This is a genomic window from Streptomyces sp. PsTaAH-137, from assembly GCF_003259365.1.
Lineage (GTDB): Bacteria > Actinomycetota > Actinomycetes > Streptomycetales > Streptomycetaceae > Streptomyces.
This window is the reverse complement of record NZ_QLLY01000007.1, coordinates 227,517-283,875: the sequence shown is the minus strand read 5'-3', so window position 1 is coordinate 283,875 and position 56,359 is coordinate 227,517. Positions and strand designations below refer to the sequence as shown.

The 56,359-nt window shown below is 72.3% G+C and carries 56 protein-coding genes (1 of these 56 running past the window's edge); 29 read left to right on the top strand and 27 right to left on the bottom strand.

The genetic code is table 11. The features are described 5' to 3' along the window. Positions 1 to 461, bottom strand: partial view of a family 1 encapsulin nanocompartment shell protein gene (locus K377_RS18295; protein ID WP_111664455.1) — the 5' portion only. It extends 355 nt beyond the left edge of the window; the window shows 461 of its 816 coding nt (coding positions 1-461); it begins with the start codon at positions 459 to 461; its stop codon lies off the left edge, out of view. 5 nt (positions 462 to 466) lie between these two features. After that, a complete protein-coding gene (locus K377_RS18290) occupies positions 467 to 1,453 on the bottom strand; it encodes a Dyp-type peroxidase (RefSeq protein WP_111664454.1) in 987 nt (328 codons plus the stop codon). Between the two features lie 303 nt (positions 1,454 to 1,756). Here K377_RS18290 and K377_RS18285 point away from each other — a divergent pair, with 303 nt between their 5' ends. The 3 genes from K377_RS18285 (at position 1,757) to trpS (ending at position 5,457) form a co-directional block, all read left to right on the top strand. Next, positions 1,757 to 2,803 (top strand): NAD(P)-dependent alcohol dehydrogenase, encoded by a 1,047-nt coding sequence (locus tag K377_RS18285; protein ID WP_111664453.1) that lies wholly within the window; start codon positions 1,757 to 1,759, stop codon positions 2,801 to 2,803. A 140-nt stretch (positions 2,804 to 2,943) separates the two neighbouring features. Further along, on the top strand, positions 2,944 to 4,167 hold the full coding sequence (locus tag K377_RS18280; RefSeq protein ID WP_111664452.1) for a cytochrome P450: 1,224 nt from the start codon (positions 2,944 to 2,946) through the stop codon (positions 4,165 to 4,167). Between the two features lie 204 nt (positions 4,168 to 4,371). After that, on the top strand, positions 4,372 to 5,457 hold the full coding sequence (gene trpS / locus K377_RS18275; RefSeq protein ID WP_111664451.1) for a tryptophan--tRNA ligase: 1,086 nt from the start codon (positions 4,372 to 4,374) through the stop codon (positions 5,455 to 5,457). Positions 5,458 to 5,483: 26 nt separating this feature from the next. Here trpS and K377_RS18270 read toward each other — a convergent pair whose 3' ends face one another. From K377_RS18270 to K377_RS18240, 6 genes are all read right to left on the bottom strand, one after another. Further along, entirely contained in the window at positions 5,484 to 6,734 is a 1,251-nt protein-coding gene (locus tag K377_RS18270) for a cytochrome P450 (protein WP_111664450.1), read from the bottom strand. Next, the gene (locus tag K377_RS18265) at positions 6,731 to 7,348 is read right to left on the bottom strand and encodes an ATP/GTP-binding protein (RefSeq protein ID WP_111664449.1); all 618 of its coding nucleotides are present in this window, start codon (positions 7,346 to 7,348) and stop codon (positions 6,731 to 6,733) included. The genes K377_RS18270 and K377_RS18265 overlap by 4 nt, the downstream gene beginning before the upstream one ends. Next, positions 7,329 to 7,688: a DUF742 domain-containing protein gene (locus K377_RS18260; RefSeq protein WP_111664448.1), complete on the bottom strand. Its 360-nt coding sequence runs from the start codon at positions 7,686 to 7,688 to the stop codon at positions 7,329 to 7,331. Before K377_RS18260 ends, K377_RS18265 begins: the two co-directional genes overlap by 20 nt. Beyond that, positions 7,685 to 8,104, bottom strand: coding sequence for a roadblock/LC7 domain-containing protein (locus K377_RS18255; protein WP_111664447.1), 420 nt, complete (start codon positions 8,102 to 8,104; stop codon positions 7,685 to 7,687). Before K377_RS18255 ends, K377_RS18260 begins: the two co-directional genes overlap by 4 nt. Positions 8,105 to 8,233: 129 nt before the next feature. Continuing rightward, a complete protein-coding gene (locus K377_RS18250; protein ID WP_111664446.1) occupies positions 8,234 to 10,015 on the bottom strand; it encodes an ATP-binding protein in 1,782 nt (593 codons plus the stop codon). A 623-nt stretch (positions 10,016 to 10,638) separates the two neighbouring features. Then, positions 10,639 to 10,923, bottom strand: coding sequence for a zinc-ribbon domain-containing protein (locus K377_RS18240; protein ID WP_111664445.1), 285 nt, complete (start codon positions 10,921 to 10,923; stop codon positions 10,639 to 10,641). A 223-nt stretch (positions 10,924 to 11,146) separates the two neighbouring features. Between K377_RS18240 and K377_RS18235 the strand changes: the two genes are divergently transcribed. Then, a complete protein-coding gene (locus tag K377_RS18235; protein ID WP_111664444.1) occupies positions 11,147 to 11,638 on the top strand; it encodes a peptidylprolyl isomerase in 492 nt (163 codons plus the stop codon). Positions 11,639 to 11,709: 71 nt separating this feature from the next. Here K377_RS18235 and K377_RS18230 read toward each other — a convergent pair whose 3' ends face one another. The 6 genes from K377_RS18230 to K377_RS41690 all read right to left on the bottom strand — a co-directional run bounded on the left by K377_RS18230 (position 11,710) and on the right by K377_RS41690 (position 18,542). Next, positions 11,710 to 12,453, bottom strand: a complete 744-nt coding sequence (locus K377_RS18230; RefSeq protein ID WP_111664443.1) for a ferredoxin reductase — start codon at positions 12,451 to 12,453, stop codon at positions 11,710 to 11,712. Beyond that, on the bottom strand, positions 12,446 to 13,057 hold the full coding sequence (locus K377_RS18225; RefSeq protein WP_111664442.1) for a sulfite oxidase-like oxidoreductase: 612 nt from the start codon (positions 13,055 to 13,057) through the stop codon (positions 12,446 to 12,448). The genes K377_RS18230 and K377_RS18225 overlap by 8 nt, the downstream gene beginning before the upstream one ends. 103 nt (positions 13,058 to 13,160) lie before the next feature. Further along, a complete protein-coding gene (locus K377_RS18220) occupies positions 13,161 to 15,329 on the bottom strand; it encodes an FUSC family protein (protein WP_237551800.1) in 2,169 nt (722 codons plus the stop codon). A gap of 307 nt (positions 15,330 to 15,636) precedes the next feature. Then, the gene (locus tag K377_RS18215) at positions 15,637 to 17,226 is read right to left on the bottom strand and encodes a penicillin-binding transpeptidase domain-containing protein (protein WP_111664441.1); all 1,590 of its coding nucleotides are present in this window, start codon (positions 17,224 to 17,226) and stop codon (positions 15,637 to 15,639) included. A gap of 100 nt (positions 17,227 to 17,326) precedes the next feature. Further along, on the bottom strand, positions 17,327 to 18,205 hold the full coding sequence (locus K377_RS18210; protein WP_111664440.1) for an SGNH/GDSL hydrolase family protein: 879 nt from the start codon (positions 18,203 to 18,205) through the stop codon (positions 17,327 to 17,329). A 175-nt stretch (positions 18,206 to 18,380) separates the two neighbouring features. Then, positions 18,381 to 18,542, bottom strand: a complete 162-nt coding sequence (locus K377_RS41690; RefSeq protein ID WP_181512599.1) for a hypothetical protein — start codon at positions 18,540 to 18,542, stop codon at positions 18,381 to 18,383. 235 nt (positions 18,543 to 18,777) lie between these two features. On the opposite strand from K377_RS41690, the gene K377_RS18205 reads away from it, so the two are divergent. Both K377_RS18205 and K377_RS18200 read left to right on the top strand, forming a co-directional pair. Next, positions 18,778 to 18,987, top strand: a complete 210-nt coding sequence (locus tag K377_RS18205; RefSeq protein ID WP_111664439.1) for a hypothetical protein — start codon at positions 18,778 to 18,780, stop codon at positions 18,985 to 18,987. 35 nt (positions 18,988 to 19,022) lie between these two features. After that, complete coding sequence (locus K377_RS18200; RefSeq protein ID WP_111664438.1) at positions 19,023 to 19,508, top strand: GNAT family N-acetyltransferase; 486 nt, start codon at positions 19,023 to 19,025, stop codon at positions 19,506 to 19,508. Between the two features lie 291 nt (positions 19,509 to 19,799). Here the strand turns inward: K377_RS18200 and K377_RS18195 are convergent, their stop codons facing one another. Further along, complete coding sequence (locus K377_RS18195) at positions 19,800 to 20,609, bottom strand: alpha/beta fold hydrolase (RefSeq protein ID WP_111664437.1); 810 nt, start codon at positions 20,607 to 20,609, stop codon at positions 19,800 to 19,802. Between the two features lie 144 nt (positions 20,610 to 20,753). Here K377_RS18195 and K377_RS18190 point away from each other — a divergent pair, with 144 nt between their 5' ends. The 3 genes from K377_RS18190 to K377_RS18180 are packed head-to-tail and all read left to right on the top strand — an operon-like array spanning position 20,754 to position 23,622. Beyond that, entirely contained in the window at positions 20,754 to 21,902 is a 1,149-nt protein-coding gene (locus tag K377_RS18190) for an ROK family transcriptional regulator (protein ID WP_111664436.1), read from the top strand. Positions 21,903 to 21,927: 25 nt separating this feature from the next. After that, positions 21,928 to 22,800, top strand: coding sequence for a Cof-type HAD-IIB family hydrolase (locus K377_RS18185; protein WP_111664435.1), 873 nt, complete (start codon positions 21,928 to 21,930; stop codon positions 22,798 to 22,800). Between the two features lie 39 nt (positions 22,801 to 22,839). Next, on the top strand, positions 22,840 to 23,622 hold the full coding sequence (locus tag K377_RS18180; RefSeq protein ID WP_111664434.1) for a phosphotransferase enzyme family protein: 783 nt from the start codon (positions 22,840 to 22,842) through the stop codon (positions 23,620 to 23,622). A gap of 35 nt (positions 23,623 to 23,657) precedes the next feature. On the opposite strand, the gene K377_RS18175 is transcribed toward K377_RS18180, so the two are convergent. Beyond that, the gene (locus K377_RS18175; RefSeq protein ID WP_111664433.1) at positions 23,658 to 24,386 is read right to left on the bottom strand and encodes a hypothetical protein; all 729 of its coding nucleotides are present in this window, start codon (positions 24,384 to 24,386) and stop codon (positions 23,658 to 23,660) included. Between the two features lie 85 nt (positions 24,387 to 24,471). Between K377_RS18175 and K377_RS18170 the strand changes: the two genes are divergently transcribed. The 8 genes from K377_RS18170 (at position 24,472) to K377_RS18135 (ending at position 31,302) form a co-directional block, all read left to right on the top strand. Continuing rightward, positions 24,472 to 24,942 (top strand): HIT family protein, encoded by a 471-nt coding sequence (locus tag K377_RS18170; protein ID WP_111664432.1) that lies wholly within the window; start codon positions 24,472 to 24,474, stop codon positions 24,940 to 24,942. A gap of 163 nt (positions 24,943 to 25,105) precedes the next feature. Continuing rightward, positions 25,106 to 26,257, top strand: a complete 1,152-nt coding sequence (locus K377_RS18165; protein WP_111664431.1) for a S1 family peptidase — start codon at positions 25,106 to 25,108, stop codon at positions 26,255 to 26,257. 76 nt (positions 26,258 to 26,333) lie between these two features. Continuing rightward, positions 26,334 to 27,059: a hypothetical protein gene (locus K377_RS18160; protein ID WP_111664430.1), complete on the top strand. Its 726-nt coding sequence runs from the start codon at positions 26,334 to 26,336 to the stop codon at positions 27,057 to 27,059. A gap of 113 nt (positions 27,060 to 27,172) precedes the next feature. Continuing rightward, positions 27,173 to 28,111 (top strand): dioxygenase, encoded by a 939-nt coding sequence (locus K377_RS18155; protein ID WP_111664575.1) that lies wholly within the window; start codon positions 27,173 to 27,175, stop codon positions 28,109 to 28,111. A gap of 90 nt (positions 28,112 to 28,201) precedes the next feature. Beyond that, positions 28,202 to 29,266 carry a maleylacetate reductase gene (locus tag K377_RS18150; protein ID WP_111664429.1) on the top strand — a complete coding sequence of 355 codons (1,065 nt, stop codon included), beginning with the start codon at positions 28,202 to 28,204 and terminating at the stop codon, positions 29,264 to 29,266. Positions 29,267 to 29,433: 167 nt separating this feature from the next. Continuing rightward, positions 29,434 to 29,865 (top strand): hypothetical protein, encoded by a 432-nt coding sequence (locus K377_RS18145; protein ID WP_111664428.1) that lies wholly within the window; start codon positions 29,434 to 29,436, stop codon positions 29,863 to 29,865. Positions 29,866 to 29,979: 114 nt separating this feature from the next. Further along, on the top strand, positions 29,980 to 30,750 hold the full coding sequence (locus K377_RS18140; RefSeq protein WP_111664427.1) for an NPP1 family protein: 771 nt from the start codon (positions 29,980 to 29,982) through the stop codon (positions 30,748 to 30,750). A gap of 141 nt (positions 30,751 to 30,891) precedes the next feature. Continuing rightward, positions 30,892 to 31,302 carry a RidA family protein gene (locus K377_RS18135; RefSeq protein ID WP_111664426.1) on the top strand — a complete coding sequence of 137 codons (411 nt, stop codon included), beginning with the start codon at positions 30,892 to 30,894 and terminating at the stop codon, positions 31,300 to 31,302. A gap of 81 nt (positions 31,303 to 31,383) precedes the next feature. On the opposite strand, the gene K377_RS18130 is transcribed toward K377_RS18135, so the two are convergent. Together K377_RS18130 and K377_RS18125 are read right to left on the bottom strand one after the other, a co-directional pair. Further along, a complete protein-coding gene (locus K377_RS18130; RefSeq protein WP_111664574.1) occupies positions 31,384 to 32,847 on the bottom strand; it encodes a SulP family inorganic anion transporter in 1,464 nt (487 codons plus the stop codon). 8 nt (positions 32,848 to 32,855) lie between these two features. Continuing rightward, positions 32,856 to 33,437 carry a carbonic anhydrase gene (locus tag K377_RS18125; protein ID WP_111664425.1) on the bottom strand — a complete coding sequence of 194 codons (582 nt, stop codon included), beginning with the start codon at positions 33,435 to 33,437 and terminating at the stop codon, positions 32,856 to 32,858. An 817-nt stretch (positions 33,438 to 34,254) separates the two neighbouring features. On the opposite strand from K377_RS18125, the gene K377_RS18120 reads away from it, so the two are divergent. Beyond that, positions 34,255 to 34,734 carry an HAD family hydrolase gene (locus K377_RS18120; protein ID WP_111664424.1) on the top strand — a complete coding sequence of 160 codons (480 nt, stop codon included), beginning with the start codon at positions 34,255 to 34,257 and terminating at the stop codon, positions 34,732 to 34,734. A gap of 62 nt (positions 34,735 to 34,796) precedes the next feature. On the opposite strand, the gene K377_RS18115 is transcribed toward K377_RS18120, so the two are convergent. The 3 genes from K377_RS18115 to K377_RS18105 form a co-directional block, all read right to left on the bottom strand. Next, on the bottom strand, positions 34,797 to 36,161 hold the full coding sequence (locus tag K377_RS18115; RefSeq protein ID WP_111664423.1) for an FAD-dependent oxidoreductase: 1,365 nt from the start codon (positions 36,159 to 36,161) through the stop codon (positions 34,797 to 34,799). Positions 36,162 to 36,323: 162 nt separating this feature from the next. After that, a complete protein-coding gene (locus K377_RS18110; RefSeq protein ID WP_111664422.1) occupies positions 36,324 to 37,238 on the bottom strand; it encodes a serine hydrolase in 915 nt (304 codons plus the stop codon). After that, positions 37,235 to 38,170 (bottom strand): LysR family transcriptional regulator, encoded by a 936-nt coding sequence (locus K377_RS18105; protein ID WP_111664421.1) that lies wholly within the window; start codon positions 38,168 to 38,170, stop codon positions 37,235 to 37,237. Before K377_RS18105 ends, K377_RS18110 begins: the two co-directional genes overlap by 4 nt. A gap of 199 nt (positions 38,171 to 38,369) precedes the next feature. On the opposite strand from K377_RS18105, the gene bla reads away from it, so the two are divergent. Next, entirely contained in the window at positions 38,370 to 39,335 is a 966-nt protein-coding gene (bla, locus tag K377_RS18100; RefSeq protein WP_111664420.1) for a class A beta-lactamase, read from the top strand. A gap of 361 nt (positions 39,336 to 39,696) precedes the next feature. Continuing rightward, entirely contained in the window at positions 39,697 to 39,906 is a 210-nt protein-coding gene (locus K377_RS18095) for a hypothetical protein (protein WP_111664419.1), read from the top strand. A gap of 91 nt (positions 39,907 to 39,997) precedes the next feature. Here K377_RS18095 and K377_RS18090 read toward each other — a convergent pair whose 3' ends face one another. The 3 genes from K377_RS18090 to K377_RS18080 all read right to left on the bottom strand — a co-directional run bounded on the left by K377_RS18090 (position 39,998) and on the right by K377_RS18080 (position 43,168). Next, the gene (locus K377_RS18090; RefSeq protein WP_111664418.1) at positions 39,998 to 41,194 is read right to left on the bottom strand and encodes a CU044_5270 family protein; all 1,197 of its coding nucleotides are present in this window, start codon (positions 41,192 to 41,194) and stop codon (positions 39,998 to 40,000) included. Next, positions 41,191 to 41,754, bottom strand: coding sequence for an RNA polymerase sigma factor (locus K377_RS18085; RefSeq protein WP_258395076.1), 564 nt, complete (start codon positions 41,752 to 41,754; stop codon positions 41,191 to 41,193). Before K377_RS18085 ends, K377_RS18090 begins: the two co-directional genes overlap by 4 nt. A gap of 136 nt (positions 41,755 to 41,890) precedes the next feature. Continuing rightward, the gene (locus K377_RS18080; RefSeq protein WP_111664416.1) at positions 41,891 to 43,168 is read right to left on the bottom strand and encodes a bifunctional class I SAM-dependent methyltransferase/NUDIX hydrolase; all 1,278 of its coding nucleotides are present in this window, start codon (positions 43,166 to 43,168) and stop codon (positions 41,891 to 41,893) included. A 147-nt stretch (positions 43,169 to 43,315) separates the two neighbouring features. Here K377_RS18080 and K377_RS18075 point away from each other — a divergent pair, with 147 nt between their 5' ends. The 7 genes from K377_RS18075 to K377_RS18045 all read left to right on the top strand — a co-directional run bounded on the left by K377_RS18075 (position 43,316) and on the right by K377_RS18045 (position 51,229). After that, a complete protein-coding gene (locus K377_RS18075) occupies positions 43,316 to 44,158 on the top strand; it encodes an IclR family transcriptional regulator (RefSeq protein WP_111664415.1) in 843 nt (280 codons plus the stop codon). Positions 44,159 to 44,293: 135 nt separating this feature from the next. Then, positions 44,294 to 45,967 (top strand): OPT/YSL family transporter, encoded by a 1,674-nt coding sequence (locus tag K377_RS18070; protein ID WP_111664414.1) that lies wholly within the window; start codon positions 44,294 to 44,296, stop codon positions 45,965 to 45,967. A 63-nt stretch (positions 45,968 to 46,030) separates the two neighbouring features. Beyond that, positions 46,031 to 47,098 carry a hypothetical protein gene (locus K377_RS18065; RefSeq protein WP_111664413.1) on the top strand — a complete coding sequence of 356 codons (1,068 nt, stop codon included), beginning with the start codon at positions 46,031 to 46,033 and terminating at the stop codon, positions 47,096 to 47,098. Positions 47,099 to 47,161: 63 nt separating this feature from the next. Next, entirely contained in the window at positions 47,162 to 48,445 is a 1,284-nt protein-coding gene (locus K377_RS18060; protein ID WP_111664412.1) for an alpha/beta fold hydrolase, read from the top strand. 122 nt (positions 48,446 to 48,567) lie between these two features. Continuing rightward, a complete protein-coding gene (locus K377_RS18055) occupies positions 48,568 to 49,197 on the top strand; it encodes a VanZ family protein (protein ID WP_375605929.1) in 630 nt (209 codons plus the stop codon). 153 nt (positions 49,198 to 49,350) lie between these two features. After that, complete coding sequence (locus K377_RS18050) at positions 49,351 to 50,085, top strand: D-Ala-D-Ala carboxypeptidase family metallohydrolase (RefSeq protein WP_111664573.1); 735 nt, start codon at positions 49,351 to 49,353, stop codon at positions 50,083 to 50,085. A gap of 154 nt (positions 50,086 to 50,239) precedes the next feature. Beyond that, positions 50,240 to 51,229, top strand: a complete 990-nt coding sequence (locus K377_RS18045) for a phosphotransferase (protein ID WP_258395075.1) — start codon at positions 50,240 to 50,242, stop codon at positions 51,227 to 51,229. Between the two features lie 8 nt (positions 51,230 to 51,237). Here the strand turns inward: K377_RS18045 and K377_RS18040 are convergent, their stop codons facing one another. Then, positions 51,238 to 51,660: a (2Fe-2S) ferredoxin domain-containing protein gene (locus tag K377_RS18040; RefSeq protein ID WP_111664409.1), complete on the bottom strand. Its 423-nt coding sequence runs from the start codon at positions 51,658 to 51,660 to the stop codon at positions 51,238 to 51,240. Further along, the gene (locus tag K377_RS18035) at positions 51,657 to 53,639 is read right to left on the bottom strand and encodes a heavy metal translocating P-type ATPase (RefSeq protein ID WP_111664408.1); all 1,983 of its coding nucleotides are present in this window, start codon (positions 53,637 to 53,639) and stop codon (positions 51,657 to 51,659) included. Before K377_RS18035 ends, K377_RS18040 begins: the two co-directional genes overlap by 4 nt. Positions 53,640 to 53,733: 94 nt before the next feature. Between K377_RS18035 and K377_RS18030 the strand changes: the two genes are divergently transcribed. Further along, positions 53,734 to 54,099, top strand: coding sequence for a metalloregulator ArsR/SmtB family transcription factor (locus K377_RS18030; RefSeq protein WP_111664407.1), 366 nt, complete (start codon positions 53,734 to 53,736; stop codon positions 54,097 to 54,099). A gap of 10 nt (positions 54,100 to 54,109) precedes the next feature. On the opposite strand, the gene K377_RS18025 is transcribed toward K377_RS18030, so the two are convergent. Then, positions 54,110 to 55,834, bottom strand: a complete 1,725-nt coding sequence (locus K377_RS18025; protein ID WP_111664406.1) for a DapH/DapD/GlmU-related protein — start codon at positions 55,832 to 55,834, stop codon at positions 54,110 to 54,112. A gap of 96 nt (positions 55,835 to 55,930) precedes the next feature. Between K377_RS18025 and K377_RS18020 the strand changes: the two genes are divergently transcribed. After that, on the top strand, positions 55,931 to 56,323 hold the full coding sequence (locus tag K377_RS18020) for a hypothetical protein (RefSeq protein WP_111664405.1): 393 nt from the start codon (positions 55,931 to 55,933) through the stop codon (positions 56,321 to 56,323). Positions 56,324 to 56,359: the final 36 nt, after the last annotated feature.

Here is a 56,359-nt window from a genome sequence, read left to right as displayed (position 1 = left end):
TCGCGCGGCTCGGCCGGCAGGCTCAGCACCGGGTTCGAGCTCCGCTCCCGCAGTCCGGCGATGCCCGCGGCCCCGTACCCGTCGAAGATCGCCCGGTCCTCGGCGAACGCCATGGACCGCGCCGCGTCCTTGACCGGCTGCCAGTCGGAGTCGAGGGACCCGCGCTCCACGTCGTCGACCGCGTCCCGGCTCACGACGAACGGGACCCGCAGCTCGACCAGCGGCCGGGACCCGCGCAGCCGCGCGGTGACACCCGGCGCGGGCGGCGCGATCTCCGTGAGGTGGCCGGTGCCGACGGCCGCGAGCTCCGGCCCGTCGGGGCCGGTGACGTCCACGACGCGGCGGCCCGCCACATGGCGCCGGAACGTGCGGCGCGCCTCCTCCTCGATCTCCGCCCACGCGGCGGGCGTGATCGGCGCGAGCTCACGGTGCAGATTGGTGCTGGGAGTGGGGGTGCTCATGATGCTCAGGCTCCTTTGAGGCTGCCGATGCCCAGCGAGCCGCCGACGAGGTCGGCCGCCGTGGGCGGTGGGTCGGGCAGGTCGTCGAGGAAGTCGGCGCTCGGCACGTGGAAGAGACACCCCGTCACGGCCGTCGAGAAGTCGAGGATGCGGTCGTGGTTGCCGGGCGGATCGCCGAGGAACATGTTGCGCAGCATCCGCTCGGTGACGTCCGGGGTGCGCGCGTAGCCGATGAAGTACGTGCCGAACTCGCCCCGGCCGAGGCTGCCGAACGGCATGTTCTCGCGCAGGATCTGCCGCTCGGTGCCGTCCTCGTCGACGATCGTGTTCAGCGCGACGTGCGAGTTCGCGGGCTTGACGTCGTCGGCCAGCTCGACGTTCGCGGTCTTGGTGCGGCCGATGACCCGCTCCTGCTCGTCGGAGGGCAGCGCCTCCCAGGCCGCCATGTCGTGCACGTACTTCTGCACGACGACATAGCTGGAACCGCGGAAGTCCGGGTCCTCGTCGCCCACGTACACCGCGTCGGCGGCCGCCCCGCCGACGGGGTTCTCGCTGCCGTCGACGAAGCCCAGCAGGTCGCGCTCGTCGAAGTACTTGAAGCCGTGCACCTCGTCGACGACGGTCACGGCGGAGCCGAGCCGGTCGACGAGCAGACGGGCCAGCTCGAAGCAGAGGTCCATCCGGCGGGCGCGGAGGTGGAACAGCAGATCGCCGGGGGTGGCCGGGGCCAGATGGCGCGGTCCGGCCAGGGCCTGGAAGGGGTGCAGCTCGCGCGGCCGTGGACCGGTGAAGAGCCGGTCCCACGCGGTCGAGCCGATCCCGGCGACGCAGGTGAGGCCGTCGTCGGGGGAGCGGAAGGCGACCGAGCGCAGCAGCCCGGACAGATCCTCCAGGGCGTCGCGCACCACGCTCTCGCCGCCGGGCGCGACAGTGGCCACGAGGAACAGTGCGGCCTTCGCCGGCGGGGTGAGGACGGACTGCGACTCGACCACTGAGACTCCCGTGACGGCTGCCGTGATTTCTAGTTTTGTCACTTTATGGGTAGATTCAGTGCGCGGCATGTGCGGCAGTTGAGTGGGTGTGTCCCATCTCACCCGCCGGAAACCGCCGAGGTGGGTGGAGCACGGTTGGTTCGCTGTTAAACTTTGAACCAAGGCCCCGACCGTTCTCCCCCGTACGGTCGGGGTCCTTTTTTTGTCGTGTCGCATGTCTCATTGGGACACATGTCCCATTGGGACGCGAGGGGGTTACTGTGGAAGGGCGGGGGCGAGCGAGAGCGACGAAGGAGTCGAGTCATGAAGGCACTTCAGTACCGGACCGTCGGAGCGGCACCCGAGGTCGTCACCGTCCCGGACCCCGAGCCGGGTCCCGGTCAGGTCCTCCTGAAGGTGACCGCGGCCGGCGTCTGCCACTCCGACATCGCGGTGATGAGCTGGCCCGCCGAGGGATTCCCCTACGAGCTTCCGCTGACCCTCGGCCATGAGGGCGTCGGCACCGTCGCCGCGCTCGGCGCGGGCGCGGACGCGACCGGCCTGAAGGAGGGCGACTCCGTCGCCGTCTACGGCCCGTGGGGCTGCGGCACCTGTGCCAACTGCGCCCAGGGCAAGGAGAACTACTGCCTGCGCGCCGACGAGCTGGGGATCCGCCCGCCCGGACTCGGCGCCCCCGGCTCGATGGCCGAGTACATGATCGTCGACGACCCGCGCCACCTCGTGCCGATCGACGGCCTCGACCCCGTCGCCACCGTGCCGCTCACCGACGCCGGTCTCACCCCATACCACGCGATCAAGCGCTCGCTGCCCAAGCTGGTCCCCGGCTCCACCGCCGTCGTCATCGGCACCGGCGGGCTCGGCCACGTGGCCATCCAGCTGCTGCGCGCCATGACCGCCGCCCGCGTGATCGCCCTCGACGTCACCGAGGACAAGCTCGCCCTCGCCCGGACCGTCGGCGCCCACGAGGCGATTCTTTCGGACAAGGACGCCGCCGCGAAGGTGCGCGAGCTGACCGGCGGGCGCGGCGCCGAGGCGGTCTTCGACTTCGTCGGCGTCCAGCCCACCGTCGAGACCGCCGGCGCGGTCGCCGCCATCGAGGGCGACGTGACCCTCGTCGGCATCGGCGGCGGCCTGCTCCCCGTCGGCTTCGGCGCGACCAACTTCGAGGTCAGCGTCACCGCGCCCTACTGGGGCAGCCGCGGTGAGCTCATCGAGGTGCTCGACCTGGCCCGGGCCGGAGCCGTCTCCGTGCACACCGAGACGTACTCTCTCGACGACGCGCCCCTGGCGTACGAGCGACTGCACGACGGCAAGATCAACGGCCGTGCGGTGATCCTCCCGAACGGCTGACGCGAGCCGCATACCGTGGTCGGTTTCCGGCCACGGTATGCGTTCATCATTCAACTGTCGGCGTGGAGAGGGCTGTTCCGGGTCAAGGGTGATCAATAGCCTGAGGTGAACCGTCCGTACATCCCACCTCAGGGAGCGCCATGTCCACCGCGCAGATCCCCGACATACTGTCGCCGGAGTTCGCCGCCGACCCCTACCCCGCCTACCGCGTGCTGCGCGAGTCGGCGCCGCTCCTCTGGCACGAGGCGACGCAGAGCTGGATCGTCTCGCGCTACACCGACGTGGAGCGCGTCTTCAAGGACAAGGCGGGCCAGTTCACCACCGACAACTACGACTGGCAGCTGGAGCCCGTCCACGGCAAGACCATCCTCCAGCTCAGCGGCCGGGAGCACGCCGTGCGCCGCGCCCTGGTCGCCCCGGCCTTCCGCGGCAGCGACCTCCAGGAGAAGTTCCTGCCGGTCATCGAGCGCAACTCCCGTGCCCTGATCGACCGGTTCCGCGCCACCGGCTCCGCCGACATCGTCGGCGACTACGCCACCCGCTTCCCGGTCAACGTCATCGCCGACATGCTCGGCCTCGACCAGGCCGACCACGCCCGCTTCCACGGCTGGTACACCGCCGTCATCGCCTTCCTCGGCAACCTCGCCGGGGACGCGGACGTCACGGCGGCGGGGGAGCGCACCCGGGTCGAGTTCGCCGAGTACATGATCCCGATCATCCAGGCCCGCCGCGAGAACCTGGGCGACGACCTGCTCTCCGCCCTGTGCGCCGCCGAGGTCGACGGCGTACGGATGAGCGACGAGGACATCAAGGCGTTCTGCAGCCTGCTCCTCGCGGCCGGTGGCGAGACCACGGACAAGGCGATCGCCAGCATCTTCGCCAACCTCCTTGTGAACCCCGAGCAGTTGGCCGCGGTACGGGAGGACCGCTCGCTGATCGACCGGGCCTTCGCGGAGACGCTGCGGCACACGCCCCCGGTCCACATGATCATGCGGCAGTCCGCCACCGATGTGGAGCTGTCGGGCGGCACCGTCCCCAAGGGCGCCACCGTCACCTGCCTCATCGGCGCGGCCAACCGCGACGGCGACCGGTACGCCGACCCCGACCGCTTCGACATCTTCCGCGACGACCTCACCACCACCACGGCGTTCTCCGCCGCCGCCGACCACCTCGCCTTCGCGCTCGGCCGGCACTTCTGCGTCGGCGCCCTGCTGGCCAAGGCCGAGGTCGAGATCGGTGTGAACCAACTGCTCGACGCGATGCCCGACGTGCGCCTCGCCGACGGATTCGACCCCGTGGAGCAGGGCGTGTTCACCCGCGGCCCGCAGTCGCTGCCGGTGACGTTCACCCCGGTCGCCCCCTGAGGCCCCGCCCGGGTGTTAGCCTCGTACACATGCTTCGTTCCACGTGTCTGAACTGGTGGCGCCTCACTTAGAGGCGGCCACAGCCATGCACGAACAAGGGCCGTCCCCGGACGGCCCCTCTTGCTTTCCTCCCGCGGATCTCCGCCGACGGAGGCCGGGCCGCCCCGAGGGCGACCACGACCCGTCGAACCACAGGGAGAGACCATGACCACCACCGTCGAACGCCCCGTTACCGACGTCCTCGGCACCGCCGCGGCCCGGGCCCGCAGCGCCGAACTGGAGCGGCTCGTCCGCAGCGACCCGGGACGCTTCCGGGTACTCACCGGCGACCGGCCGACCGGCCGGCTGCACCTCGGCCACTACTTCGGCACGCTCCACAACCGCGTCAGACTCCAGGATCTCGGCGTCGAGACCTTCGTCCTCGTCCCCGACTACCAGGTCCTCACCGACCGCGACGTGGCCGAGAACCTCAAGGAGTACGTCGCCGATCTCGTCCTCGACTACCTGGCCATCGGCATCGACCCGGCCCGGTCCACGATCTTCACGCACAGCACCGTGCCCGCCCTCAACCAGCTGCTGCTGCCGTTCCTCAGCCTCGTCTCCGTCGCCGAGCTGAACCGCAACCCCACCGTGAAGGACGAGATCGCCCACTCCCGGCAGTCGGCCGTCAGCGGCCTCATGCTCACCTACCCCGTCCACCAGGCCGCCGACATCCTCTCCGTCAAGGCCAACCTGGTGCCCGTCGGCCAGGACCAGCTGCCCCACCTGGAGATCACCCGTACCGTCGCCCGCCGCTTCAACGACCGCTACGGCCACGGCACGGAACTCTTCCCGCGCCCCGAGGCGCTGCTGTCCGACGCGCCGCTGCTGCTCGGCACCGACGGCACCAAGATGAGCAAGAGCCGGGGCAACGCCATCGCGCTGTCCGCCGACGCCGACGAGACCGCGCGGCTGCTGCGCGGCGCGAAGACCGATGCCGACCGCCGCATCACCTACGAGCCCGGGACCCGCCCCGAGGTCTCCTCCCTGGTGCTGCTCACCGCGCTCTGCGAGGGCACCGACCCGCACCGGGTCGCCGAGGAGCTGGGGGACGGGGGAGGGGCGGCGCTCAAGCGCCGCGCCACCGAGGCGGTGAACACCCGCCTGGCGCCGATCCGGGCCCGCCGCGCCGACTGTGCCCGGGACCCGCAGCTGGTCAGGGACGTGCTGCGGGCCGGGAACGAGACCGCCAACGCCGTGGCCGAACAGACCCTGGACGACGTACGGGCCGCCATGCGCACCGAGTACTGACGGCCGAGGGGCGGCCCACTGGAGGACTACTGGACGACCGGTGTGAAACTCACCGGCAGCGCGGTCAGCCCCCGCATCCAGATCGACGGCCGCCAGGACAGATCGGCGGGCTCCACCGCCAGGACCAGGTCCGGCAGCTTGTCCAGGAGAGTCTCCACTGCGGTGCGCGCGATGACGTCGGCGAGCAGCGGCGCGGGGTAGGGGCAGCGGTGCTCGCCGTTGCTGAACGACAGGTGCGCCGCGTTCTCCGCGCCGACGTGGCCCTCCGGCCAGATCTGCGGGTCCGAGTTCGCGGCGGCGAGCCCAAGCACCACACAGTCGCCCGCGCGGATCTGGCGGCCGCCGAGCTGGGTGTCGCGCACCGCCCAGCGGCCGATGAAGTTCTGCGTCGGGGTGTCCAGCCACAGCACCTCGTTCAGCGCCTCGCCGACGCTCAGCCTGCCGCCGGAGACGTTGATCGCGAAGCGCTCGTCGGTGAGGAGCAGCCGCAGCGTGTTGCAGATCCAGTTCGCCGTCGGCTGCTGGGCCGCCGCGATCACCGAGATCAGGTCCTGGACGATCTCCTCGTCGGTCAGCCCCGCCGGGTCCAGGATCATCCGGGACGTCACATCGGCGCCCGGCCGCTCCCGCTTCTCCCGCACCAGGCGCGCGATGCGCTCACCGACACGGACGTACGCCGCCACCGGGTCGTCGCCCTCGTTGGCGTCCAGGGAGATCCGCAGATCGTCGACCAGGTCCTGGGTCTCGTCGGCGAGCTCCGGCATCCCGCACATCTGCACCGCGGCGCGCATCGGCAGCGCGTGCGCGTACGCGGACATCAGCTCGGCCTGCCCGCTGCCCGCGAACGCGGTGATCAGCCGGTCGGCGATCTGGGCGCAGTCCCGGGCCAGTTCGAACTGGTCGACCTGCTCCAGGGCGTGCGTGATCACCCCGGCGCGCCGCCGGTGCTCGTCGCCCTCGGTGAACAGCACCGACGGCTGGTACCCGACGAAGGGCATGAGCGGCCAGTCGGCCGGGATGTGCTCCCACTGGTTCCAGCGGCGCGAGTCCCGCGCGAACAGCTCGTCGTGCGACGTGACATAGCCGAGTTCGGCATAGCCGAGCACGAGCCACGCGGGCACGTCCCCGTCGAGCAGCACGGGCGCCACCGGGCCGTGCTCCGAGCGCAGCGCGCGGTACAGCTGCGACGGTGTCTGCTGGTACTGCAGGCCGCTGAGCGGGACGGCGCCCGCGTGCGCGGGGCAGGCCGATACGGCGGGGGGCGTCGTTTCCGTCACGGTGTCGTCTCCTGGGCCATGGCGATGGCGTAGAGGTGGTCGACGAGGGTGATCAGCACGTCCTTGCCGGACGACCTGACCCGTGCGTCGCAGTCGACCATCGGGATGTGCGCGGGCAGCGCGAGAGCCTGGCGGATCTCGTCCAGGGAGTGCCGCACCGGCTCGTCGTCGAACCGGTTGACCGCCACCACGAACGGGGTGCCGTGGTGCTCCAGGCGGTCGATCGCGTACCACGAGTCGTCCATGCGCCGGGTGTCGACGAGCACGACCGCGCCCAGCGTCCCGGAGAACAGCCGGTCCCACAGGAACCAGAACCGCTCCTGGCCGGGGGCGCCGAACAGGTAGAGCACCATGTGGTCGTTGAGGCTGATCCGGCCGAAGTCGAAGGCGACGGTGGTCGTCGTCTTGGAGGCCACCGCCGAGGTCTCGTCGACGCCGACGCCCGCCTGCGTCATCACCTCTTCGGTGTTCAGCGGGCGGATCTCGCTGACCGAGCGGACCAGCGTGGTCTTGCCGACCCCGAACCCGCCGACCACGACGATCTTGAGGCCGGTGTCCGCGCCGGCGCCGAGCGGTGTGCGCTGTGCGGGCAGCTCAGAGGTTGCGGAGCCCATGGAGCACCTCCTTGAGAAGAGCGGAATCGGGGAGTTCGGCGACGGACGCGGCGGCCCCCGGATGACGGGCGGTGATCTTGCCGCCCGCCTGGAGGTCGCCGAGCAGGATCCGGACGACGGTGATCGGCAGCTTCAGCTCGGCGGCGACCTCCACGACGGCCGTGGGCCTCCGGCACAGTTCGAGGATGCGGACGTGCTCGGACTGCATTCCGGAGGCCGGTTCGCACTCGCTCACCACCAGGGTGACCAGGTCGAAGGAGGCGTCGTCGGCGCGGCTGCGGCCCCCGGTGACCGTGTACAGACGGTCCGGGGCACCGGTGTCCACCGGCCGCCGCGTCACTGGACTCCGCCTCCCGCGCCGGCCTGGCGCGGAGCGGCCCGCAGATGCTCCCCGATCTGCTCGACCAGCTCCGACATCTGGTGGCCCACGACGCCCGGGTCGGCCTCCTCGTCGGCGACGACCGCGAGGTGCGCGCCCTCGCCCGCGTCCACGATGAAGAGCAGCCCGCCGTGGAACTCGGTCATCGAGTGCCGTACGCCGCCGCTGCCGTTGCCGAACTCCACGGACGCGCCCTGGGCGAGCGCCTGGATCCCGGAGCAGATCGCCGCGAGCTGGTCGGCCTGGTCGAGCGTCAGATGCTCGCTCCAGCACAGCTTCAGACCGTCGCGGGACAGGACGAGGGCGTACCGGGTGCCGGGCGTGCGCTCGAGCAGGTTCTCCAGGAGCCAGGTCAGGCTGGTGTCAGTGGTCTGCATGGCGGGGTCGGGACGGCCCTTCCGGCGGTCCGGAGGGCTGCCCGTGCCTCCAATCTCACGGTGTAGAGCGGTGTAGAGCGGTGAAGAGCGGTGCGAAGTGGGGTGGAGCGGCCGGGCGGTGCCGGGGGGTCAGTCCGTGGCGCCCGGCCGGTCGGTGCCGCGGGCGTCGGTGTCCTCGGCGTTCTGGGGTTCGGTCGTGCGGGCTTCCTTCGCCCTGCGGGCGGCGTGGAAGGCGCCGAAGCGGGCACCGGCGTCCCTGGACGGTGTGCGGTCCGCGGCGGGGGCGGGGCGCGAGCGCTCCTGTTCGACCGCGGCCATCGTGCGGCCCGGCGGGCGGACCGGCAGCCCGTTCGGCGTCGACCCGACGGCACCGGCGGGGCGCGGCTCGGCCGGTGCCGTGGTGTTCGCGCTGCCGGCGGCGTTCATGAGGTGCACGGTGTCCGGGCTGTCCGTTGGGGCGGCGGCGGGGGCGGCCGGGGTGACCGGCGTGGCGTCCGCGGCAGGGGCGTCGGCGCGCTCGTGCCGCTCGGCGGGGGCCGGACGCGGGATGTTGACGGGCGGTGCCTGCTCGCGCTGCTGGGCCAGGACCTGCGGCGGCAGCAGGACGACGACGCCGGTGCCGCCGCGCGAGGACGGCCGGTAGTTCACCGCGATGCCGTACTTGGCGGCGAGCCGGCCCACCACGGCGAGCCCGAGCCGGGTGCCCTGGAGCGAGGCCAGGTCGGTGACCTGACCGGACACCGCGTCCTCGGCGCGCCGCATCGCCGCGTCGGCCATCTTCAGGCCGCTGTCCTCGATGGTCACGACGAGCCCGGCGGAGCGCTCCTCCACGTACACGTGCACCTCGTCGATGGGCGGCGAGAAGTTCGCCGCGTTGTCCATGAGTTCGGCGAGCAGGTGCATCACGCCCTCGGCAGCGAAGCCGGCGATCGCCGCGTCCGTCGCGCAGTGCAGCCGCACCCGCTGGTAGGCCGCGATGCGGCCGACGGCACCGCGCAGCACGCTCTCCATCACGATCGGCCGGTTCCAGGCGCGGCTGGAGCGGCCGCCCATGAGCAGCGCCAGCCGGTCCGTCATCAGCCCGAGCTGCGAAGTGGCGTGGTCGAGCCGCAGCAGGTCCCCGAAGACCTCCTCACCGTGCCGTTCCTGCATGGTGCGCAGGTCGGCGAGCATGCTCACGGCCTTCGCCTGCACCCGGCCGAGCGCCTTCGCCGACGCGGCCTGTGCGGCGGCGCCGCGCCGCTCGCTCACGGCCAGTTCCCGCAGGAACGCTTCGGCGGGAACCCTCAACAGGGGGTTCTCGGGCCAGGTCGGCTCGGCGAGCACGGTGTCGGCGGACGCGCCCTCGCGCAGCCGCTCCACCGCGGCCGGGAACGTCTTCGCGGTCAGGAGTTCCAACTCGCTTGCCGCCTGGCGCAGTTCGTTGCGGGCGGCGTCACGCTCCGCGGCGGTCCGCGCGGCCTGCTGCACGGCCTCGCTCAGCGAAGTCGTGAACTCCTGGAGGATGCGGGCCAGTTGGGGATCGTAGGGCGGAGTCGGGGCGGGGAGCCGGCCGTCCTGGAGGTGCCGCACCACGCCGGGCAAAGTGACGTTCACCAGCTGGGCCGCCTCGGCGGACTGCTGGGTCAACCGGCCGTTCGCCAGGGCCAGTTCGGCGCGAGCCGCCTCCGCGTCACGTCGGGCGCGGCCGACGGTCACCGTGTGCACGGCCAGGACGACGGCCAGGCACGCCCAGGCGGTCAGGGCCGTCCACACCGCCCAGGTGCGCGCGGCAGCAGGAGCGAGCGCGGCCGCGCCGCCTGCCGCGGCGGCCGCCACCACCAGCACGGTGAGCACCGCGACCAGCGACGGTCGACCCGCCCCGGCTTTCGGCTGAGAGCGGGTAGAGGAGGGTGGAGCAGGCACTGACATTCCGCGGTCCCTCGGTCGTTGCGTGCGGGGAGCGGCCACTCGACCGGTCGGGTCGGCGGCGGATCCGGGCTGTCCGCGCCGAAGAGGACGCCGATCTTCCGGACCGTACGAACGCTCATGCTAGTCACGCCGCGCGACGGGAAGACCGGACAAGCCGGGCAGTTCTCCCGGCGGGCGACTTCGTCGTGAACTCGCCCCTGCCTCGACTGATCGTGGTAGCTGCCGATCCGACCTTATACGGGCCGTGAAGTCGAGGTGGGGGTGGGTGTGTTGGCGCGGGGAGAATCACCGGAAGGTGTTGGTCCGTGCGATTTCGATGTGCCGTTGAGCGAGAGTTTTCGGTCAACGTCGCGTGTTCCGGCGTCCGATCTCCCGGTACGGGGAGTCGTGGACCGCCGCGCCGTCACCCGGCGTCAGGGCGCGGTGGTGGAGCCTGCCGCCCCGGTGCCCGGCGGCGGCCCGAAGTTTTCCGCAAACGGGTGTGCATGCTCGCACCGATCCCGGGCACCAGACAACGGACAGGCTCTGGCAGCCCCACCCCCCGGGCGCTCGAGCATGAGCCCCGCCGCCTCTGCTTATCCCCCCTGCGAGGCGGCGGGGCTGTCGTCTGCCCGGCGCGCCGCTCAGCCCTGGTGGTGCTGCGACTGCTGCTGCGACGGGTGGCCCTGCGGGGCGACGGCCGTGGCGAGCATGCCCTCCGCCTGTTCCTTGGGCAGCTGGTGCTCCATGCCGCAGAACGTGCACTGCGTGCGGTACTTCGTCGAGATCGGGAACAGCGGGATGAAGAACAGGGTGAACTTCGTGAGGTATTTGCGCAGCGAGTGCGCCGACGGGTTGCCGCAGCCGCCGCAGACGAGCGTGAGCATCGCGAGCTGATACACGTAACCGCGCGTGCCAAAGATGATCATGGGGGTCCCCTCCCGGTCGATGGCCACCGCCGAGCGTGGGGCCTCGCGTCATCGTAGGCAGCCCTGGTACTCGTCTCACAAGCTGTGGTGGCGGGTGGAATCCTCCCGCGCCGCGGTCCGACTCGGCCACATTGCGCGGCCGGAACGCTACGGACCGTACGGATGCGGCCACACCGCCCGCCCGAATCGGCATTTCGGGGCTCGTGATGAAAGGATTGCGCCCATGGCAATCAAGACCTACTTCGACATCACGATCAACGACGAGCCCGCCGGGCGGATCACGTTCAACCTCTTCGAGGACGTCGTCCCGAAGACCGCGGAGAACTTCCGTGCCCTGTGCACGGGCGAGAAGGGCTTCGGCTACGCCGGCTCGTCCTTCCACCGCGTCATCCCGCAGTTCATGCTGCAGGGCGGCGACTTCACCGCCGGTAACGGCACGGGTGGCAAGAGCATCTACGGCGAGAAGTTCGCCGACGAGAACTTCCAGCTCAAGCACACCAAGCCGGGCCTGCTCTCCATGGCCAACGCCGGCCCGAACACCAACGGCTCGCAGTTCTTCATCACCACCATCGTCACCGACTGGCTGGACGGCAAGCACGTCGTCTTCGGCGAGGTCGAGGACGGCATGGAGCTCGTGAAGAAGATCGAGTCGCTCGGCTCGCGCAGCGGTGCCACCGCCGCCAAGATCACGATCGCCGAGTCCGGCCAGCTCTGATCCTCAGCGTGTACGCGGCGGAGGCCGGGACCCCACCACACGGCGGGGTCCCGGCCTCCGCCGTTGCGGGACTAGCCGAAGCGCTCGATCCGGATCCGTTCCACGGGCTGACCGAGGTCGACCAGCAACCGCGAGGCGTGCTCGGCGAACGCGTTGGAGCCGCACACGTACGCCTCCCACGCGGGCGCGCCCCGCGTGAAGCACGGCGCCAGATGGTCGGCCGCCAGGCGCCGTCGCTCGCCCTCGCGGGTGAGCACCGGCGTCGTCTCGTCCCCGTACTCATCGGCGTAGATCAGCTCCTCGCCCGTGCGCGCGGACACGAACAGGCGCAGGGGGACGGCCGGCCGCCGCAGCCGGTGGTGGCGCAGCATCGACATCAGCGGAACCACGCCCGACCCCGCGCCGATCAGCAGCGCCGGCCGGTCGCCGGGCCACGCGAAGAAGCCGCTGAGCGGGCCGCGGACCTCCACCGTGTCGCCGACCCGGGCGACGGCGTGGAGATGCCCGGAGACCTCGCCGCCGTCCACGTGGTCGAGGGTCAGCTCGATGTGCCCGGTGTCGTCCGGGGGAGAGGCGAGCGAGTAGTGGCGCTGCGCGGTGTAGCCGTCCTCGGCGGTCAGCCGCAGGATCAGGTGTTGGCCGGGCAGATGGCCCTGCCAGCCCGGGACCGCGAACCGGAACGTCGAGGCGCGGGGCGTCTCGCGCCGGATCTCGGTGATCACCGCGCGCTGCCAGGCGGCCGCGGTCTGCCGGCCGACCTCGATCCGGCCGGGCACGGCGAACCGGGTGGGTGGCGTGAAGGTCGTCTCAGTCACCGGAGTACCGCTGTTCCTCCCAGGGGTTGCCCCGTGCGTGGTACCCGTTCTGCTCCCAGAAACCCGGCTCGTCGTGGTCGAGGAGGCGCAGGCCCGCGAGCCACTTCACGCTCTTCCAGAAGTACAGGTGCGGCACCAGCAGCCGGGCGGGCCCGCCGTGCTCGGCGGGCAGCGGCGCGTCGTCGTGGGAGAAGGCCACCCAGGCCCTGCCGTCGCTGACGTCGGCGAGCGGAAGGTTCGCCGAATAGCCGGTGTGGGAGTACGCGACCACGTGGGTGGCCGAGGCGTCGGGGCGCACGGCGTCGAGGAAGGTGTCCAGCGACACGCCCCCGAAGCGCACCCCGAACTTCGACCAGCCCGTCACGCAGTGGATGTCGCCCTCGTACGCGGACGTGGACAGGGCACGCGCCTCGTCCCAGGTCCAGGTGCGCGGCTCGGAGACCAGGCCGTCGACACGGAAGGTCCAGTCCCGCTCGGCGATCCGCGGGGTCACCTCCGCGGAGAGGACGGGCCAGTCGTCCCGCGCGTCGTACTGGCCGGGCGGCAGCCCCGGATCATGCCTGCGGGGGCGCCCCACGAAGCCGCGGGTGACGGGGACGGTCATGCGAAGAACTCCAGGTCGAGAAGGTGCGGCACGCACACGTGCCCGGGACAAGCCTGCCATCCCGCGGCCCCGCGACGCACATCCGTTCGGGCGAGACGGCGTCCTACGCGCGCGGGCCCACCGGCACGCCCAGCGGCCGGGCCAGACCGGTGATGCCCTCGTCGAGACGCTGCAGATGCCGCAGCACGCGGAACGTGACGGTGTTCGCGGCCGGCATGCCCAGACCGTCGGTCTCCAGCATCGCCGTGATGCTCGCGCCCGACTCGACGCGGCCCGTGTCCTCCGTCTCGTTCACATGGGCGACCAGCACGTCGATGTTGTGGTCGATGCGCCGTGCCGCGCGCGCCAGGCGCGGATCCGCGCCGATCCGCTTGCTGTACGGGACGAGCTCGGCCGTCGCCGCGAGCGAGCGTGCGTGATAGGCCGAGGTCTCCAGGAGCGCCACCAGATAGCGGGCGGTCTGCCGGCGCTCGCGCAGCGGCGTGATGGGGTGCGTCAGCGGCTGGGTGGCCGCCCGCAGGTCGTCCAGCGCCGTGTCGAGGTCGCGGGCCTTGTCGAGCAGGTCGACGGCCGGACCGCCGCTGAGCTGCTCCACGGCGCCCTCGACGACGTCACCGAGCCGCTCCAGGACGGCGGCGAGCTGCTCGTCGGTGCGCCGGTCGGTGCGGACCGGGAGCACCAGCATCGCCGCGACGATGCCGCAGGCCGCGCCCAGCGCCGTCTCCTCGATGCGAAGGACGAGCACGTCGAGGCTGTAGGTGTTCAGGAGGGTGTAGAGCAGGCCCAGCATCGCCGTCACGAAGAACGACATGAGCGCGTACGACAGCGGAGCGGTGAAGAACATCGCGAACACACAGACCAGGACCAGCACGAACGCCAGCCAGGTGTGGTGCCCGACGGCGCCCGCGAGCGCCACACCGGCGACGACCCCGAGCACGGTGCCGAGCAGCCGCCGGTAGCCCTTGACGACGATCTCGCCCGTCGACGCGGTGTTCAGGAAGACGACCCAGCAGGTCAGGACCGCCCAGTACCAGCGCTGCGAGGACAGGAACTCGCCGCCGACGATGGCGAGCGCCGAACCGACGGCGACCTGGAACGCGGCCCGCGTGGTGGGCCGCTGGAAACCCGCGGGCTCCGCCGGCTCGTCCTGCTCCGTGCTCGTTATGGAGACGTCCTCGGCGTCGAACTCCTCGCGCGAGCGGGTCGTCGCGGGGGAGTCGTCCGACTCGTCCTGCGGCCCGTCGAGCGCGAGCCGCAGACCCAGGACGGAACGGGCCGCCTCACCGATGCCGCGGAACACGTCCTGCACGGCGAGCGTCGTGCCCGGCGGGATGCACTCCTCGTCGCGGTAACCGAGCAGCCGGTTGCGGACGTGGGCGACGGCCGTGCCGCGGTTCGCCTCGGCCGGGCGGGCCACCATCAGGCGCAGGGCGCCCAGGTCGCGGCGGAGCAGCGCGGTGGACTCGTCCTCGGCGCGCAGCAGCTTGCCGGTGGCGGGCACCGGGGCGCCCGGCAGATGCAGGGTCAGGGTGTCGGCGCGCTCGGAGCTGCGGGCGGTGAGCAGCAGCATGCCGAGCCGCTCGGCGGCCACCTCGGCGTCGGCGACACGGCGCTGGATCAGCGCGGCGGCGGCGTCGTCGCGGGTGCCGTCCTCCAGGCGGCCCTGGATCATCAGCGCGGTCTCGTGCAGCCGGGCGGTGCGCCGCCGCAGATCGTCGAGGACGTCGTCCAGGTCTTCCGGTGCCGCGTCGAGCAGCAGGGTCTGGGCGTCCACGAGCTGCGCGAGCCGCGCCCGGAACGCGTCGCGCAGCCGCCCGAGCACCCGCTGCGGAGTCTCCGGCACGAGCGCGAACCTGGCCACCGCGCTGCAGGCGAACGCGATCGCCAAGGTACCGAACAGGAGGGGGAGTTGATCCACCGACGCGTTCACGAACAGGGACACGAAATACACCTGAAAACCGATCAGGCCGAGCGCCGTTCCCCGGTCGCCGAATCTGCGGCTGTAGACCGCGCCGAAGATGAGGGCGACGAAGAACGCGTCCCCGATGACGACCAGGCTGTGCAGCAGCGCGCCGAGCGTCATCGCCACGAGCGCGGTCGGCAGCCCGAGGGCGAGGGTCAACGCCTGTCCTCGTACGGTCTTCTCGCGGATCGCGAAGGTGCCGACCATCGCCGCCATCGCGCCCGAGACCATGTGCGTCACGTCCGTGCCGAGCAGGGCGAGCACGCCGAGCGTGAGCCCGATCGCGGCCACGGTGCGCACGCCGGCCATCAGCCGCAGCAGCCCGGGGTCGGAGGCCACGAAGCGGTCCCACGTCGCGGTCAGGGTCGGCCGTCGCGCCACCTGCGTCACTCCAAGATCGATCCGGCGTTCGTCCCCCGAGCATACGAGCACGAACGTGCGGCCCTGACGCGTCCGCGGCCCGGATCCGGAGTGACGGAACCGCCAGGTCGTCAGGGGTGCGGCGGTCATGGACCTGAACGGGGCGGGTCCGCCGACGAGTTGAGTGTCCGGCGGAGCGGCATGGCCGGAGGGCGCCGCTGTGCGCCGTCCCCGCTTCTGTTGCGCTCCTGTTTCTCTACTGTGCGGATTTCAGGACGGCCGCCACCAGCGGCCCCGACGACTCGCCGCCGCGGCCGCCGCGCCGCATCACGGCCGCCGCCGCCATGTCGCCGTGCCAGGCGGCGAACCAGCCGTTGGGCTTCTTCTGCCCGATGACCTCGGCCGACCCGGTCTTCGCCCCGATGTCGCCGGTCAGCCCCGCCATGGAGCCGGACGCGGAACCCGAGGTCGCCGTCGTGTGCAGAAGGTCACGCAGTTGCGCGTGCGCGGTCGCGTCGAGCGGCCGGTGCGCCGTGACCGGCGTGCGGTGGCCGACGTCCGGGGCGACGAGGTAGGGCTGCCGGAACTGCCCCGTCCGCGCGGTGGAGATCACCGACGCCATCGTCAGCGGGTTCATCCGCACCTCGCCCTGCCCGATCATCGAGGCCGCCTTCGACGCGGCGTGCTCGACCGGGACCGCGCCGGCGAACACGTCGACGCCGGCCGACCAGCGCTCCCCGATCCCGAACACGTCCCGGGCCTGCCGGGACAGCGCGTCGTCGGAGATCTTGCCCGCCTGCGTGATGAAGGCGGTGTTGCAGGACGCGGCGAAACTGCTGCGGAACGTACCGCCGACGATGTCGAAGTCGTCGACGTTGTGGAACGTCCAGCCGCCGTACGAGGCGTTCTTCGGGCACGGATGCGGCCGGTCGGGGGCGGCGAGCTTCTTCTCCAGGAGCAGCGACGCCGTGATCATCTTCATGGTGGAGCCCGGCGCGAGCCGCCCCCGCAGCGCCGTGTCCGCACCCTTCGCACCGGAACCCGCGACGGCCAGGATCTCGCCCGTCGACGGCTTGACGACCACCAGCGAGGCGTCCGACCGCAGCGCGACCTCCCGCTCGGCCGCCTTCTGGACGCGCGCGTCGATCGTGGTCCGCACCCGCCCGGGCGCCCCCTCGGGCACGGACGCCAGCACCTGCCCGCCGGGAGCCGTCCGCAGCTCGACGCCCGGCCGTCCGCCCGCCGATCCGCCGTGGCCGCGCAGCCCGTCCACCACGTGCGCGAGCGACGGGAAGGTCCGGGTGTCCAGCCGCCGACCGGCCCGGTCGAGAGCGTCCACGCGCGCGGGAGTCGTCTCCCGCGCCTCGAACCGGGCGCCGTCGACCAGCCGGGGATGCAGCACGGCCGGCCGCCAGGCCACGACGGGCTCCCCGTCCCCGGCCCGCCGCACCACGGTGAGCCCCGAGTCGTACGACACCGGTGCGCGCCCGCCCTCGTACGAGAACCGGGCGCGCACGGCGAAGGGGACGCGGGCGCCCTTCGGGGTGCCCGCCGTGAGGTGTACGGGGGTGAGGTGACCGCGTTCCCGGTAGTCGCGCAGCGCCTTGGCCGCGGCAGGTACGTCGTCCGTGCGGTCCGCGGCCCGCTCCGCGTCGCCGTCGGCCCAGGCGTCGAGGAACCCGTCGGCGGCGCCGCGGATCTCCGCGGCCGTCAGCGGACCGGTCCTGGGGGCGGGATCGCCGGACGCCGTCAGCGCCCAGCCGCCCGCCCCGAGGGCAACGACCGCCACCGCGCCGCCGATCCACAGACCGCGTCGCCCGCCGGTGCCCTGCCGCTCGCCGCCCACGGGTTCTCCGCCCTGCCGAAGCCTCGAGATCCTGACGCCTCACCGTAGGCAGGTACCTCGCGCGCTTCCCTGGCGGAATGAGCCGTTCAGGGGTGCGGGATCACCCCAGGCCCAGCGCGCCCGTCGTCAGGTCGGCCATGGCCGACTCCCCGAGCGCGTTCGGATGCACGGGCACGAAGTTGGTGCCGAACAGCGCGGGCTCGACCCAGCGGGTGCCGCTCGCCTGACAGGCGTCGTGGCCCTCGGACGCCTGGGCCAGATCCACGTACGTGGCGCCCGTCTCGGCCGCGGCCCGCCGCACCGCCGTGTTGAGGTGGGTCTGGATGTCACGGACGTACGGCACGTCACCGGTGGCGATCGGCATCTTCGCGAAGCAGCCCGACTGCGCCTTCGCCGGCATGATCCACGGATAGCCGAGGATCGCGACGCGCGCGTCCGGGGCCTTGTTCCGCACCGCCTGCAGCGCGGCCTTCACCGCCGGATACGTCTTGGTGTCGATGTCGTCGCTGAACTTGCTGCCGTTCTGGTCCTTGCAGGGGCTGCCCTGACCGGCGGAGAGCACCCCGGCACTCGCGCACGCGAGGATCGTGTTGATGAAGGTGTTGTTGTCGTTGCCGCCGATGGTCATCGTCACCAGGCGGGTGTCCGCGCCGAGCGCGTCCAGCTGCGGCGCGACGCCCGGGTACTGGGCCGCGGCGAAGTCCTTCGTCTGTGCGCCGCCGCAGGTCACGTCCTTGAGCGTGGCGCCGGTGCGCGCCGCGATGACATGCGGGTAGTTCTTCGTGGAGCGGGCGCACAGCAGCGACGCGGACGGATCGAGCGGCAGCACGCCGGAGGCCGCGCTGTAGCTGTCGCCGAGCGCCACGTAGGGGAGGGTCTCACCGGTGGCGTGGGCGGGTGCGGCCAGCCCCACGAGGGCCGCGCCGGACGCCACCGCGACTGCTGTCGTACGTCCGCCCCGGAACGCGCGAATCACCATCTGCAGCTCCTTCGAAACCGGCTCGGCTCATGGCCAAGTTCCGTATGAGACAGGGGATTTCAGCGCGCTGACATTCGAAGCTACCGACGGGTTGGAAAACGCGTCAATAGGTGTGCACGGGGTCGTGACCAGGGACGGCAGGGGCCGGTGGTCGTGGTGTGTCCGGCCGGCGGCCTCAGGCGGTCTGCTCGGCCTCCGGGGCGTGGCCGAAGTCGAGCACGTTCTCGGCGGTGCGCTCGGTCTCCTGCGCCGCTTCGCGGGCGACGGCCAGGACGTCGCCCTGTTCGTCGACCAGCTGGTCATAGATCGGGGCCGGGGCGGTGGACGGTGCGGGCACGGCGAAAACTCCAGGTGGGTGCGGTGCAGGGGGACCTGCGCTACGGACAAAAGGGGACCCTACGACGGCCCGGTCGCGCCCGGTCAACCGGGGTCGGATTGGACGCCCGACCCGGTTTCGGGCATGCGGGCCGCTTCGGGCCAACCCGGAACGGGGCGGGGACAGCGAACAGGGCGGCCGCTACACAGGAGGGAGGGGGTCGGCGCCCGTCAGTCGACAGGGGGAGGGCCGTCACATGATCACCATCGACGTCGCCGTCTTACTGGGCATCATCGCCTTCTTTCTGCTGCGACGCCCCGTCGCCCCGAGAAAGCGGGTCGACACGTTCTTCGTGATGCTGGTCTCCCTCGTCCTCGGAGTCCTCATCGCCCCCACACCCTTCGGCGAGGGCATCGCCAACGTGATGAACCAGCTGTCCACCAGCATCTCCAACTGGGGCAACTGACCAGGTCACGACGGTGCTGTGCCAGACTCGGCCGCATGAGGATCAGAGACTTCCGTGCCGACGACTGGGAGCGCGTCTGGCCGTTCTGGCGGCAGATCGTGGCCGCGGGGGAGACCTACACCTGGGACCCCGGCACAAGCGAGGCGGAGGCCCGCGACCTGTGGACGCAGGGCGCCGGCAAGCGGGTCCTCGTCGTCGAGGACGCGGCGGGCGAGATCGTCGCCACCGCGTACGTGAAGCCCAACTACGGCGGTCCGGCCGGTGATGTCGCCAATGCCGGATTCATGGTGGACCCGGCCCACGGCGGCCACGGCTACGGCCGGGCGCTGGCCGAGCACGTCCTGACTGCCGCGAAGGCCGACGGGTACCGCGCGATGGTCTTCAACGCCGTCGTCGAGACCAACCCGGCCGTACGGCTGTGGACCTCCCTGGGCTTCACCGTCCTGGGCACCGTGCCGGACGCGTTCGACCATCCGCGCCACGGCCGCGTCGGCCTGCACGTCATGCACCGCGTGCTCTGACCCGTCCACGCCGCCCTCCTGCGGCGTGCTGAGGACCGATCGGCCCGGCGGCGCAGTCGGCGTACGCCCCGGCCGGGTGCCGAGACCGGAGCCTCGCCGACACCGACCGCCACGGAGCAGGTCCACCGGCGCCCGGTCGCGGCGGAAGTGGTGGTACGGGCCACGGACACGTCTGTGTCCTCCCGGAACCGACTCGTCGTGTACGTAGGCGGATTCACCCCGACCGGCCAATTCCCGCGGCACCGCGGTCCAGCAGGACGACGCGCCCGCCCGCGCGCGCCGAGAAGCGGGTCACCGGGGCACGTGGGAGGACAGGAAGTCCAGGAGCACGGTGTTGAACCGCTCCGGCTGCTCGGCCCCCGGCAGATGCCCGGCCCCCTCGATCACCGCCAGCGTCGCGTCGGGGACCAGCCGGGCGATCGCCTCGGCCTCGGCGACCGGCGTGTACACGTCGTCGGCGCCGACGACGACCAGGGCGGGCACCCGGGCGGCCGCCAGCGACTCCCGGTAGTCGGGCCGCTCGGCACGCCCCCGCAGGGCCGCGGCGGCGCCCCGCGGATCGGTGGCCCGCATCATCGCGAGGACATCGGCGGCGACCTGCGGCAGCGTGGTGACGTTGTAGGCGGCGAGCATCTTGTCGATGACCTCGTCGGCGTACCCGGACATGCCCTCGGCGAGCAGCCGGTCCGCGAGCCGGGCCCGGAACTCCCTGCCCTCCGGGGTCTCCGCGGGCGCCGAGGTGTCGGACAGCACCAGCGCCGACGTCCGGTGCGGGTGGCGCCGATGGAACTCCATGGCGATCTGCCCGCCCATGGAGACACCGCCGACCACCGCCCGATCCACGCCCGCGTGATCGAGCAGGGCCAGCACGTCGTCGGCGAACCGGGACAGCGGCACCTTGCCCTCGGTGACCTCGCTCTCCCCGTAACCGCGCAGATCCGGCACGAGCACCCGGTACCCGGCGGCGGTCAGGGCACCGGTCTGGTGGCGCCACAGGCTCCGGTTGAAGGGATGGCCGTGCACGAGCACGACGGGCACACCGTCTCCGGGGCCGAGATCGTCGTGGCGCAGCACCGCGCCGTTCACCGTGAGCCGGTCCATCGCACGCTCCTGATCAGATCGGATGCCCGGACCGTACGGCGCGTAGATCCGCACGATCAAGGGGACAGCAAGGGGGATCAGGGGGTCAGGGGGGGGCAGGCAGATTTGGGAAGGACTCCTTACTTGAGTGGCTAGACTGAGGACATGCCCTCGTCGCACCCCATGCCGCGCCCCTCCCTGGAGATGCTGCGCGCGCTCACCGACGAGAACGTGCTGCGCTCGCTGATGTCCGAGAGCCGCCTCACCCGGGCCGAGATCGCCGCCCGCACCGGCATCTCCCGGCCCACCATCTCCGACAGCGTGCGACGGCTCGCCGCCGTGGGCCTGGTCGTCGACACGGGGGAGCGCACCACGGGCCGCGGCCGCGTCGGCTCGTACTACGGCCTGGCACCCGGACTCGGCGCCGCGCTCGTCGTCGGGATCACTCCGCACGGGATCACCGCGGAGGCCGTCGACGCCCTCGGCCGCGTACGGGCGCGCGAAGAGACGCCGCTCGGGCGGGACGCGGGCCGGCAGGCCGTCGGCGACGCCCTGGACACGGCCGTGCGACGCCTCGCCGGGCGCACCGGGGACCGGCTGCGCACCGCCGTCGTCAGCGCCGCGGACCCCGTCGACCGTGGCACCGGCCGCCTCGCGCACCTGCCGGACGCGCCGTTCCTCGTGGGTGACCTCGACCCGCCGGGCGTCCTCGCGCCGTACATCGGCGCCGACGGATCCGTCCACGTCGACAACGACGTCAACTGGGCGGCCCGCGCCGAACGCGCCGAGGGCTGCGCCCGGGGCGTCGACGACTTCGTCTACCTCCACCTCGGTGAAGGACTCGGCGGCGCCGTCGTCTGCGACGGCGACGTACGGCGCGGCGCCCACGGCTTCGCCGGCGAGATCGCCCACCTGTACGTGCCCGGCCCGGACGGCGCCGCCCTGCCACTGACCGAGGTGTTCGCCGCGCTCGGCCTGCGCCGGGCGGGTTCCACGGCCGTCGACGTCGCCGCCCTGCGCGCACGGCTCGCCGCGCCCGAGGACCGGGTCGCGCGCGAAGTCCTCACCAGCGCGATCGGCGCCGTCGTCGCGGCGGCCGTCGCCTTCGCCGATCCCCGCACGGTCGTCGTCGGCGGGAGCTGGGGCCCCGACCTGGTCCCCGCGCTCGACGCCCGTTTCCGCCGCGGCCCGCGCCCCGTCCCGGTCGCCGCGGCCCGCCTGCCCGCTCCCGAACTGACCGGCGCCCGCGCCCACGCGACGGACCGCCTGCGCACCCTCGTCGTCGACTCGGCCCACCCGGCCCTCGCCACCTGACCGCCCCTCAGAACCAGGAACCACCGTGACCACGCAGCAAGACCGGACCGCCCTCCCCACCACCCCGCCCGACATCCGCCTCGTCGTCACCGACATGGACGGCACCCTCCTCGACGCCGACGGACGCATACCGGACGAGGTCTGGCCGCTCCTCGCGGAACTGGACCGGCGCGGCATCGTCTTCTGCCCCGCCAGCGGCCGCCAGTACGCCACGCTCGCCGCCCAGTTCGCCGCCGCGGACGACGGCGGCATGGTGTACGTCGCGGAGAACGGGACCTATGTCGTACGCGGCGGCACCGAACTCAGCTCGAACGTGCTCGACGCGGCGGTCGTCTCCTGGATCGTCAAGTCGATTCGTCAACTCGTCGATGAGAGCGCCGGCGCGGGCGGCGGGGGAGGGGACCTGGGCGTCGTCGTGTGCGGCAAGCAGTCCGCGTACGTGGAGCGCTCCGACGAGGCGTTCATGACCGAGGTGCGCAAGTACTACCGCAACCACCTCGTCGTCGACGACATCACGGCCGTCGACGACGACGTCATCAAGGTCGCCGTCTTCGACTTCGGCCAGGCGGAACGGACCGTCGCACCGGCCCTCGCGGCGCTCAGGGAGACGCACCAGGTCGTCGTCTCCGGCGCGCACTGGGTCGACGTCATGAACCTCACCGCGAACAAGGGCGTCGCCGTCCGCGGCCTCCAGCGCGAACTGGGCATCACACCCGCCCAGACCATGGTCTTCGGCGACTACCTCAACGACCTGGAGATGCTCGACGCGGCCGACTGGTCGTACGCCATGGAGGGCGCCCACCCCGACGTCCTGCGCCGCGCCCGCCACCGCGCCCCCGCCCACACCGACAACGGCGTCGTCCGCACGGTGCGCGAGGTCCTGGGGCTGCCCGCTTAACGGGGTGATCGCGACGAGCCGATCCGACACACTGGCTCGATGCGGCACCATGACGAACAGCCTTTGTCCGGCGGCAACGCCAGTGACGGTGTCGTTCGTGTCGGGGACACCGTCCGCCGCCCGGCCGGGCCATGGACCCCCGCCGTGCATGCCCTGCTCACCCACCTGCACGAGGTGGGATTCGGCGCGGCACCCCGCCCGCTCGGCATCGACGATCAGGGGCGTGAGGTCCTGACCTTCATGCCGGGAGACGTGGTCTGGCCCGATCGGTTCCCGCTGCTGGAACCCGCTCGACAACTGGCCCGCGTCGCACGGCTGATCCGGGACTTCCACGATGCCGTCCAGGACTTCACACCACCGTCCGAAGCGCACTGGCAGACGCTGATCCCCGCCGAGGGCGCTGACATCATCGCCCACCACGACCTGGCCCCCTGGAACCTCGTGATCGCGGACGAGACGCGGTGGGCCTTCATCGACTGGGACACCGCAGGCCCCGGCTCGCGCCTCTGGGACGTCGCCTACGCCCTGCACGGGTTCGTCCCGCTGTCCGCGCATCCGGACTGGCAGTGCCCGGACGCCGCGGACCGACTGCGCGTCTTCGCCGACGCCTACGGTCTCGCGGAGGCCGAACGCCGTCGGTTGGTCCCGCTGCTGGGCCGCCGGACGCGTTCCATGCACGACTTCCTGCGCGAGCAGGCCGCCCAGGAGGCCCAGCCCTGGGCACGCCTGTGGGCCGAGGGCCACGGCGACGCCTGGCGGAACGACGCCGAATACATCGAGCAACGCGAGGACCAGTGGCTACGGGCCCTGCTGGCCGGCTGAGAAACAGGCCGTTCGTGTGCACGTACGGCGGTGGTCTATGTCGCGGAGGCGGCCAGGACCTTCTGCAGCGCCGCTACCTGACGGTGTACCAGGTCCTTCGGGGTACTCACTTCGTCGCGGGTGCCGCTCATGTCATTGGTGGCGAACGTGACGAGCGTCGCGCCCACCCGGACGACCCTCACCTCGGTCGCCAGCGCAGGGGTGTCCGGGACCGGGACCAGCTTGGCTCGGAAAGCCAACTCCTCCTCACCTGAGTCGAGTTGTTCTGCCGCACGGATGTCGCTCCACTTCCCGCCGCCGTTCAGGGTCGGGAAGGCTCGGCAGGTGCGCAGCGCGGCTCGCAGGTCGTCCATGACCCGCGCGGCGTCCTCGGCCGAGTACGCGGTGAGGAAGACCTCCGCCGCCACCTGGCCCCCTGCCCCGACCTGGCCGTGCACCATGCCCCGGGGCATCCGCTGGCTCTGGCCCTGCGCGGCCGCGAGGACCGGCGTGCAGTCGGCTGGGTCGGCACTTCCGGCGCGTATCGCGAACGGCCGTGCGTCGATCGGCGAACTTTCGCGCAGCGCGGCGGCCTTCAACTCCCGCTGTGACAGTACGCGTGCGGGTACGGCGGCCTTCGACGGCTCGGCCGATCTCGCCGCCGCCGCGGTGGTGTGCCCCGCCGCGGCCGGGGTGCCTTCCGTGCAGCCGCTCGCCCAGGCCAGCGCACACACCGTCGCCGCGAGCGCGACGGACCTGCCTCTGTGTCTCCCACTGCTCCCCATGGTTCCCTCCCCTTGACCGGATGGCACGGATCCTAGTCGCACGGATCTTGAGGAAGGACCCCGCGCGATACGGCACCGTGGCCCCATGACCTCGCTCCCACCCACGACGTCCACCCCCGCCGGCTGCTACCCCTGCGCCAACGAGGCCCGGTTCGACGAACTGCCGGCGCGCGAGCGCATCGCTCACGACGCCCACTGGCGCGTCGCCCACTCCTTCACCAGCGCGCTGCCGGGCTGGCTCGTCCTGCTGCCCCGGCGCCATGTGACCGCGGTGCACGACCTCGGTGACAGCGAGGCGGCGAGCCTGGGCCGCTGGCAGGTGGCGGTCTCGCGGGCGCTGCGCGCGGTCACGGGATGTGCCAAGACGTACGTCGTCCAGTTCGCCGAGGCCGACGGCTTCGCGCACGTGCACTTCCACATCGTGCCCCGCGCCGCGGATCTGCCCGCGGCCCAACGAGGGCCCGGTGTCTTCGAGTTGCTGCGTCGCCCGGAGCGCGAGTGGGTCACCCCGGAGCACGCGGACGAGATCGCCCTCGCGCTGCGCGCCCATCTCTGAGCGGCGTCGACCATGGCCGGATCGCGCCCGTGATTGGCATGGACCTGTCCATGATCCCTCGCTAGGCTGCGCCACCGGCACCCCTGGGGAGCGCTCCCAGCATGTGCCGTGCTGTTCCGTTCGGTTCCACCCCCACATCACTGGAACAACGAAGGGTCGCACCATGAGACGTACGAGACGACGCACCACCTCCCTGCGCACCGCCCTCTCCGCCCTCGTCGTGACAGGGGCCTGTGCGACGGCGGGATTCGTCCCGGCCGCCACCGCCACCGCGCAGACCCCCGCCTCCGAGGGCGTACTCGCCGCCATGCAGCACGATTTCGGCCTCACCCGCGCCCAGGCCGAGACGCGGCTCGCCACCGAGAAGACGGCCGCCGCGACCGAGAAGAAGGCGCGCCGGGCCGCCGGATCCGCCTACGCGGGATCCTGGTTCACCGCGCGTGACGGCCGGCTGACCGTCGCCCTGGCCGACGACGCCAAGGCCGACGCCGTACGGGCCACCGGAGCCGACGTCGAACTCGTCACCCGCAGCGCCGAACAGCTCGATGCCGCCAAGGCTCGCATCGACGACCTCAAAGCCCCCACGGGCGTTGCCAGTTGGCGCGTCGACTGGCAGGCCAACAGTGTCGTCGTGGACGTCGTCGCGGGACAGCAGCGCGACAACGATGTCAAAGACTTCCTCGCGCGAGCCCGCCGGGCCGGCGGCGCCCTGAAGGTCGAGACCACCGACCACGCGCCCACCACCCGGGCCGCGGGTACCGTCGGCGGCGACCCCTTCTACACCGGCAATGTCCGCTGCTCCATAGGCTTCTCGGTGCAGGGCGGCTTCGTCACGGCCGGCCACTGCGGCGGCGCGGGCCAGGGCGTCAACGGCTGGGACGGCTCGTACATCGGCAACATCCAGGGCTCGTCGTTCCCCGACAACGACTACGCCTGGGTCAACGTCGGCAGCGGCTGGTGGACGGTGCCCGTGGTGCTGGGCTGGGGCACGGTCTCCGACCAGCTCGTGCGCGGCTCGAACGAGGCCCCGGTCGGCGCCTCCATCTGCCGCTCCGGCTCCACCTCGCACTGGCACTGCGGCACCGTTCTCGCCAAGAACGAGACCGTCAACTACAGCCAGGGCGCCGTGCGCGAGATGACCAAGACGAACGTGTGCGCCGAACCCGGCGACTCGGGCGGCTCGTTCATCAGCGGTGACCAGGCCCAGGGCGTCACCTCCGGCGGCTGGGGCAACTGCTCCTCCGGCGGCGAGACCTGGTACCAGCCGATCAACGAGATCCTGAACCGCTACGGCCTGACCCTGACGACGGCCTGACCGTCGCCCGGCAGGGGTGTCGGCGCCGCCCGAATCCGGTGGCGCCGACACCCCCAATCGACCATGATCACGCCTCATGACGACGGTCCCGCAGCAGTCACCGGTCCACACGTGTGCCCGCAACAACGCTCTGTGGTGCGCCGCCATGAGCCGTACGTACGGCGCCACCGGCACGTTCACCGACGACGCCTGGGCGTCCCCGGTGCGCACGCCCCCGTACTACCCGGACGCGGTGACGCTGGTGCCCGGCGCGGACCCGGCCGCGCTCGTGCGGCGGATCGACACGACCGCGCCGGGCGCCACCGTGAAGGACAGTTTCGGCGATCTCGACCTGACCGGCGCCGGGTTCCACGTGCTGTTCGAGGCCACCTGGATCCACCGGCCGGCCGACGTGCCCGCCCCGGGGTCTGACCCGGGACCCGTCCCGGACCGGGACGTGGTGCGGGACGCGAAAACCCTGCGTACCTGGGCCCTCGCCTGGGACGACGGAGACGGCGACGCGGACCTCTTCGGGGCCGGCCTCCTCGACCTGCCCGACGTCCACGTGATCGCCGGGCGGGATGCGCGGGGGCGCGTGTCCTCGGGCGCCGTGCTGAACCGGGGCGCCGGCGCGCTCGGTGTCTCCAACGTCTTCTCCCGCGACCCGGCACCGGACACCGTCTGGCCAGGCGTCCTGGACGCGGCCCGTCACCTCGGCCCGGGCCTGCCCGTCGTCGGCTACGAACACGGCGACGACCTGACGGCCGCCCTGCGCCACGGCTTCACTACCGTCGGACCGCTCCGGGTCTGGCTCAAGCCCTGACCCGAGCGTCGAAAAATGGTCCTCGGCCAACTGGGGGAGAGTGCGGAGGAGTTGGCTCCGGCGGTGATGTGATGGGCAAGGACACGCACCCGATCGAGCCGGGCAGGAGCACCATGACCACCGACCAGACCGACGCCGGAACCCACGTCCAGAACGACCCGGAGCCCGCCGCACCGGCGCCCGCGTCGCTGTTCACGGCGGAGCGCTCCGCCGAGATCGTCGCCGCCAGCTTCGCCCGCACCCCCGACCCACGGCTGCGCGAGATCCTCGGCTCACTCGTCCACCACCTGCACGCCTTCGCCAAGGACGTGGACCTCACCGTCGACGAATGGGCCGCCGGGATCCGCTTCCTCACCGACACGGGCCACACCTGCGACGACACCCGGCAGGAGTTCATCATGCTGTCCGACGTGCTCGGGCTCTCCATGCTCGTGGAGACCCTGGCCCGCCCGTCCGGCGGCCGGTTCACCGAATCGACCGTCGAGGGCCCCTTCCACATGGTCGACTCACCGCCGCGCGCCCTCGGCGACACCATCGACGACGCGGCCGCGGGCGGCGAGGCGTGCCTGGTCACCGGCAGGGTCACCGACGGCGACGGCACCCCTGTCGCGGGCGCCCACGTCGACGTGTGGCAGGCCGACGCCGACGGCTACTACGACGTCCAGCGCCCCGGCGCGGTCCCGGACCGCAATCTGCGCGGACTGTTCACCGCCGACGACGACGGCCGGTTCGGGTTCCGCACCATCGTGCCGCGCCACTATCCGATCCCCACCGACGGCCCCGTGGGCGACCTCCTGCGCGCCACCGGGCGGCACGGCTTCCGGGCCGCCCACCTCCACGTGGAGGTGACGTCGCCCGCGACCCGCACCCTGACCACCCATCTGTTCGTCGCCGGCTCGCCCTACCTGGACTCCGACGCGGTCTTCGGCGTCAAGGAGAGCCTGATCCGCGACTTCGCCGAGGTCGACGACCCCGAGCGGGCCGCCGCCCACGGCCTGCCGAACCCGTTCCGGCACGTCGACTTCCCGATCACCGTGCAACGCACCGTCTGACAGCCGCACGCTTTCCGGCCACCCCACGCCCGAAGCCGGCAGGCGTCACCGAGCCCCCACCGACGACACCTCCCACCGGAGAACGGAGCCATGACCGACCACCCCGCAGGGCCCCCGCCCGTGACCGTCCACGAGACGCTGCCCGCCCGCGTCCTCATCGGCCCCGGCGCCCGCCGCACCGTCCCCGGAGAGTGCGAACGCCTCGGCGTCCGGCGCGTCCTGCTCGTCTCCACCCCGTCCGCCGCGACACCCGCCGACGAACTCGCGGACGCCCTCGGCCCACGGCTCGCCGCCCGCTTCGGCCGCCCCGCGGCGCACACCCCGGTGGCGGTCACGGCCGACGCGCTGCGCCTCGTCGACCAGGTGTCCGCCGACGGCGTCGTGGCGATCGGCGGCGGCTCCGCCGTCGGGCTGGCCAAGGCGCTCGCCGTGCGCACCGGCATCCCGCAGATCGCCGTCCCCACCACCTACGCCGGTTCGGAGGCGACCCCCGTCCTCGGCGAGACCGAGAACGGCGTGAAGACCACTCGCCGCGCGCCGGACATCGCACCCGGCACGATCGTCTACGACCCCGAACTGACCCTCACCCTGCCGCCGGGCCTCACCCTCACCAGCGCCCTCAACGCGCTCGCCCACGCCGTGGAAGCCCTGTGGGCGCCGGACGCCACCCCCGTCAGCGACGCGCTCGCCACCGAGGCCGCCGCCGGCCTCCTCACCGCCCTGCCCCTCGTGCTCGCCGAACCCGCACACCCGGCACACCGCGGCCGACTCCAGTCCAGCGCCTGGCTCGCCGGGCTGTGCCTCGCCGGAACCCGCATGGGCCTGCACCACCAACTCGCCCACGCCCTCGGCGGCACCTACGACCTGCCCCACGCTCCCCTGCACGCCCTGCTCCTTCCGCACGTGATGGCCTTCAACCTGCCGTCCGCCCCGGACGCCGCCGCCCGGCTGTCCCGCGCCACCGGCGGCGCCGACCCCGTGGCGGCCGTCGCCCGCCTCGCCCGCTCCTACGACGGCCCGACCACGCTCGCGGCCCTCGGCGTCCCGCACGACGGACTGCCCACGATCGCCGCACGCGTCGCCGCCGCGCCCCACCCCAACCCCCGCCCGGTGACCGCCGATTCCGTCACGGAAATCCTCGAAGCAGCCTTCTAGACCGACCGGCGCACGTGCGCCGCTCCGTGCCTCAATTCTCCCCCCATGCGCCGGAGGCTCTCTCTCTGCGCATGCGGTGCGCCCCCTTCGCGGGGCTTCGCCGGGGTCGAGCCGGGTGATACCGCTGGAGACACGGCTCTGGCACCGGGGGGATGAAAGGATTCGGCATGACACCTCAGACTCATCTCGAAGCGGGGCGGCTGTCCGCCATAGCGAAGATCCTCGACCGCGCCGACGGCCATCTCAGCGCCGCGGTACGCGAATGGGCCACGCTCCCGGCCCCCGTCGACGACCGGAACCTGACCGGGATCCAGTCGCTGCTGGAGGTCTCGCGCAGCGCCTCCCACGACGTGAGCTGCGCCGTGCGTCACGCGGGCAGCGGCGATCTGGCCCAGGCCCACTTCCACCTCGAAGCGGCGCGCACGGCGCCCGACAAGCACCCCGCGCTCGCGGCCGCCCTGTACGGCCCGCTGCCCGCCGGGGTGCGCACTGCGCTCCAACTCCTGCGCGGCATCAGGGGGTTCTTCAGCGCGGAGGCCGAGGACGCCTTCGTCCGCGCCCTCACCGGCCACGCCCAGCCGCAGGGCCTCGCGAGCTGACGCACCGGTACGCACCACGGCCAACTTACGGGCGCGGAGCCCGAGTCTCCCGCACTCGACAGGGGCATGACATTCACTGCATGCGTCATCCCCCCATCGCAGTGACAGGAGAGCATGGTGAAGCCCACCCGGACCCTGCGCAGAGCGTCCCTCGTCACCGGAGGCGCCCTCGCCCTGGTCGTGGCACTCGCCGGCAGCGCTTTCGCCGCACCGCCCGGCGCCCTGCCCGGCAACGCGGACGGCACGGAGGCCACGTTCCAGCCCGCGTACGACTACGACACCGACGGCTGCTACCCGACACCCGCCATCGGCACCGACGGGACCTTCAACGGCGGACTCAACCCCAGCGGCGCCCTCAACGGCCAGTGCCGCGACGCCGAGGACCTCGGCAACACCAACGGCTACGCCCGCACCAAGTGCAACAACGGCTGGTGCGCCGTCATGTACGGCCTCTACTTCGAGAAGGACCAGGCGGTGGCCGGCAGCGGCCTCGGCGGGCACCGGCACGACTGGGAGCACGTCGTCGTCTGGGTCAAGGACGGCACGGCCCAGTACGTGGCCACCTCCGCGCACGGCGACTTCGTCGTCCACACCCGCGACCAGATCCGCTGGGACGGCACCCACCCCAAGATCGTCTACCACAAGGACGGCATCCGCACCCATTGCTTCCGCGCCGCGACGGCCGGCGACGAGCCCCCGGAGAACCATCGCGGCACCTGGCAGTTCCCCACCCTCGTCGGCTGGAACGGCTATCCGTCCGGTCTGCGCGACGCTCTGAGCGCCCATGACTTCGGCAGCGCCACCTTCGGCCTGAAGGACTCGGCCTTCCCGAGCCATCTGGCCGCCGCCCTGCCCGACGGGGTTCCCTTCGATGTCAACGCCTGAAGTTCCCTGCGACAAGGCCGAGTTGTCCGACCGCTGCTCTCCGGCCGCCCAGTAATCCGGGCGCGGAGGCGCGGGCCCTGTGGCAGCATGACCGGGCTTCCCGTACCGGGGAGCAGCCGCCGGAAAGGAACCCCCAGGCCCGTGCCCCGCTCCGTCACCCTGATCCGCTCCGCCGCCCTGTCGGACGTCGCCGAGTACGCGTACGCGGCGACCGTGCCCGCCGACGCGCGGCTCGTCTTCCTCGCGGGGGCGTGCCCCCTCGACGCGGACGGCGCGACCGTGGCCGTCGGCGACCACGCCGGACAGGCGGCGCAGTGCGTCGCCAACATGAGAACCGCCCTCGCCGCGGCCGGCGCCACGCTGGAGGACGTCATCAGCACCCGCGTCCTGGTGGCCTCGACCCGGCAGGAGGATCTGGTCGCGGCCTGGACCGTGGTCAGGGAGGCCTTCGGCGCGCACGACGTTCCGAGCACCCTCATGGGGGTCACGGTCCTCGGGTACCACGACCAGCTCGTCGAGATCGAGGCCGTCGCCGCCGTCCTCGACGACTGACGCGAGCACCGGGCGGAACGCGGTGCGGCCCGACCGCCGTGGAGGCGCACGGCGGTCGGGCCCGGATCCGGATCGGGTGACTCAGCCCGACGTGACCTTCACCGGTTCCGTCTCGGCGGAGCTGTGCCGCTGGGCCCAGCTCTCCAGCGCCGTCCGGCAGGCGTGGTCGAGGTGGTGCAGCCCCGACAGATCCACCTCGACGGGCCGGTCGTGGGGGAGCGCCTCCAGGCTGTCGAGGATCTTCGGCAGCCGCAGGAACGTCGCGTTGCCCGACAGATGCGCCTGCACCGGCCCCGCTCCCTTGTCCACCACCTCCAGCTTGACCTGGGAGGCGTCCCACGCCGTCTTCACGACGGACAGCGCCACACCCACGAGGACGCCCTCGAACATGCTGACCGACACGATCGACACCGCCGTGACCGCCAGGATCAGCACCTCCCCGCGCTGCTCGCGCCACAGACCCACCACGGTCCGTACGGGAATCAGCTTCGCCCCGGCATGCACGAGCACACCCGCGAGCGCCGGGACCGGGATGTAGGCCAGCGCGGCCGGCAGCAGTGCCGCGAACAGCAGCAGCCACACGCCGTGCAGGACCCGCGACGCCTTGGTGCGGGCACCGGCCTGCACATTGGCGGCGCTGCGCACGATCACCGCGGTCATCGGCAGCGCGCCGAGCACCCCGCACACCGTGTTGCCCGCGCCCTGTGCCAGCAACTCCTTGTCGTACGAGGTCCGGGGGCCGTCGTGCATCCGGTCCACGGCCGCCGCGCTGAACAGCGACTCGGCGGAGGCGATCAGGGTGAACGCGACGATCGTCCCGGCCAGGCTGAGCCCGGCGAGATCGGTGAAGGTGTCCAGGGACGGCGGCTGCACCGACTCCACGAGCCCGCTGACCTCGACCGTGGCCACCGGCAGGTCCAGGACGAGGACGGCGAGGACGGCGAGGCCCACCGCCGCCAGCGGACCGGGCACCGCGCGCACCCGCGCCGGGAGGCGCTTCCACAGCACCAGGACGGCGACGGTGCCGGCGCCCAGGGCGAGGGAGGCGATCGACGTCGTGCTGCCGAGGGCGTCGACGAACGCGCCGGGCAGTCCGGCGACCTTGCCGATCCCCGACTCGGGCGCCTCCGCCGCGAATATCGAGTACAGCTGGCCGGCGATGAGCACGAGCCCGATGCCGGCCAGCATTCCCTCCACCACCGAGACCGAGATGGCCCGGAAGTAGCGCCCGACCTTGAGCGCGCCCATGCCCATCTGCAGCAGTCCGGTGGCGAGCACGACGACACCGAGCCCGGGAAGACCGAACTCCCGCACCGCCTCGTAGACGAGCACGGTCAGCCCGGCTGCCGGGCCGGACACCTGGAGGCTGCTGCCGCGCATCAGACCGGTGACGATGCCTCCGACGATGCCGGTGACCAGGCCGAGTTCGGCGGGCACTCCGGAGGCGACCGCGACACCCACGCACAAGGGGAGCGCGACGAGGAAGACGACGAGTGAGGCGGTGAAGTCCTGCTTGAAGTGAGGGTAATTGGCCTTCGCGGTCATCACGGCACTCACAGAGTCTCGAACGAGTCGGTGGCGGCGCGGTGTTCGTGCACCCTTCCCGTGTGCACTTCGTAGTACCAGCCGTGCAGCCGCAGTTGCCCCTCCGCGAGCCGCTGTTCGACACACGGGTAGGAGCGCAGCCGGAGCAACTGGGTGAGCACGTGGCGCTGTACGGCTTCCGCAACGGTCGGGTCCACCGGGTCGGCGGCGGACGGCGCGTCCGCGGCGTGCGCGAGCCAGTCCCGCACGGCGGGTACGGCGTCGAGGTCGTCGCCGCGCACCAGGGCGCCGACGGCGCCGCAGTGCGAGTGCCCGCAGACGACGATGTCGCGGACCCCGAGCACCTGCACGGCGTACTCGATGGTGGCGGTCTCGCCACAGGGGCGGTCGGTGGCATGGGCGGGCACGATGTTGCCCGCGGTGCGCAGCTCGAAGAGCTCACCGGGGCGGGCGCCCGTGATCAGGGCCGGTACGACGCGCGAGTCGGAGCAGGTGATGAACAGAACCTGCGGCGACTGGCCGTCGGCGAGCCGGGCGAACTCCTCAGGGCGCCTTCCGAACGTGCGGGCGTTGTCGATGAGGGGCTGCATGCGTTGATTCCTCCTGGCGCGCTGTGGGGAGCGCGTCGGGCTTGCAGGACGGGTGCGACTGCTCTGTCGCGGTAGGGAGGGGCGGGGGTTTGCGGGGCGCGGTCGCCCCGGTCTGCTCGGACGTGTGTGCGGGAGCGAATGGGCGTGTGACGGCGTGCCGCGACTGCGGTGGCGCGACGGCGCACGGCGGTATGTCCACCGCGCTACCCCTCACCTCGCCACACGTGACTCCCCTCCCGATGTTCATTGATCAAGAGAATGCCAACAGAAGGTCAACTGATGGTCAAGAAGCAGGTTAGCTGTGCAATGGCGATCGTGGGGTTAACGCAAGGTTGCGGAACTGAGGATGCGTGGAAACTGCGGTTCGTTTGGCGTGAACAGCACTGTGGGGCACGTCGGTTCGGACTGCTGTTCGTCATGTTCGACGGCGGCCACCGCCGGGGACCCGGGGGCCCGCGCCGGCGGCGGCCGCCCGTGCGCGGCGCCGGGGCTCCCCTCCCGGGCGCGGCGCGCACCTCGCCCTCGACGGGGCCGGGAGGTGCGGGAGGCATCCCGGGCTGGCCCACGAGGACGGAGGGCCGGGCAGCGTGTCGGCGTAGGACGCCGCTCCGGCCGTTCTGGGCGCGGCCCTGGGACTGGGGGCCTCGACCTCCGCACGGCATATGCGCGAGCGCCCGCCGAAGCGGAGGTCTGGACAGCACTTTAGGCGCTGAGGGCGATCAGGCACAGACCCTCTGTATATGCCTGCCGCAGGCAACCGGTGCGCGACGGACGCCGGTTGCGGGAATCAACGCCTGTGGCGGACCGGTTGGCCCCCATGTGCACCGCCGCACCGGGTCAACTCGACGTCTTCGCCCACCGGTTCGCCTGTTACCAGCTCGACGAGGCGATGGGCGACTGGCGCCCCTACGACGAGGTGATCTCCCGCGCCTTCGAGCGCGCCTGCGCGAGCGCCGGAATCGAGTTCAGGCCGGACGGCTCCAACGCCGCCACCGACCAGGCCGTACAGAACGTGGCCCGGCTCGGCGCCGCGTTCCACGCCGTGTTCACGGCGGAGATGTCCGGCGCCTACAAACCCCGGCTCCAGGCCTTCGAGTTCGCGTACGAACAACTGGGCTGTCGCCCGGAGGAGACGATGCACATCTCCTCGAGCCCGCGCTACGACCTGCAGTCGGCGACCGATCTCGGTGTCCGGGACACGGTGTACCTGAACCGGGGGACCGAACCGTCGGCGCCCTTCTACCACGCCCACGAAGTCACCTCCCTCACCGAGGTGGTGGACCTGCTGGGGCTCTGAGATCCCGGGAAACGAGGAGGGGCCGCGTCGTGGTCGACGCGGCCCCTCCTCGCGGGCAACGGTCAGGCGCCGCTGGCGTCGAGCATCTCGTGGCGCTCGACCAGCTTCACGCGCTCGCGGCCGTGCGGCTCACCGAGGGCGCGCTCGGCGGCGTCGAGCTTGTGCCAGCCCTCCCACGTGGTGTACCGGACACCCCGGTCGCCGAGATACGTGTCGACGGCCTCCGGGGCCGGGGACGCCGGGGCGGGCAGCCGGCCCTCGGCGAAGTCCTCCAGGAGGCTGCCTACGGTCTCGTTGGCGTCGCCCTTGGTGTGACCGATCAGGCCGATCGGACCACGCCGGATCCAGCCAGTGACGTACGTGGACGCCAGGTGGTCCCCGCTGTCCTCGATGACCCGCCCGGCCGCGTCGGGAACGGTGCCGGAGGCCACGTCCCAGGGCAGCTTGGGCAGCTCGTCGGAGAGGTAGCCGACCGCGCGGTAGACGGCGGTGACGTCCCAGTCGGTGTGCGTGCCGGTGCCCTTGACGTTGCCCGTGCCGTCGAGCTCGGTGCGCTCGGTGCGCAGCCCGACGACCCGGCCGTCCTCGCCGAGGATCTCGCTCGGCGACTCGAAGAAGTGCAGGAACAGCTTGTGCGGCCGCTCACCGATGTCGCGGATCGCCCAGTTCTCCAGCGTCTTGGCGACCATGTCGGCCTGCTTGTTGCCGCGCCGGGTGGCGATGGACCCCTCGTCGTAGTCGATGTCCTCGGGATTGACGATGACCTCGATGTTGGGGGAGTGGTCCAGCTCGCGCAGCTCCATGGGGCTGAACTTCGCCTGCGCGGGACCGCGCCGCCCGAACACGTGGATCTCCTTGGCCCGGCTGGCCTTGAGCCCGTCGTACACGTTCGCCGGGATCTCGGTCGGCAGCAGCTCGTCGGCGGTCTTGGCCAGGACGCGGGCGACGTCCAGCGCGACGTTGCCGACGCCGAGCACGGCGACCTTCTCGGCCTCCAGCGGCCAGGTCCTGGGCACGTCGGGGTGCCCGTCGTACCAGGAGACGAAGTCCGCCGCGCCGTAGGAACCGTCCAGCTCGACCCCCGGAATGCGGAGCTCCCGGTCGGCGGTCGCGCCGGTGGAGAAGATCACCGCGTCGTAGAACGAGCGCAGCGTGTCGAGGTCGATGTCACGCGGGTAGTCGACATTGCCGAAGAGGCGGATCTGCGGCTTGTCGAGGACCTGGTGCAGGGCGGTGACGATGCCCTTGATCCGGGGGTGGTCGGGAGCCACGCCGTACCGGATCAGGCCGAAGGGGGCCGGCATGCGCTCGAAGAGGTCGATGGACACCCCGGGTTCGACGGCCGTCGCGGACTTCAGCAGCGCGTCAGCGGCGTAGATACCGGCAGGGCCGGCGCCGACGATGGCGACCCGCAGAGGGCGAGGCATGGTGAGGTTCCCTTCGAGTGGGGCGGGTGGTGCTCGAAGAGAATCTTAAAGTAAGGCAAGCCTTAGTTGATAGGCGGGTCCGTTCTATGACCTCATAAGTATCGGTTATGGGGTCCATCGGTCTCCCTTTGGGGGTGCTCGCGGGCCCCTCCGGAAGGCCGTTCACGCGCTACCGACCCGGCGTCGCAGGTGGTCGCGCAGGGCCCGTGCGGCCTGCCCCATGAGCGCCTCCGCACCGGGCTGGACCCCGGCGGGAACCAGGGACTCGGTGAGGACCACGACGGCGAAGCGCTGACCGTCCGCGTGCTCGACGACCCCCGCCTCGTGCCGGAGATTGAGCAGCGTGCCGGTCTTGGAGGACCAGACGGTCGCGTCCGAGCTGAAGTCAGGTGCGAGACGGTGCCGGATCAGATTGTGCCGCATCAGCTCCCGCACCCGGGCGGCCGTGGCGCCCGGCACCGCCGACGGCAGCCACAGCGCCTGCAGCAGATCGGCCCAGGCGCGGGCGGTGCCCGTGTTGGCCCGGCTGGTGTCCAGCTGGGGAACGCGATGGCCGCGCCCCGCCGTGCTCGCCCCGATCGCCAGCGCGTGCGCGAGATGCGCCTGGCCCGGTCCCAGATGTTCCTGAGGCGTCTCGGTCAGCTCCTCGGTGCGGTGCCGCACGGTGATGCCGGTCAGGTCCCAGGCGCGCAGCTGCGCCGTGACCACGTCCGGCGGGGTGAGATCGAACAGGGCGTCGGCGGCCCTGCCGTCGCTCAGGCACGTACTCAGGTAGAGGAGATCGTCGAGGGCGACGCGGGCCGGGTGGCGGAAGCGGCTCAGACCGGTCGGACCGGCCGTGGTGATCCGCCCCGGCGCGACCTCGACCGGGTGCGCGCCGTCCAGCTCCCCGCGCCGGATCCGGTCCGCCGTGGCCAGCGCGAGCGGCAGCTTCACCAGGGAGGCGGACGGCAGCGGCACGTCCGGGTCGATGCCGATCTCCTCGCCCGTGCCGAGGTCGCGGACGAGAAGGCTCGCGCGGAGCCCGCCGTCGGTCAGCTCCTCGCGCACCCCGCGCAGGAGAGCTTCGGTGGTCATGCGCCGACTCCTTCGGTCGCTGTGTCGCCGGCGTTCTGGGCCGGAGATCCCTGGCCGGGGCCGTCGTCGGCGCCGAGGCACCGGCCGATCCGGACGCCGAGCCGGGTGAGCGCCGCCGGGGGAGCGTCCTGCGCCGCCGTGCGCAGCACGTATCCGCGTACGGGCGTGAACTCGCCCATCGGCCGCCAGTGCAGGCCGAGCGCGCGGGCCTGGGCGGCCGAGCACAGCAGGAGATCGGGCGCCGCGTGCACCTCGGCCGCCGCCGTGGTCAGGTCCCTCGCCTCCGTCAGCTGCGCGGGCCGCAGCCCCACCGCGTCGCGCAGACGGGCCAGCGGATCCCGCACGTGCGGCACGTCGTCCTCGGGCTGCAGCCAGATCCGGCGGGCCGGTCCGCGCCCGGTGCGCCCCAGCCGCAGCGTCTCCACGTGGAGGTATCCCTCGCCGGGATCCTCGGCGGCGGCCAGGCCGAGCGCCACCGGCCACACGGCCTCGGCCGCGGGCACCGCGAGCAGCGCGGCCTGCACCCGTCCCGCGAGCAGGAGTTCGGCGCGCCGGGCCGGTGGTTCGGTACGGGTCTCCAGGGCGATCCCGAGCCCGCGGCCAGCGGCGATCAACCGGGCGAGACCGCTCGTCGTGCAGATGTCCGGCACGGCGAGCCGCCAGGGCCTGCGGTGTGCGGCCGCCGCCTCGTGAAGCAGCCCGTCCGCGTCCTCGACGAGCCGTCTGGCGTGCGGCAGCATCTCGCGGCCGAAGGCGGTCAGGACGGCCCGTCGCACCGTCCGCTCGAACAGCCGCGCCCCCAGCAGCTCTTCGAGCGCGGCGACGCGGCGACTGGCGACCGGCTGGGAGACACCGGCGGCCGCCGCGCCGTCGGTGAAACCGTTGTGGTCACTGACGCTGACGAAGGCGCGACATGCTCCGAGCAGATCCACCCGGCCACTCTATGCGGATTCGGCATGGAAACCGGGGTGAATGTATTGGCTCCCGTGCCGCCCGACCGGCAAGGGTGTGCGGCGGGGCGTCACCGACGCCTCGGCCGCGACCCGTAAGGGAAACCGGTCGTCCTTACCCCCCTGCGCCCTGGATCCTCCCTGGTCCGTGGCCCGGGGACCCGTCGAAGGGACTCGACCGATGCAGCACCACCGACCGAGCCGTCGCCGATCCGCCGGTGCCGGCCGCGCCGTTCTGGCCGCGAGTGCCGTCCTGGCCGTCCTGTCCACGACGGGCTGCGGGCAGGACGACCGCGCCACCACCACCGGAGCGGCCACCACGGCGGCCGCCGACCGTTCCGCGGACGCCGCCGCGAAGGACGCCTTCGCCCGACTGGAGCGCACCTACCGGGCGCACCTCGGTCTCTACGCGATCGACACCGGCAACGGACGTGAAGTCACCTGGAACGACAAGCGGCGCTTCTCCTACAACTCGACCGTCAAGTCCTTCCTCGCCGCCGCCGTCCTGAAGAAGAACGGCAGCGACGGCATGGACCGCGTCCTGCACTACGACCGCGCCGACGTCATCGCCAACTCGCCCGTCAGCGAGAAGCACGTGGACACCGGCATGAGTCTGCGCGCGCTGTGCGACGCCGCCGTCCGCTACAGCGACAACACCGCCGCCAACGTCCTCTTCAAGGACATGGGCGGACCCGGCCGGCTGGGCACGTTCCTCAAGGAGGAACTCGACGACAGGGTCACCCGCACCGACCGCGTCGAGCCGTTCCTGAGCCAGTGGACCCCGGGGGAGCGGCGCGACACCTCGACACCCCGTCAGATGGCGGGCGACCTGCGTGACCTCGTCCTCGGCGACACCCTGCCCACGGCCGAGCGGCGCCAGTTGACGACCTGGTTGCGGAACAACACCACGGGCGACACGACCATCCGGGCCGGGGTGCCGAAGGGCTGGGTCGTCGGGGACAAGACCGGCACCGGGTTCTACTACGGGGCGCGCGACGACATCGCGGTCGTCTGGCCGCCCGGCCGCAAGCCGCTGGTGATGGCGATCCTGACCTACCGCGACGGCGCGAAGGACACCGAGGCCGACGACAAGCTCCTGGCCGACGCGGCGAAGGCGGCGGTCACCGCCCTCGGCGCGGACCGCTGACAACTCCGGGTGAGGCGACCCACGTGCGTTCGAGCGGCCGTCGCCGATCGTCAACACGGGAAGCGTGCGTTCAGTCGTAAGGAGTGCATCCAAGAACCCCTTGGATGCCGTACCGGTTGACCCGGCGAGAGCGCGCGGTTCACCGCCAGGGACGGCGGGGTGGTGCACAGCCGGCCGCGAGCTCGGCGCCGGTCCGGCGTTCACACCCCTCGGGGCCGGACCGGCGCCGCGCGGCGGCCCGACCGTGGTGGGCCGGGCCGCCGCGTTCACCAAGTGAGCTGCGGATGCACGGACGCATGAACCGACGGGCTTTTCGCACCGACGGCCGTGCCGCTATCCGCCCGGGCAGGTTGGACTGAGCATGGACGACGAGCTGAACCGTTTCTCTCACCGGGACTACGCGCGTCTGACGGACGCGTACTGGCTGGACGCCCCGCACTGCCCCGACGGGCTGTGCGCATGCCCCCTCGACCACGACGAGCCACGCGACCTCGAAGGCCTCGCACGCCTGGTCATGATGGGCGTCGCCACCGGCACCATCGCCGTGGGCGTCGTCTGCGCGCTGAAGTGACGTGCTCCTGGGCGGGGGCCGGGCTCAGGAGCACGTCCCCCGTCTGCCCGCGACGACCGAACGCATACCCGGTGGATTCCTGCCCGCCGCGTCAGTGGCGGGCGTTCCCCGGCACCGCGATCTGGTCCTCGGACCAGGTCGCCTTGGTGGTGGCGGAGTAGGTGACCGCGGTGCCCGCCTTCAGACCCGCGTCCCGTGCCCTGGCCGAGGGTTCGGCGAGCAGGGTCTCGTCGGCGAGCAGTTCACCGGTGGACGGGTCGACGACGAGCCGCTCCCGCACGCTGCCCAGCGGAGTCCTGTTCGTTCCGGGGAACATGACGCCGACGCCCTTGCGGCCCAGCGGATCGCTGACGTCGTCGGTCATCCGCACGCCGGGCAGATCCGCCATCACCCGGTACGCGGCGGCCCGGACACCCGGCTCCACCGGCATGGTGACGAGGTCGGCCGCGACGCGCAGCAGCCACGCCGAGCGCTCGGTGCCCTGTTCGGCGGCGCCGTCCTGCGCGTACAGCCGCTCCAGCATCCGGCGCAACGCGGCGGTGTCGGTGGGCAGTCGGCGCAGTTCCTTGTAGGTGACGTTGCGCGGGCCGAGGGCGTAGATGCTGTCGCCGAGGGCGGTCCGGTCGACCGTCGGGTGCCCGGTTCCCAGGGTGTACGCCCGCTTGGGGCCGTCGTCCGCCGAGGAGACGGTGGCCTCGACCGTGCCGGGCGAACCCGCGTCCCGCCAGCGCGCCTTGTCGGCCGCCGTGCGGGGCTCGACCGTGGAGCCGAGCCCGGAGACCAGCAGGCTGTCCGTCCCCTTGCGCACGCCCACCGACCACTGCGACGACGAGACGTCGTGCACGGCGAAGAGGTGCCCTTCCTTCCCGACCACGTCCACGACCTCCGAGCGCGTGTCGGTCTGCCAGTACGTGCCCTCGGACGGCGCCGCCTCCGCCTTCGTGGCCGCGCTGAGCAGCACGAGTCGGGCGTCGGTCACGGCGGTCGCGGAGGAGCGCGGGCCGGCCTCGGGCCGCCCGGCCGGGGACGACGGCCCGTCGAGGCTCGTCACGACCACCGCGGTCGCGGCCACGGCCGTGAGCGCCGCGACCGCGCCGAGCGGCTTCAGCACCAGGCGGCCGCGCGGCGACGACGCGGAGCGGTCCGGGACCTCGGAGAGGATGCGGGCCAGGTCCTCGCGCTGGCGGGCCGAGCCGGCCAGGCGGGCCGGGTCCAGCTCGTCGGGCCGGGCCGCGGCGAGGGCCCGCAGGGCGTCGGGACGCCCGGAGGTGTCATCGCTGGTCTTCACGTGAGTGCTCCTTTGTGGTCGTCGAGGTGGGCGGCGCGCGCGTCCGGTGCCGGGGGCGACGGCACGGATGCCGTCTGCAGCGCCCTCTCCAGGCGGCGTCTGGCCCGGTGCAGCCGGACGGTGAGCGTCGCCGTGGCGCAGCCCATGACCCGTGCGGCCTGCTTCGCGGTCAGCCCGTGCCAGGCGAGCAGCGTCAGCAGTTCCCGGTCGGCGTCGGACAGGCTCGCCAGGGCCTGCAGCGCCGCCTCCCGGTCGGTCACGTCCGCCGCGACGTCACCGCTGTCCGCCCCGCCGCTCCGCCCGATCCGCCGGGCCTCCTCGGCGGCCAGGGCGTACTGATGACTGTCCTTGCGGCGCAGTTCGCGCACCAGATTGCGGGCCACGCCGAGCAGCCAGGGCAGTGCGGGCCGCGGGATGTCCCGTACCCGCCGCCAGGCGACCGTGAAGGTCTCGCTGGTGATGTCCTCGCCCACCTGTCGGCCCACCAGACTGGTGGCATAGGCGAGGACGCGCGGATAGCACTCCTCGTACATCTCCCGAAAGCGTTGGGCCTGTGTCACGCGCCGTCCCCTCGTGTTCGTGCTTACGCCAAGCAATGCGCGTGAGGGCTCACTTATTACAGGGCGCGGTGACATCGGGTCATGCGCATCAGCGCGCGATCACCGGTGAAGCCGAGGGACCGCAGAAGGTACGCGGTCAGGAAGACGGTGGGGCGGTCCCGGCGCCCTCCGTCGGCACAGCGCGGTGCGCGTACGGGGTGAAGTGGGCGTGCGGGGCGTCGATGGGCAGGTCGGGGCGCCAGGCGGTGAGGATCTGCGCGCTGCAGTCGAACAGGCCGTCCGGGAGCCGCTCCAGGGGCCACCATCCCCAGTCGCCGACTCGCTCGTCCGGCTGGGTGGCGGGCTCGCCCCGCCAGGAGGAGACGACCGCGCCGACCGTGACGCGTACGACGCCCTCGACGTGGTCGACGAGCGTGCCCAGCAGGGTGACGTCCTCGGGGCGGGCGCGCAGCCCGGTCTCCTCGGCGAGTTCACGGACGACCGTTGCCTCTAGAGCTTCGCCCGGTTCCACGGTGCCGCCGGGCAGTTCGATCGTGCCGCGGTGATGGCGGCCCAGCAGCAGTCCGTGCTCCCCGAGGAGGATCGCGCCGACGCCGATCGCCGCGTGCGGCACAGGGGCACCGCGGGTGCGGGGACGGCAGGAGATCCGGGCCGCGGGGTCGGGACGGCGGCGGGCCCGGACCAACTGCACGACCACCGGATTGTCCGGCGCCGGGGCGCGGAGCAGTTCGGACCTCTCCACGACGAAGCCGTATTGGCCCAGCAGGCCCTCCCACACCTCGCCGGTCAGCACCCACGTCTGCACGGGCATCGGCGTCAGTCCTCTGAGCCCGAGCATCTCCCGGCGGGGCGTCACGCCGGAGGACGGGCCCTGGCCGTGCGTGTTGGTGTGCAGGACCGAGAAGACCAGCGGGGCGCCGGGCCGCAGTCCGTCGCGCAGCGCGGGCAGCAGCGCGTGCGGGTCGATGCCGGCCGGCGTGCAGATGCCGAAGGCCGCGTCGTACGGCGCCGCCCGCCGCAGGTGCTCGATCACATCACCGTGCAGGAACCGGATGCCCGGCACCTCGCCGAAGTGGCTTGTCGCGCGCCGGTGTTGGGTGGGCGACAGGTCGATCGCGTCGACGAGCGCGCCGTGCGTCGTGGCCAGATGCACGGCGTAGTGGCCGGCGCCGGATCCGATGTCCAGCACGCGCCGGCCGGCGAGTGGGCCGAGCACCTCGGCCCCCGGGCCGACGTCGTCCCAGAACCCCCACCGCAGCCGCGCCGGAGCAGGAGGCATGTAGCCGCGGTCGAGCTGGAACCGCCCGTACGTCGTCCAGGCCGCGGCGTTGTCGGGGTGCGGAGTGTTCAACTCGATCCCTTCGGCGAAGCGCTCACCCTCCAGTTCTGGCGAGCGGTCCGTCCGGTCAAACATCCAGGCCAGGGGCCGTCACACCGTCACCGGGACGTGCTGAAGAAAACTCTTGACACCCACGCCCCACGGAACTCATAGTTCTCGCCGCTGAGCGCAACGGCGTTGCGCTCAGCGCACCGAACGCAGGCGACGGAGAGGAGCGAGGCGATGTCAGAGGCGTACGCGAACGGTACGGCCGCCGACGGAACCGCCCACCAGGCGGACCGGCCCGACGAGGCCGACACGCTGCTCGCCCCGCCGCAGCCCGGCGTCCTTCAGGGAGCCGACCGCGCCCTGCTCGCCCTGCTGTCGTTCACCGAGCGGCGCCCCGAATGGGGTGTCAGCGAGATGGCGCGACGGCACGGCTGGGACAAGGCGGTCGCCCAGCGCATCCTCACCACGCTCGCCTCCCGCTCCTTCCTGACCTGCGACTCCACCACCCGTCGCTACCGGCTCGGCCCCGCCGTCTCCCGGCTGGCCCGCGCCGGGGAACACAGCGGCGTGCTGCCGTCCCTGGTCCGCCCGATCCTCGCGGGGCTCCTGCGCGAGACCGGCGAGAGCGTCGTCCTGAACGTGCCGCAGGGCGCCGGATACCGGTGCGCCGCCGCCGTCGACGGCACCGGCCCGGTCCGCTACACCGCGATCGTCGGCGCCGTGATGCCCGGCCACGCCGGCGCCTCAGGACACGCCATCTTCGCCCACTACCCCGAGGCGGAGCTGCGGCGCCTGTTCGGAGCCACCCCGCTCCAGCGCTTCAACGACCACACCGTCACCGATCTCGACGCCCTCCTGGCCCGGTACGCCGACGTACGCGCCCAGGGACACAGCGTCAGCCACGGCGAGTACGACGAAGCCGTCGCCGCCGTGGCGGCCCCGGTGTTCCAGGCCGGCACCGTCGCCGCCTCGCTCACCGTCATCGGCCCCGCGCACCGCGTCACCCGCGCCGCCGACCGCATCACCGAACTCGTCCTGGCCGGAGCCGAGGAGGCCACGGCCGCCTTCGGCTCCTGACCCGGCCCGGCGGCACCGCCCGCCGGACCACCCGCCCGTACGACGTGACCCGCACCGGAGTACGCGGCTTGCCGCTGCCTGCCCGAAAAGTCCCGCCCCCTCCAGGGACGGGCCCACCCAGCAAGGGGTGTCCCCGTGTCGCACCACACCTCGCCGTCGGCCACCGCGCCGCCGCCCGCCGACTCCGGTCCCGGCGTCACCACCTCCGGCTCCGGTCACCCGAGGGTGACCGAACCCGTCGTGTTCATCGTCCTCGCCGTGCTCTCCGTCGTGGGAGCCGTCATCGGCGCGGATCTCGTCGCCAAGCTGGGCATCTCCGCCAACACCTCGGTGGTCGGCGCCCTCATCGCCATGCTCATCGGCCGCATCCCGCTCGCCGGGCTGCGCTCGATGCGCTCGGTGCACCGGCAGAACCTCGCCCAGAGCGCCATCTCCGCCGCCACCTTCGCCTCCGCCAACGCCCTGCTCACCTCGATCGCGGTGCCCTACGTCTTCGGACGCAAGGACCTGGTGTGGCCGATGCTCATCGGCTCCTTCGCGGGCCTGCTCATCGACACCTGGGTGCTGTACCGCTCGTTCGGCTCCCGGCTGCTCCCCGCCGACGCGGCCTGGCCGCCCGGGCAGGCGGCCGCGGAGACCATCAAGGCCGGTGACAAGGGCGGCAAGCGGGCCCTCGTCCTCGGCGCGGGCACCCTCGTCGGCCTCGGCGGCACCCTCTTCAGCCTGCCGCTGTCCGCCGCCGGCGTCGCCTTCCTCGGCAACGTCTGGGCGCTGCTGATGTTCGGCGTGGGCCTCGGTCTGCGCGAGTTCAGCCCCGACCTGTTCCACACCGACCTCGGCGCCGGATACGTACCGCACGGTGTGATGGTCGGCGCGGGCGTCGTCGCCCTCGGCCAGGCCGTCTTCATGCTGGTCCGCCGACGCCCGGCGCGGCAGGAACAGCCCGCCGCAGGCCCCGCACCGTCGGACCGCGACGAGACCACCGCGTACACGGTCGACGAGAAGGCCCTGCGCCGCTCCCTCGTCCGCGGCTACGCCCTCTTCGTCGCCGGCGCCGTCCTGCTCGCGGTGCTCGGCGGCCTGATCGGCGACATGAGCCCGCTCGGCCTGCTCGGCTGGGTGCTGTTCGCCGCGTTCGCCGCCCTCGTGCACGAGCTGATCGTCGGCCTCGCCGCCATGCAGTCCGGCTGGTTCCCCTCCTTCGCCGTCACCCTGATCTTCCTGGTCCTGGGCCTGCTCAGCGGCATCCCCTCGGTGCCGCTCGCGCTCCTCGTCGGCTATGTGTCCGCCACCGGCCCCGCCTTCGCCGACATGGGCTACGACCTGAAGGCCGGGTGGCTGCTGCGCCGCGACCACCGGCCCTGGGACCCGTACGAGCGTGAGGGGCGCCGTGAGCAGTTCCGCGCCGCCCTCATCGGTTTCGCCGCCGCGCTCGCCGTCGTCGCCGTGCTCTGGCAGTCGTACTTCAAGCAGGGCCTGATCCCGCCCGTCGCCAAGGTCTACGCCGACACCGTCAAGAACGGCCTGGGCGAACCCGGCGTCCTGCGCACCCTGCTGATCTGGGCCGTTCCCGGCGCACTGATCCAACTCATCGGCGGCACCAGGCGGCAGATGGGCGTCATGCTCGCCACCGGTCTGCTGATCCTCACGCCCAACGCCTGCTGGATGGTCCTCGCCGCGCTCGCCGTGCGCGTCGGCTACCGCAAGTGGCGCGGCCCCCGCGCCGACGAGGAACTGAACCTGGTCGGCGCCGGCCTCATCGCGGGCAGCTCCCTGGGCGACTCCGCCCAGATCATCAAGGCGAGCTGACAGCCGAACCCGCCCCCCGAACCACCTTCTCCCACACGCACCACCTCAAGGAGACAGATCCCCATGGAGATGTTCAGCCGGCTCGAACCCCGCGCCGAGTACCTGAGCTTCGAACTCGCCCTCGCCGCCCGCAAGCTCGTCGAGCAGGTCATGCTCGTCAAGCCCGGCGAGCACGTCGTCCTCACCGGCGACACCAGCAGCGACCGCCGCGTCGTCGACGCCACCGCACAGGCCGTCGCGGCCGCCGGGGCGCACCCCGTCGTCGTCTGGTCCGAGACGATGCCCAGCTCGTCGATGGAACCGCCGCGGCCCGTCGCCGGCGCCATCGCCGACGCCGACGTGTGGATCGAGTTCGCCGTCTCCTACGTCATGCACTCCGACGCGTTCCGCCGCGCCATGGCCAACGGCTGCCGCTACACCAACCTGACCGCCATGGACGTGCACATGCTCGTCGCGACCGTCGGCCGCCCCGACTTCGACGGCGTCATCAAGCTCGGCAAGGCGCTGGTCCACCTCCTGGAGCAGGCCGACGAGGTGCGCATCACCTCCGCCAACGGCACCGACATCACGGGACGCAACGGCGACCGGCCCATCAACCTGCGCGGCAAGCCCGCCGAGAAGCCCGGCGAGACCGTCATGCTCTCCGGCCAGATCTCCTGGAACCCCCTGGAGGAGACCCAGGACGGCGTCCTCGTCTTCGACGGCGCCCTGTGGCCGCCGGACCAGCTCGGCCTGCTGCGCACCCCGGTCCGCTGCACCGTCGAGAAGGGCGTCGTCACCAAGATCGACGGCGAGGGCCAGGCCGCCGAGATCTTCCGCCGCTGGATGGAGTCCTGGGACGACCCGAACATGTTCCGCGTCGCCCACTGGTCGCTCGGCTTCAACCCGGGCGTGCCCGCGCCCACCGGCCGTATCGTCGAGGACGAGCGCGTCTTCGGCTGCGTCGAGCTGGGAATCGGCACCAAGGGCGCCTGGATCGGCGGCGAGCCGTGGGTCTCCGCGGCCCACACCGACGGCTCGATCCTCGGCCCGTCGATCTACCTCGACGGCGAGTGCGTCGAGAAGGACGGCGTGTACGTGCACCCCGACCTGGTCGAGATCTGCCGCGAACTGGGCGTCGCCGGCTACTGACCGCCGCCCCGCACACCCGACCGCAGGGATCCACGGGTCCAACCCACCGCCCAGGAGCCGGACTTGACCGACGACCAGATCACGTACCGCCACAGCGGCCTCGTCTGCATCGACCACACCCTCGACGTACCGCTCGACCACACCCGCCCCGACGGGCCGAGCATCTCCGTCTTCGCCCGCGAAGTCGTCGCCGAGGCCTTCGAGGGCACGGCGGGCCGCGATCTGCCGCGGCTGCTCTGGCTCCAGGGCGGTCCCGGCGGGCGCGCGGAACGCCCCAACGCGGCGGGCGCCTGGCTGCGCCGCGCCCTCAAGGACTTCCGCGTCGTCCTCCTCGACCAGCGCGGCACCGGCCGTTCCACTCCCGCCGACCGCACCACACTCGCCGCCCACCCCGACGCGGCGACCTACCTCACCCACTTCCGCGCCGACTCCATCGTCCGCGACGCCGAACTGCTGCGCCGCCGGCTCCAGGGCGACCGCCCCTGGACCGTCCTCGGCCAGAGCTTCGGCGGCTTCACCACGCTCACCTACCTCAGCCTCGCCCCGGAGGGCCTCTCGCGAGCCCTGATCACGGGCGGCCTGCCCACCCTGACCGCCCACGCGGACGACGTCTACCGCGCCGCGTACCGACGCACAGCCACGGCCAACACCCGCTATTTCGACCGCTATCCGGCCGACCGGGCCCTGGCCGAGCGAGTCGCCGCGCACCTGGCCGACCACGACGTCCGCATGCCGTCGGGCGAGCGTCTGTCGGTCCGCCGCTTCCAGACCCTCGGCATCACCTTCGGCACCGCGTCGGGCTTCGACACGCTCCACTACCTCCTGGAGTGCGCGTTCGTGCCGGGCCCGCACGGGCCCGCGCTCTCCGACCCGTTCCTGCGCGGCGTCGACGCGGTGGTCTCGCTGGCGCCGCGCCCCCTGTACGCGGTCCTGCACGAGGCGATCTACGCCCAGGGCGGCCGGGCCACGGCCTGGTCGGCGCAGCGGATCCGGGACGAGTTCCCGGAATTCGACGCGACCGGCGACGGCCCGCTGCACTTCACCGGCGAGATGATGTACCCCTGGATGTTCGACGAGGACCCGGCGCTCGTCCCCCTGAAGGCGACGGCGGACGCCCTCGCCCGGCGCACGGACTGGCCGGCCCTCTACGACCTGGACCGCCTGGCGGCCAACAAGGTCCCGACGGCCGCGGCGGTGTACCGCCAGGACATGTTCGTCGACCACGACCAGTCCCTGACCACGGCATCGCTCGTCCGTGACCTGCGCCCCTGGGTCTCGGAAACCCACCTCCACGACGGAGTGAAGGCCGACGCGGCCGTGCTCGACCACCTCCTGACGCTGACCTAGAACCTGCCCTGTCGATCCCTCGGTGTTCTCCGTTCCGCCGGTGCGTAGAGAGTCAACTCCGGGGCATCTGGGTGTCCATGGAACGCGAGCCGCGGCTACGACGGCACACATGGGGTTGGAAGTTGGCGCGCGCCTTTGTCATGGCGCTGGGATTCGTCTGCATGGTGGCGTTCGCCGTGGCGTTGGCGAGGGCGACGCTCGTGCCCTCGCCGGCGTCCGTGGCGCTGACGCACACCAACCTGCATCCGGGCGACTCCATTCGCCTGTACTTCGATCAGCCGGACTGGCGCGACACCGTGAAACAGGTGGGCGGCAACATCGTGCTGGGAGTGCCGTTCGGCTTCCTGCTGCCGGTGCTCTTCCCGCGCACCCGGGGGCTGGTCCGGGTCGTGCTGATGACCGCATTCGTGATGCTCACCGTCGAGGTCGCCCAGGGACTCCTGGTCACCGGCCGGGCGTTCGACATCGACGACGTGATCCTCAACTCGGCGGGCGCCTTCCTCGGTTACCTCGTTCTGGGCCGCAGGCTCGGCCGTGCGCTGCACCCGCGCCGCGTGCGCTGGTGGCACCCGCGCCCCGCGCCCGAGCAGACCGCGACGGCCGAGAAGTCCGAGGAGGGGCGCCGCGGTTGGTGGCGCACCCGGTCCGCCGCCGACGCCGATCGGCAGCCCGCGCCGGACACCGACAAGACCACCACGTCCAAGCGCGCCCGCTGGTCCCTGCCGGCCGCACTGCGCGCCAAACGCCCCTGACGGATCACCGTCGACGCGCGAACCCGCCGGGTGCCCGAGGAACTCCTCCGGGCACCCGGCGGGCCGTCGTCGCAGGCCCTATTGACGCGCGTAGCAGGCCCGTGCAGTGTCAGGGATCCTTGATTCTCTGTGGCATTCACCTCGGGAGGCACCGTGTTAAGACGCCATCTTCGTACGCTTCTCACGCTTGTCATGCTCGCGTCGCTATCGATGCTCGGTGCGGCGGCCACCACGGGCACCGCGCACGCCGACGACTGTTACACCTGGAACCGGACCCTCGCTCAGGGCACCAGCGGTGAGGACGTGCGGCAGTTGCAGATCCGGGTCGCCGGGTACCCCGGATACGGCGCGGTCCTCGCGATCGACGGCGAGTTCGGCGCGGGCACCAAGGCCGCCGTCACCCGCTTCCAGCAGGCCTACGGTCTGTCGGCGGACGGCATCGCGGGAGCGCAGACCTTCAGCAAGCTCTACGCGCTTCAAGACGGCGACTGCACCCCGGCGCACTTCACCTACGCCGAGATGAACCGCTGCAACGCGGACTGGTCCGGCGGCGCGGTGTCGGCAGCCGCCGCGAAGGCGAACGCGCTGCAACAGATGTGGAAGCTGGAGGCCCTGCGGCACGCCCTCGGCGACCGCGCGCTGACCACCAGCAGCGGCTTCCGCTCCACCGCCTGCAACAACGCGGTCGGCGGCGCGGCCAACAGCAACCATCTCTACGGCCGCGGCATCGACCTCGTCGGCACACCCTCGTACTGCGAGATCGTCAAGCAGGCACGGAACCACGGCTTCAACGAGATCCTCGGCCCGGGCTACCCCGGCCACAGCACACACGCCCACCTGGGCAGCCAGAGCTCGCGCTACTGGTCCGCGTCCTCCTGCGGCATCTGACGGCGCGCCCGTCGGCCTCCACGACCGTGCAGGTTCCCGGCGAACACCGGGGACCTGCACGGGAGTTCCCGGACCGCCGGAACAAACCCGTCGCCTCCGCGCCGACGCGCCCGTAAGGTGCGCGGATCGTCGTGACAGGGAGGCGGACCGGAACGTGGCGACCACAGGAGCGGTGCGGCATGGGCCGGCGAGTGCGGCGCGTGCCGCACTCGGCGGCGGGCGGCGGCTGGAGTCGGTCGAGCGGGTCGCGGGCGGCAGCAAGAAGGGCGTCTACCGCCTGCGGATGGACGACGCGACGACGGCGATCGCCTACGTCTGGGACGACGCCGAGAACTACTGGCCGACGGCCGAGGGCGACGACGACCTCACCGACCCCTTCTCGCCCGGCCTCGGGCTCGACCTCTTCGAGGCCGCACACGCACGACTCGACGCGCTGGGCGTCCGCGTCCCGGCGATCCGTCTCGTCGACCGCGGCGGCGCCCACTGCGCGGCCGATCTGGCCGTCGTCGAAGACCTGCGGGGCGAGAACCTGGAAGCGCTGCTCGCGCGGGACCCGCGTGCCGCCGCACCGGCCCTGGCCCGGCTCGCAGAGGCGCTGGCGGCGATGCGAGGCCATCGGGCGACCGCCTACGGCAAGGTGGCCGTGGTCGACGGAGGAGGGACGTCGCGCGGCACCTCGTGCGAGGGCGTGGTCCTCGACCGTGCGCTGCGGGACCTCGCCGAGGCGGCGGTCCGCGATCCGCGGATCGCGGCGGCCCGTGACCGGCTGGAGGAGCCGCTTCTGGCACTGGCGGCGGCGGTACGGCCGCGAGCGGAGTACGCGGTCGTACACGGCGAACTAGGACCCGATCACGTGCTGGTGGACGCCGACGGACATCCCGTGGTCATCGACATCGAGGGCACCATGTACTTCGACGTCGAATGGGAGCACGTCTTCCTGCGGATCCGACTGCACGACTCCTACCGGCCGTTGGCGGTGGAGGGCCTCGACGAGGAGCGGCTCGCGCTCTACACGCTCGCCCAGCGGCTCTCCCTGACGGCGGGCCCCCTGCGCCTGCTCGACGGGGACTTCCCCGACCGGGCGTTCATGGCGCAGATCGCCGAGCACAACCTCCGTCAGGCGCTCGCACTGCTCCACCGATGAGGTCGCGATCAGTCCTCGAACTCGTTCCGGACGCGCCGCGAGGGCTGGAAGGCGTAGAGGTCGAGAACGCCCGGCGGGTCGGCCAGGCCGGGGCCGCCGGCCTCGACCCAGGCGGTGATGTCGGCCGCGGCGCCCGGGTCGTTGACCTGGCCCAGCCAGACCGGCCGGCCGCCGGCCCTGCGGCCTTCGGGGGAGGGCTGGACGACGATGACGTTGGCCCGCTCGCACGCGTCGAGGCAGTCGGTCCGCCGGATCATGGCCACACCGGCCAACGCCGAGCGCAGGTCCGCGAGTTGGGCCGCGTGGTCGAGATGAGGAACCTTGGCCGGGGTGCCGCAGCAGCAGCCGCGGCAGACGGTGACCGTGCAGCGGGCACCGCCCGGTGCCCCGTCCGGGGCTGCCGCGCGCGGGCGTCGGGAGCGTCTGCTCATGCCATGTCCTTGACGGGGCGGGGCCATGCGGAGTCCCGCAACAGGCGGAGGCCGTTGAGACCGACGACGACCGTGGAACCCTCGTGCCCGGCGACACCGAGCGGCAGCGGGAGCGCGTCGATCAGATCCCAGGCCACCAGTACGGTGATGAAGACCCCGGCGACGACCAGGTTCTGCACGACCAGGCGGCGGGCCGCGCGCGAGAGGCTCAACACGTCCGGGATCGTGGCGAGTTCGTCCCGGACGACGACGGCGTCCGCGGTCTCCAGCGCGAGATCGGAACCGGCCCGCCCCATGGCGACACCGGTGTGCGCGGCGGCCAGGGCCGGAGCGTCGTTGACGCCGTCGCCGACCAGGAGCACCCGGCGCCCGGCGGCCTGCCACTCCTCGACCGCGGCCACTTTGTCCTCGGGCAGCAGACCGGCGCGTACGTCCGTGATGCCCACCTCGGCGGCGAGACGGCGGGCGGCACGCTCGTTGTCGCCGGTCAGCAGGACCGGAGCGCGGCCGGTCAGCTCCGTGAGCGCGGCCACGGTCGTCCGTGCGTCGGCGCGGAGCCGGTCGGCGACGCCCAGCACCCCGACCGGCACGCCGTCGCGCAGGACGAGAACCGCGGTGCGCCCTTCGTCCTCGAGGGACCGCGCCGCACAACCCTCCTCCGCGTCGTCGGCGGGGGAGAGGCGGTCCGGTGATCCGACCCGCACAAGGTGGCCGTCGACGACGGCCGTGACGCCCTGACCGGGTACGGAGACGAAGTCGCCCGCCTCACCGACGGCCAGGCCGCGGTCGCGCGCGGCCCGGACGACCGCGCGGGCGAGCGGGTGCTCGCTGGGGTGCTCGGCAGCGGCCGCGAGGGACAGCAGACCGTCCTCGTCCAGCCCGGAGGCGGGCAGGGGACGGATGTCGGTGACGCGTGGCGTGCCTTCGGTCAGCGTGCCCGTCTTGTCCAGGGCGACGGTGTCGACCTGCCCCAGGCGCTCCATCACCACGGCGGACTTGGCCAGCACGCCGTGGCGGCCCGCGTTGGCGATGGCGGACAGCAGCGGCGGCATCGTGGACAGGACCACCGCGCAGGGCGAGGCGACCATCATGAACGTCATCGCCCGGAGCAGGGCGGGCTGGAGCGCGGAGCCCAGGGCGAGCGGGACGGCGAACACGGCGAGGGTCGCGACGACCATGCCGATCGAGTACCGCTGCTCGATCCGCTCGATGAACAACTGCGTGGGCGCCTTGGTCTCCGAGGCCTCGGCGACCATCGCCACGATCCGGGCGATCACCGAGTCCGACGGGTCCCGTTCGACACGGACGCGCAGAGCGCCGGTGCCGTTGACCGTGCCCGCGAACACCTCGTCCCCGGCCTGTCTGGCCACCGGCAGGGGCTCGCCGGTGATGGTGGCCTGGTCGACGTCGCTCGCCCCCTCCAGGACCCGCCCGTCGGCGCCGACCCGCTCGCCCGGCCGTACCAGGACGGTGTCACCGATCCGCAGTTCCACCGCGGTGACCGTCTCCTCCCTGCCGTCCGGCAGGAGCCGCGTCGCGGTGGAGGGGGCGAGATCGAGGAGGCCGCGCACGGAGTCCGCGGTGCGGGCGGTGGCCACCGCCTCCAGGGCGCCGGAGGTCGCGAAGATGACGATCAGGAGCGCCCCGTCGAGGATCTGGCCGATGGCGGCGGCGCCGAGAGCGGCGACCACCATCAGCAGATCCACGTCCAGGATCCCGTCCCTGAGCGCCTTGAGGCCCTCCCAACCCGGTTCCCAGCCGCCCGCGACGTAGGCGCAGGCGAAGAGCGGCGCCCATGCCCACACCGGAGCGTCGAGCAGGTGCAGCGGCAGGGCGATCAGGAACAGCACCAGCGCGGCCAGCGCCCAGCGGGTCTCCGGCAGCGCCAGTGCCCGCGTACGCCGCCGGGGAGGGGCCGGACACGGCCCGGAGCCGGCCCGCGTGGGCTGCTGATCCAGGGCATCCAGGACGGAGGACATGACAGAACAACCCTTCACGGGTGGCCGGTGGGACAGCCGCCACGATACAGGAACGCATGAACAGGTCTTCAGGTGTCATCAGTATGATGGCTCCATGGGGCACGGAATCGACACCGCCAGCAGCGCCACCACCCGCGAGCGCCTTGACGCGGTCGGCACCGCCGACGTGGCCGCCACCCTCCAGGCGCTCGCCACGCCCTCGCGGCTGTACATCCTGGCCCGCCTCCAGGAAGGACCCTGCTCCGTCGGCGACCTGGCCGACGCCGTCGGCATGGAGGCCTCCGCCTGCTCCCACCAACTGCGCCTGCTGCGCAACCTCGGCCTGGTCACGGGCGAACGGCACGGCCGCTCGATCATCTACGCCCTCTACGACAACCACGTCGCCGAACTCCTCGACCAGGCCCTCTTCCACGTCGAGCACCTGCGCCTCGGAGTCCGCGACGCCCAGGCCGGGGCCTGACCCCCGCTGATCACCGGGTCCGCGCGAGCGTGCCGGCGGGCTCCGGTCGGTGCACGCCCCGTGGGCGATAGGCGAGTGCGTCCGAAACACCGGCGAGATCGGCGAGGTACCAGATCAGAGCGAGCCACATCTCCGTCCCCTGGAGCCCGGGCACGGTGGTCGCCAGGCCGGCCGTCGTGGGATGGGGAGCCCGGAACCCGAAGCCCTGCTGATCCGTCCAGTGGCCGACCGCGTTCGTCAGCAGCGTGCGGGCGAGCTGAGTGACCTCCTCGGCCCGGTGGCCGGTCCGGCGGGTCAGCCACAGCGGGTGCGCGATGTCCAGGATGTTGCAGGCGTTCTGCTGTTCCGGGCGGACGACGCGGACGTCGCGTGCGTGGGTGAGCACCGTGTCGACGACTCGTTCGGGGTGGGGGAGGGGGACTCCGAACTGGGCGAAGGTTCCCCGTGAGGCCCGGTAGAAGCCGTTGACGATCTGAAGCAGGCCGTCGTCGGCCCGGGGCGAACCCCACATGCCCGTCTGGGGATTGGCCTGCGTGAGCAGCCAGCCGAAGAGCGCCTCCACGGCCCCGGGCTGTCCCGGGACGCCGAGGGCGAGGTTCCGGTGGGCGGCGGTGGACAGCACGTCGACCCAGTTCCCGGCTTCCCACGCGTTCGTGTCCCAGGGTTGCCGGTTCAGTCCGGCCAGAACCTCCTTCGGGCGGGCCTCGGCGACCACGTGCACGGGGTGCTCGAAGCGGCTGCCGAGGAGGTCGAGCGCGTAGCCGACGCTCAGGACGTGGTAGTCGGCCTCCGGATCGAACAGGCCCGGTATTGGGAGCCGTTGGGAGCCGTTGGGGAGCAGCGGGCCCACCATGCCGGTCCGCGGATCCTGCCACTTCCGGAGGCGTTCGATCAGGTTGTCCTGCGGCAGGTGCGGAGGAGCGTGGCCGAGCAGGAGGTACGAGATCTCGACGGCGTCGCACTGGGCGCGGACCGTCGGTGCCGCGTGGGGTGTGTCGACGAACAACCCGCCGTCCGCCGCGGGTGTGAAGCAGCGGTCGAGCAGGGCACCGGCCCGCGCGCGGGCCCGGTCGGCGAACGCGGACACCGCGGCGGCCAGACCGTCGGTGCCGCCGGACGGCCGGGCCCCTGGAACACGCCATTTGATGACGCGCGCCGGGTTGCCGCCGACGATGGCGCCCGCCGGAACGTCCTTGGTGACGACCGCGCCGGCCGCGACGACAGCACGGTCGCCGACCTCCACCCCGTCCAGAATCACCACGTGTGAGCCGATCCAGACGTCATCGCCGACGCGGATGCCGGCACTGGTCAGCGGCTGACGGTGCACCTCCGTGTCCGGGTCGGTGTAGGTGTGGTTGAAGCCCAGGAGCGAGGTGTGCGCGCCGATCCGTACGGAATCGCCGAGCGCTGTTCGTCCTCGTACGACGGTGTACGCGTTGATCGTGCAGTCGCGGCCCGTGGTGACGTCGCCGGTGAGGTAGGCGCCCGCGGCGACGGTCGTACGGGCCCCCAGCCGGAGCGTGTCGTTCTGTACGGAGGCCAGCTCGGACACGAAGCAGTCGTCCGCGACGGTGAATCCGGCGCGCTTGTTCAGTTCCCGGCGGAACTCGGCCTGGCGGGAGCGCTGTTGCTCCGTGGCCTCGGCGGGAAACAGCCAGGGTGAGAAGTCGAGACGGGTGCGGTCGACGGCGGGCGTGGCCGGGAGAGCCGGTTCCTGCCAGGTTTCGTCGGACATGTTCTCCGTTCCGGGGTTCGGCCGTCAGCGATCGTCCTGTGGGGATTCTGCGACGTGCCCGCGCACCGAAACCAGGGCGCCTCTACTCTTCACCGCATGCCCCGCAACCGCAGGAAACCCCGCAGGCTGATCGCCGACGGGCACACGTATCTGTGGACGGTCCGCCACACTCACGACGTGACCGACCAGGGCCGAGCCTGCCGCGAGACCCTCTGGCTGCATCCCCAACCGGTCGGCAGCGGCCCCTCGTTGCGCATCGTGTTCGCCGCGGAGCCGGGCCGGTTCGTCCCGGGCGGGGCTCCCCTGGGCTCCGGAGACGTGGGGTACGTCCGGGGTGCCTCCCTGAACCTCCATGAACCGGGCGCCGTCCGCGCCCTCCTCGACGCGGCGTCGGCCCGTGGCCGTCGGTCCGAGGGGCGTCGGCCCGTGGAGTTCGACGGCTGGTCCCTCCTGGAGGAGGCGGCCGCCGCGCGGGACGTGTCCGACTGAGCGGCGCAAGCCGAGCCGCCCCTGCCACGACCCGGT

Coding starts and splice junctions, on each gene's coding strand:
- K377_RS18065 (WP_111664413.1), top strand. CDS start 46,031: ATGGAGATGTTCAGCCGGCTCGAACCCCGCGCCGAGTACCTGAGCTTC.
- K377_RS18285 (WP_111664453.1), top strand. CDS start 1,757: ATGAAGGCACTTCAGTACCGGACCGTCGGAGCGGCACCCGAGGTCGTC.
- K377_RS18095 (WP_111664419.1), top strand. CDS start 39,697: ATGGACGACGAGCTGAACCGTTTCTCTCACCGGGACTACGCGCGTCTG.
- K377_RS18175 (WP_111664433.1), bottom strand. CDS start 24,386: ATGGGGAGCAGTGGGAGACACAGAGGCAGGTCCGTCGCGCTCGCGGCG.
- K377_RS18020 (WP_111664405.1), top strand. CDS start 55,931: ATGCCCCGCAACCGCAGGAAACCCCGCAGGCTGATCGCCGACGGGCAC.
- K377_RS18200 (WP_111664438.1), top strand. CDS start 19,023: ATGAGGATCAGAGACTTCCGTGCCGACGACTGGGAGCGCGTCTGGCCG.
- K377_RS18160 (WP_111664430.1), top strand. CDS start 26,334: ATGACGACGGTCCCGCAGCAGTCACCGGTCCACACGTGTGCCCGCAAC.
- K377_RS18255 (WP_111664447.1), bottom strand. CDS start 8,104: ATGCAGACCACTGACACCAGCCTGACCTGGCTCCTGGAGAACCTGCTC.
- K377_RS18165 (WP_111664431.1), top strand. CDS start 25,106: ATGAGACGTACGAGACGACGCACCACCTCCCTGCGCACCGCCCTCTCC.
- K377_RS18265 (WP_111664449.1), bottom strand. CDS start 7,348: ATGGGCTCCGCAACCTCTGAGCTGCCCGCACAGCGCACACCGCTCGGC.
- K377_RS18155 (WP_111664575.1), top strand. CDS start 27,173: ATGACCACCGACCAGACCGACGCCGGAACCCACGTCCAGAACGACCCG.
- K377_RS18220 (WP_237551800.1), bottom strand. CDS start 15,329: ATGGCCGGCGTGCGCACCGTGGCCGCGATCGGGCTCACGCTCGGCGTG.
- K377_RS18170 (WP_111664432.1), top strand. CDS start 24,472: ATGACCTCGCTCCCACCCACGACGTCCACCCCCGCCGGCTGCTACCCC.
- K377_RS18205 (WP_111664439.1), top strand. CDS start 18,778: ATGATCACCATCGACGTCGCCGTCTTACTGGGCATCATCGCCTTCTTT.
- K377_RS18030 (WP_111664407.1), top strand. CDS start 53,734: ATGGGGCACGGAATCGACACCGCCAGCAGCGCCACCACCCGCGAGCGC.
- K377_RS18035 (WP_111664408.1), bottom strand. CDS start 53,639: ATGTCCTCCGTCCTGGATGCCCTGGATCAGCAGCCCACGCGGGCCGGC.
- K377_RS18110 (WP_111664422.1), bottom strand. CDS start 37,238: ATGACCACCGAAGCTCTCCTGCGCGGGGTGCGCGAGGAGCTGACCGAC.
- K377_RS18235 (WP_111664444.1), top strand. CDS start 11,147: ATGGCAATCAAGACCTACTTCGACATCACGATCAACGACGAGCCCGCC.
- K377_RS18115 (WP_111664423.1), bottom strand. CDS start 36,161: ATGCCTCGCCCTCTGCGGGTCGCCATCGTCGGCGCCGGCCCTGCCGGT.
- K377_RS18080 (WP_111664416.1), bottom strand. CDS start 43,168: ATGTTTGACCGGACGGACCGCTCGCCAGAACTGGAGGGTGAGCGCTTC.
- K377_RS18130 (WP_111664574.1), bottom strand. CDS start 32,847: ATGACCGCGAAGGCCAATTACCCTCACTTCAAGCAGGACTTCACCGCC.
- K377_RS18280 (WP_111664452.1), top strand. CDS start 2,944: ATGTCCACCGCGCAGATCCCCGACATACTGTCGCCGGAGTTCGCCGCC.
- K377_RS18150 (WP_111664429.1), top strand. CDS start 28,202: ATGACCGACCACCCCGCAGGGCCCCCGCCCGTGACCGTCCACGAGACG.
- K377_RS18075 (WP_111664415.1), top strand. CDS start 43,316: ATGTCAGAGGCGTACGCGAACGGTACGGCCGCCGACGGAACCGCCCAC.
- K377_RS18145 (WP_111664428.1), top strand. CDS start 29,434: ATGACACCTCAGACTCATCTCGAAGCGGGGCGGCTGTCCGCCATAGCG.
- K377_RS18225 (WP_111664442.1), bottom strand. CDS start 13,057: ATGACCGTCCCCGTCACCCGCGGCTTCGTGGGGCGCCCCCGCAGGCAT.
- K377_RS18240 (WP_111664445.1), bottom strand. CDS start 10,923: ATGATCATCTTTGGCACGCGCGGTTACGTGTATCAGCTCGCGATGCTC.
- K377_RS18025 (WP_111664406.1), bottom strand. CDS start 55,834: ATGTCCGACGAAACCTGGCAGGAACCGGCTCTCCCGGCCACGCCCGCC.
- K377_RS18040 (WP_111664409.1), bottom strand. CDS start 51,660: ATGAGCAGACGCTCCCGACGCCCGCGCGCGGCAGCCCCGGACGGGGCA.
- K377_RS18190 (WP_111664436.1), top strand. CDS start 20,754: ATGCCCTCGTCGCACCCCATGCCGCGCCCCTCCCTGGAGATGCTGCGC.
- K377_RS18120 (WP_111664424.1), top strand. CDS start 34,255: ATGTGCACCGCCGCACCGGGTCAACTCGACGTCTTCGCCCACCGGTTC.
- K377_RS18210 (WP_111664440.1), bottom strand. CDS start 18,205: ATGGTGATTCGCGCGTTCCGGGGCGGACGTACGACAGCAGTCGCGGTG.
- trpS (WP_111664451.1), top strand. CDS start 4,372: ATGACCACCACCGTCGAACGCCCCGTTACCGACGTCCTCGGCACCGCC.
- K377_RS18180 (WP_111664434.1), top strand. CDS start 22,840: ATGCGGCACCATGACGAACAGCCTTTGTCCGGCGGCAACGCCAGTGAC.
- K377_RS18195 (WP_111664437.1), bottom strand. CDS start 20,609: ATGGACCGGCTCACGGTGAACGGCGCGGTGCTGCGCCACGACGATCTC.
- K377_RS18250 (WP_111664446.1), bottom strand. CDS start 10,015: ATGTCAGTGCCTGCTCCACCCTCCTCTACCCGCTCTCAGCCGAAAGCC.
- K377_RS18125 (WP_111664425.1), bottom strand. CDS start 33,437: ATGCAGCCCCTCATCGACAACGCCCGCACGTTCGGAAGGCGCCCTGAG.
- K377_RS18140 (WP_111664427.1), top strand. CDS start 29,980: ATGGTGAAGCCCACCCGGACCCTGCGCAGAGCGTCCCTCGTCACCGGA.
- bla (WP_111664420.1), top strand. CDS start 38,370: ATGCAGCACCACCGACCGAGCCGTCGCCGATCCGCCGGTGCCGGCCGC.